Consider the following 55127-nt stretch of genomic DNA (forward strand, 5'->3'; position numbering starts at 1 on the left):
CCAAAGGGCGATACAGCGGTCTTCAAGCCATTGGTTCAGCTCTGCCAGATCGGCAAAGACCGGCATGACCTGCCACAGCCCCCGGTTAAATTGTGTGATCCAACCACTATTAGGCCGCTGTTCTTCCCCAAGAACTGGTAAATCTTTGAATGGAAAGTCTGGCCTGTTTCAGAGTGCACTACGTTCAAGGAGCTGGCAAGCTGCCGCAATGCAGTAAGTGCTTCATAAGAAGTTCCGCCCAGGTCGACGCCCACAAATATATTTACTTCCCCGCCCTGAGCGCGGAAGGTTTCTAAAGCACTTTTAATTCTGAGAACCCCACTATTTTTTGCAAATGCAACTGCAATATTCAAAGTGTGGTAATTTTTAGATTCGAGCAATTCTATCAGTCGGTTTCCAAGCTGCCCCGAAAAGGGCTGATTCATGAGCTCCATTAAATTCACCTTTGAAAAATTGACGATAGAGGCCAAAGAGGCCTTTATCCTAGCCTAAAAAGATAAACATACATTCTTTTGAAAAGCGGCTCAAGCAAGCTGGATGGGGTGCTATAACTTTGGACCCGCCGAAGACCTAAGGGGAGCGAACTGTAGCGTAAACAGATTCGACACCCCGCAGAGCCGCGTTCCCTTGTTTGGCTATGCGAACCCCAAACGCTCGTATCGTGAGCGGCTGTGTTTATTTGAGCGGAACGTAGTAAATTTTTGCATACAGCGTAGGCCTTGCAGGAATTTCCGAAGTTGCCTGACTTGGTCTGTCACGCCTCTTAGGTGTCCCAAGCAGAAGCTGGCTGAAACTTTTGCTTCAGGTCTAACTGCCGGAAAAGTTGGAGCTGCCATGGAGCTCGTGTTTTGAGGGGCGCACACGGGGGGGCAGGTGCGTAAAGCACGGCCCCTGCGAGCAGGCGGGGGTTTGGGGGAGGAGTGCGGAACGACGCTCCCCCAAGAGCAGGGGATGCAAGGGGAGTGCGGAACGATGACCTTGCCGCCCTCCGCGTAGGAGTGCCCGCTGCATAAGCGCCCCCGGCGGGCGGGGTTCTGGGGCAGTGCCCCGGGCGAACGGCAGGCCGAACAGAGGTGCCATAGGCGCCGGAGTGCGGGCTGTTTAGTGAGTAATCTCCCTGCACCTCCATTCACTCGCTTTTCAAACTGATTTCTCCGGTCGGCCAGAACATCGACCCATTTTCTGATCTCAACCTCTGGAGATCAAAAATGGCGAGCAAGAAACACCCGATCGTCCTGCGTTTCGAAGGCATGGACCCCAGTGATATCGGTGGCTACGAGGCGCACCGTTATCGCAAAGGTGGCGATCTGGGGCACATCGACCGAGATAAACCAAAGCCGCGTTTGCTGATCGGCACGCACAGCTGGGCCGAGGAAGCGCAGGCGGAAATCAAGCTGATGAAGTTTGAAACTTTCGCCGCAGAACTCGCCGACCTGGACCGCCGCAAACGGCGCAAGGAGATCGAGAAGCGCCGTATCGAGGGCCCACGCGACCCATGGCGGGCATCGCGTCACGGACCGATGCGCGAGCTCATCCTCACTGCGAACAAGGAGTGGTTCGAGCAAACCGAAAGCAGCGATGTTGAGTTCAGCACTTCGAAGGAAGAGCTATTCGAGGAGCGGGCAGTTGCTTGGTTGCAAGAGAACTTCGGCGACGATGTGATCCACGCCCGTGCCGATCTTGATGAGCAAGCCTATCACATCCACGCGGTGATCATGCCACGCGCAACGGTGAAAAAGTACGGGACCGAATGCCGTGTGCTGCAACCCTCGGTCCATCCGCTCATCAAGGATTATGAGGCGGCGCAAGACAGTGTTGGCGGATGGTTCAGCGAGATCGGGCTGACACGGGGCCAGCGGCACAAACAGGCCATCCGTGATGCGCTGAACGACGGAAGAAAGCCACCCGCCAGCCCGCGGCACGTGCGCCCGGCAGTCTGGCGAGCAGAGCAGGAACGCAAGCTTGCGGAAAAAGAGGCTGCACTGGAAACGCGTCAACGTGAGGTCTCCGAACGCGAGGAGCAGGCGGACGAGATCATTGCGTTTGGTGAGGCGGTTGCAGCCGGCGGGATCGACGAAAACGGACAGCCAGCAGCGTCGGCGCAGCAGTCAAAAAAGACCCCGGCGCTAACGCCTGTGCGCAAATCCTCTCTCGGCTTTGCTATCGCGCGCAAGGCCTACCGGATGGCGATGAAGCGCCTTCGCGGTAAGGCGGCAGCAGAGGCCGAGCACAATGCGCGCGCGCAGGTGGTAAAGGAGGTTGCCGAGATCAAAGCAGCGGATGATGTCATAGTCGAGATTGGTCAGCAGTTGCCCGAAGGGATGCGCGCGAGAATAGCCAAGGTGCGGCGCAAGCTTTCGGCACGGATCATGAAGCTGGACCCCACCACGAAGGGCCGTTTTGGAGGGCCAATATCCGGAAGCAATGACAGCCGCTGACGCACGCAGAAATGCGCGAAAACATTTCACCAGAAAGATAAAGCAGCGTACTTCAAAAATGAAACGTTCAATATCAAAGGCTTATGCCGAAATCTAAAATTTTCCATTCCGAACGGCAATTGGGCAAAAATTTGCATAACCAAATAATTTGTAAGCCGGTTGCGGCGGGCGGAAAGCCTAAAGCATTGGTGAAATCGCAAACCAAAATTTGGAGCATTACACATGAAGAAATCACTGTCCCGCAAACCCGCCCGTGCAACCCAAAACGCGAAGTTCGAGATGTCGCCGGCCATGCAGGCCCGCATGGAGAAAGCGATGATCTCAATCGGCAATATCGCCGGAAAACAGGCCCGCAAAGAGGATAAGGTCCAGCGCGAGGCCCGCCTTGCTATCGCTGAAACCTTCGACGCGTGGATCGACTGGCTGGAAGAAGAAGCGCCCGATCAGATCGAAGAGATGTTCTTTGAGCTGGGCTGTTTTGCTTCTGCCACGAACCGCCGCAGGATGTTCAAACACGCGAAAGCACCTGAAGGCGTGGCGGAGCGCGCGCAGGAGCAGGTAGATCAGTGGAAGGAAGAGGAAGAAGCGGCCAAGTCCGCAGCGGCGAAAGCGGCCACCCACAAAACTGATGACGGGCGAAACACCACAGCGGACTGATTATCATTTCACAGTCAAGAAAGTTCGCTGAAGTCCAACTCCCTCTCCCGCAACCAATATTCGCGAAGTATCGCTTTCAGAAAGACCCGCCCTCCCGGCGGGTCTTTCTGCATTTGGGGGGATGTCCCCTTGCTCTATCCCTGTTCAAATTCGTGTTCCGCCAGCTTTGCGAAGAAGACTATTTGCGTCGGTAGAAGGGAAGAGAGTTTAGCACAGGGGCGGGTCAGCGGTTCAGCGCCCGGTTCGAGCGTCTCCCATTGTAATGCGCCTCACCGTATCTGCCCCCGCAGCAGCCAAACGAAAAACACGCCGCCGATCAGTCCCGTAACGATGCCGATGGGCATATCGTCGGGGGCCATGATGGTTCTGGCCACGATGTCCGCCCATAAGAGGAACACGGCGCCGCATAGGGCTGAGATAGGGAGCAGGCGGCGGTAGTCGCCGCCGACCAAGAGGCGCACGATGTGGGGGATCATCAGGCCGACGAAGCCGATCACGCCTGAGAAAGCGACCATGACCCCCGTGATCAGGGCGCCAATGACGAAGATCGTGAGCCGGAAACGCGCCACGGGGATGCCGAGGGTGGTGGCGGTTTCATCGCCGACGGTCATGGCGTTCAGATGGCCTGACCTGAGCCAGAGATAGGCGCCGCAACCCAGTAGGATCACGGCGGGGTAGATGAGTTGGTTCCATCCCGCCAAGCCGAGGCCGCCGAGCATCCAGAACACCACCGTATGTGTGGCCCGTGGATCGCCAAGGAAGATCAGCACATTGGCGGCGGACATGACGATGAAGGACACGGCGACGCCGGCCAAGACCAGCCGGTCGGCGCTGGTGGCGGCTGCGAATTGCGTGACGGCGAGAACGATCAAGATCGCACCCAGCGAGCCGAGGAAGGCGAGCAGGGGGACGGTCAGCCCTCCGAGGAACAGCCCCGTGTGCAGCAGGGCCAGAATGGCGCCGAATGCGCCGCCTGCCGAGATGCCCAGCAGATGCGGGTCTGCTAGCGGATTGCGGGTGACGGCCTGAAGGCTTGCGCCGACGATCGCCAATCCCGCGCCGACGAGACAGGCGAGGATGGCCCTCGGCAGGCGGATGTTCCAGACGATGGCCTCCCGCCCGCCGGACCAGTCCACGGCCACGGCGCCGGGGGCGGCCTTGTTGGCCAAGATTCCCCAGACGGTTTTGACGGGGACCACGACGGCCCCCACGCTCACCGCAATCGACAGCGATGCCAGCAGGATTGCGATGCCGAACAGGCAAGTGATCCACACCCCCCGCGTGGGTTTCCGAGGCGCTATCGATCGCGGTTTAAACGTCATGAATGCTCACTGCCCCGAAACGCGGTGGCGAGGGTTTTGACCGCTTCGATGTTGCGCGGGCCGGGTGTGGCCTCGACATATTCCAGCACGACGAAACGGTCGTTGCGCACGGCATCGATGTCGGCGAAGGCGGGGTTCTCCATCATGAAAGCGCGCTTTTGATCGGCGGTGACTTCGCCATAATTGACGATCACGATGACTTCGGGATCGCGCGCGACCACGGCCTCCCAACCGACGGTGGCCCAGCTTTTCTCAAGGTCGTTCATGATGTTCGTGCCCCCCGCGGCCTCGATCAAGGCGTTTGGCATGGCATAGGCCCCGGCGGTGAAGGGCACATCTTCGCCGCTGTCATAGACAAAGACGCGGGGGGCGGTCTCAAGCGGGGGCAGCGCCGCTAGGAATGCGTCGAGTTCAGCTTGGTAGCCTTCGATCAAACTTTCCGCGCGATCCGAGACGTCGAAGATCGTGCCGAGATTGCGCATGTCGTTATACATATCCTCCATCGAGGATGGGGCTTTTTGACCGATATGGATGCAGCTTTCGGTGAGTTCATAGACTTGAATGCCGAAGGGGGCGAGCGTTTCTGGCGTCACTTCGCCGCCGACCTTCATGCCGTAGTTCCAACCGGCAAAGAAGAAGTCTGCATCCGCCCCGATCAGCACCTCCCGCGAGGGGTATTTCGACGACAGTTCCGGCAGCGCTGCGACACCTGCGGTCATCTCTTGGTCCAGTTTGTTCCAGCCCGAGATGCCGGTATAGCCCACCATGCGGTCTGCGAGGCCGAGCACCAGCATCATCTCAAGCAGGTTCACGTCATTGGCGACCGCGGCTTGGGGTGGGTGATCGAAGGTGACTTCGCGGTCGCAGCTTTGCACGGTGGTCTGGGCGAAGGCCGATCCGGCGATCATCAGGGCGGCGAGAGTGGTGAGAGTAAGTTTCATAAGAGTTTTCCGTTTCAATCTGGAAGGGCAAAAGAGAAATGCGCCGCGCCGCTGGGGGTGAGCCGCTCGCGCTGCGCGTCGACGCGAAATGTTCTTGAGACGAGATCATCGGTCAGAACCGTATTTGGCGGGCCGAAGCCCTGCGGATAGCCGTCTTTCAGCACCAGCACCTCGTCACAGATGCCATCGGCCATATTGAGATCATGAAGCGAGACGACGATGGTCATGTTCAATCCGCGGATCAGGGACACGATTTCAAGCTGGTGGCGTATATCGAGGTGGTTGGTCGGCTCATCCAGGACCAAGACCTGCGGCTCCTGCGCCAAGGCGCGGGCGACCATGACGCGCTGCCTTTCCCCGCCCGAAAGGGTGCCGACATCGCGGTGGGCGAGGGGGTGCAGGCTGAGCCGGTCCAAGACGCGGTCGATGATCTGCTCGTCCTTGCGGCTGGATGACGAAAACGCCGCGCGATGAGGCGTGCGGCCAAGGCGGACGATCTCCAAGACCGTCAGCCCAAAGGACGGCGTCTGTTCTTGCAAGACAGCGGCGATGCGCCGCGCGGCGGCACGGGCGGAGAGGGACCAAATATCCTGCCCGCCCACATGGATCGATCCCGTTTGGGGCGGTTGAAAACGGTAGAGCAGACGTAAAAGGGTGGATTTGCCCGCGCCATTCGGCCCCAACACGCCCAGAACGCCGCCCGCTGCGACGGTAAAGGACGTAGGGTGCAGAACCGGCTGGCCCGATTTTCCCGGCGCCCAGCTTACATCCTTTACTGCAAGGTCGGCGGCTCTCATGAGACGCGCAGGTGGCTGGGTTTCAGCTCGATCATCGCCGCGGGCACCCGCGCAAGGGTGGATTTGCGCAGTTTGCCGGGGCGGTCCAGCGAAGAGCACCAGCCGTCATTCAATGTGGCATAACGCTGGGCGAAGGCCACAAGGTCGTCGATGTCTTCGTCAGGGTCGATGTCGCCAAAGAGGTAGGTCGCCTTTTTGCTGGCGTGATAGGCCACCGTGCAGGGGCGGTCGCAGCCCGCCATACAGGCCACGCCCGCGATCTCGAAACCCTCAGGGATCGCCGCGCCGGCTGCCGCGATTGCGGCGCTCAGCCTCTGGATTAGGTCAAAGCCCGGCCGGCAATCCTTGCCCTTGTGTTTGCATGAGGTGCAAACCGTAATCCTGTGGTTTTGATGCGTATCCATGTCGCCCTCCGCGATCGCGCGGGGGATCGAGCAGCCATGTTCTACAGCAAGGGAGTTTCCCTGTCGCCATCATGTTCTCCTAACCAGACACCCCGTCTGGGTTGAGTTGCAATTACGGCCCTCTCGGTGCCGGTGATGGCAGGTCTCCTGACTCGCGGATCGACGCTCGCCCGAACCTTCCCAAGCCTAAAGCTCAGTGGTTTTGCCGGGGTCGCTCACCGCTCACAGTTGCGGGGGCAGTTACGGTTTCGGCGCGCGCTGCTTGCCTTACCGTATTCCCTTTTCATCCCAGACGCCGCTGCGGCGGCTGGAAACCATCGCCATGATCTGTGGCCGAAGAGCCATGCCGGGTCAAGCTGCTATCCCGCCTGTCGCTCCGGCCCATCGCGCCGGGCGCGTAGCATATCGAGGCTCCGGTTCAGTTCGGGGTTGGTCATATCGCGGGCGATGACGACAATGCGGGACTGCCGGTCGTCCTTTGGCCAGTCGCGCAGGGGGACGGGCGGATCGAAAAGATGCTGCACGCCGTGAAAGACAAAGGGGATGGGGACGTCTTCCAGATGCACGATGCCTTTGACCCGCAAAAGATCGGACCCGCGCAGCCTGACCAGCGTGTCGAGCCAAAGGTCGAAAGCCTCGGCCGGGATCGGTGCGTCTAGAACGATGGAGGCCGACCCGATCCGCGCATCATGTTGGTGGGTTTGCATCATGGGGGCGGATGCCGTGGGCGCGGCGAAGCCCGAGAGGTTGTCAAGCGGATCGGACTTTTCGACGGGCGTGAGCCATTCCATAACGTTGCTCGCATCAACCGCCCGCCGCATACCGCTGAGCCCCCAGAGCGATGCAACCGGGATAAGCCCGCGTTCGGCCTTGATGATGCGCGCCGTTTGATTGAGGTCGCGCAGCCTGCCTTCAAAGGCGGCAAGCGCTTGCTGGGTCACCAAGTCGGATTTGCTGAGCACCAGCAGATCGGCCATCGCCACCTGCGAGACGGCTTCGAACTGCTGATCCAGCGTGTCCGGCCCATTCGCGGCATCGACGACCGTCACAACCCCGTCCACGCGGAATTTGCGGGCCAGATAGGGATCGGCCAAAAAGGTCTGGAGAATGGGGCCGGGATCGGCCAGCCCCGTCGTCTCGATCACAACGCGGTCGAATTGCACGCGCCACGTCTGCCTGCGGCGCTTGAGGTCTTGCAGCGTCCGCGACAGATCCCCCCTGATCGAGCAGCACAGACAGCCCGATTGCATGAGAATGACCTCTTCGTCGGCGGTTTCGATCAGATCGTGGTCAAGCCCGGCCTCGCCGAATTCATTCACGACGACTGCGATTTTGGGAGCCTCTTCGCTTGCGACGATGTGATTGAGCAGCGTGGTTTTCCCCGCGCCGAGGAAGCCGGTCAGCAGGGTGACGGGAATGCGTTTGTCGGTGGCGGGCATGGTTTGCGGGCTCTGCTATGGATTATTTCAGAAACGTTATAACATCACAATATGAGGTGCAACCCGTAGGCCGGTGCCCCGAGCTTGCCAAATCCATGCGCTCAGCGCCTAAATTTTGGCAGGTCCACCTCAAACCGCCCAATCGAAGGGCGTTGTTGCTGCGCCGCAGAAAGCGACCTTGGGTTAGGGCTTGTTCCAACGCGCCCTGAAATTGAGGCTGCAGAGGCCTCGCTATGGGGCGGCGCCAAGGGAGTTGTCCGGCAAGGGGGCATCCGCGCGCGATAACAATAAACGCTGTGTGGAAGAGGCATCATCGCGTCTTTGCTTTTCCGCACACCAAACGGGGATACCGTCATGAAATTTTCCACCAAACGCACAGTCACGGCGACCGCTGCCCTTCTGCTCGCAGGTTCAGCCGCCGCTGCAGCCTGCGACGATCCGATCAAGGTTGGCGTGCTGCACTCCCTCTCGGGGACGATGGCCATTTCCGAGACGACATTGAAAGACACGATGGAGCTTTTGATCGCGCAGCAGAACGCCGCGGGCGGCTTGCTGGGATGTGAGATCGAAGCGGTCGTCGTTGACCCGGCTTCCGACTGGCCGCTGTTCGCAGAAAAGGCGCGTGAGCTTCTCACCGTCTCGGAGGTGGATGTCATCTTTGGCTCTTGGACCTCGGTCTCGCGCAAATCCGCGCTGCCCGTTCTGGAAGAGCTGAACGGCCTGATGTTCTACCCCGTCCAATATGAGGGCGAGGAAAGCTCGCGCAATGTGTTCTACACCGGTGCGGCCCCGAACCAGCAGGCGATTCCGGCCACCGATTATTTCCTTGAGGAACTGGGCGTCGAGAAATTCGCGCTGCTGGGCACTGACTATGTCTATCCCAGAACCACCAACAACATTCTTGAGCAATATCTGCTGGATAAGGGCATTCCCGAAGAGAACATCTTCGTCAACTATACGCCTTTCGGCCATTCCGACTGGTCCACGATCGTGTCGGATGTAGTCGAACTGGGCGCGGATGGCTCGCAGGTGGGCGTGATCTCAACCATCAATGGCGATGCGAATATCGGCTTCTACAAAGAACTGGCCGCGGCGGGCATCTCTGCCGATGACATTCCGGTCGTCGCCTTCTCGGTCGGGGAAGAAGAGCTTTCGGGCCTCGATACCGCTGACCTCGTGGGCCATCTCGCGGCTTGGAACTACTTCCAATCGGCTGAATCCGAGCAAAATGACGAATGGGTCGCCGCTTGGAAAGAGGCGATGGGCGAAGACCGGGTAACCAATGACCCGATGGAGGCGCATTACATCGGCTTCAACATGTGGGTAAACGCGGTCACCGAAGCGGGCACCACCGATGTGGATGCGGTGCGTGTGGCGATGTATGGGCAGGAATTCCCGAACCTCACCGGCGGGACAGCTGTCATGCTGCCCAATCACCACCTCGCCAAGCCTGTGTTGATCGGTGAAATCACCGAAGACGGCCAATTCGACATCATCAGCCAGACCGAAGAAGTGCCGGGCGATGCATGGACGGATTTCCTGCCTGAATCGGCGGTTCTGGTCTCCGACTGGAAAGACCTCGAATGCGGCATGTACAACAAAGAGACCGAGACCTGCGTTCAGTTGACTTCGAACTACTGAACCCAAGCGCCGGGCGCGTTTTCAGCCGTGCCCGGCATCCGTTTTGACCACTCCCTCTCCGAAAGCCCCATACCTCATGGTTCGAATGCTGCTCAGCCTGATGTGCTTGCTGGCCTCTGTCGGTTTTGCATCCGCTCAGGACCTCCAGTCCCTTTTGCAGACCCACGAAGCAGAGGTGATCAAACCCTCGCGTAAATCGGTCGGTGTCCTATTGGACGATCTGGTGGCCTCGGGCCTGCCGCAGGTGCCAGCCTTTCTGGAGCAATGGGCCGAGCGGAACGTCTGGCAAGACGATACCTCGGGCCTGTTCTACTTTGGGGCCGAGGCGGATGATACGCTCGCGCTGCGCGACATAGATACGGGCGAAGAGGCCACTGCGCCCTCGGATGGGTTCAGCCAATTGCGCCCCAATGGCGGCGTGCGGCGGGTCATCGGCACGGCCTTGGTGCAGTTTCAACTGTCCGATCCCGATCCTGCGCGCCGCCGCGCCGCGCTTGAAAGCATCGCGCGCCGCAGCGATGCCAGCCAGCTTGGCCCGCTCGTGGCCTCACTTGATGGAGAGGATGATCCCGCCCTGCGCGCCCGGAAGGCGCAATTGGCCAATTTCCTGACCGCGCGCTTTGGGCAGGCGGCTGATGAGCGCATTCGCGCGATTGAAAGCCTTTCCTCTGACACCTCCCTCGAAGCGCGGGCGGTGCTGAGCCAGATCCTCTCGGCCAAGACCGGCGTGGCCGAACAGCAGCCCGAGGGCAACATCGCCCGCATTCTTGATCCAATGGCAGCACCCTTAGCAAGCTATGAGACGCTGGTGGAGGCGGGCCTCGCCCCTGGGATCGTGCCACACGGCGAGATACGCGCGGCGCTGGAAGCCAAGATCGTCGATGGCCGCGTGGGCGGCGTCCCTCTGGCGCAATTGGATGACCCGGCGCGCCGGGTGGATGCCTATCGCGCGCTTGCCGAGGTAGGCAGCGTGCCGCCTCTGGTGACGCAGGATGATATCGATACCGCTCTGCAGAACGCGGTCTTCTATGAGCGCTACGCAGAGGAGGACGCCGCGATCACCGACGCGGCCCGCGCCACGCTCGACGCGGTCGAAACGCGGGTTGGCTGGGCGCAGACGTTGGATTTGACACTCGACGGTCTTTCGCTGGCCTCGATCTATTTCCTCGCCGCGATTGGGCTCGCGATCACCTTTGGGCAGATGGGGGTCATCAATATGGCCCATGGCGAGTTCATCATGATGGGCGCCTATACGGGCTATGTCGTGCAACTCGTCATCCCCGACTACACGATGTCGCTTCTGATCGCGCTGCCGCTGGCCTTTGCCGTGACCTTTGGCGCGGGCGTCGCGATGGAGCGGCTGGTGATCCGCCATCTCTACCATCGCCCGCTTGAAACCCTCTTGGCGACCTTCGGCATCTCGATCGCCCTGCAGCAGATCGCCAAGAACATCTTTGGCACGCAGGCCCGCCCGCTGACATCGCCCGAATGGCTGCGCGGGGCGCTGGTGATTTCGGATGTGGTTCAGATCAGTTTCATCCGCATCGCCATTTTCGTGCTGGCGCTGATCTTTCTGTTCTTGCTGCTGTATATTCTCAAGCGTACGCGCCTTGGCTTGGAGGTGCGCGCGGTGACGCAGAACCCCGGCATGGCGGCCTCAATGGGGATCAACCCGGACCGCATCAACATGATGACCTTCGGGCTGGGCTCCGGCATCGCCGGGGTCGCGGGCGTCGGCATCGGGCTTTATGCGCAGGTCACCTCCGAGATGGGCACGAATTACATCGTGCAAAGCTTCATGACCGTCGTGGTGGGCGGTGTCGGGTCGGTCTTCGGCACGCTGGCGGGCGCCGGTCTGATCGGTTTCCTGCAAAAGGGGATCGAGTGGTTGAACCCCTCCAATACGCTGGCGGCCCAGACCTACATGATCCTTTTCATCATCCTGTTCATTCAATTCCGGCCCAAGGGCATTGTCGCCCCCAAAGGCCGGGCAGCGGCGGATTGAGCCATGACCCAGACGCACAGCCAACGCAGTTCCTTCATCGGGCGCAATCCTTCGGTTCTCTACTTCCTCGCCGCGCTGGGCCTGTTCACGGCCCTTGTCACGGTGATGTCCGAAGCGGTGGGCACCGGGCTTGTCTCGACCTCTTTCGTCAAGACGCTGGGCAAAACCCTTTGCCTGTGCCTCGTGGCCATCGCGATGGATGTGGTCTGGGGCTATTGCGGTATCCTCAGCCTTGGGCATTTCGCCTTTTTCGGGATCGGGGGCTACGCCATCGGGATGTGGCTCATGTATGCGCGCACCGAAATCATCGTGGCCGACAGCCTCGCCGGTCAGACCATCCCGCCCACGCCGCAGGAGATATCGGACGCCATCGGAAACCAGATTTTCGGCGTTGTCGGCTCATCCGACTTTCCGCTGATCTGGGCCTTTGCGGACAGTCTGTGGATTCAATTGGCCTTCGTCGTGCTGATCCCCGGCGCGCTGGCGCTGATCTTTGGCTGGCTTGCGTTCCGCAGCCGCGTCAATGGGGTCTACCTGTCGATCCTAACCCAAGCGATGACACTGGCGCTGGCGCTTTACCTCTTCCAGAACGACAGCGGGCTGCGGGGCAACAACGGCCTGTCGGGCCTGCAAAACATCCCCGGCTTCGCCGACAGCGGGCAAGACATGGTGTCCATCGTCTTCTTCCTCGCCTCCGCCTTGGCGCTCGCATTGGGCTATCTGTTCTTCGCTTGGATCACCGACAGCAAGCTGGGCAATATCATCCAAGCCATCCGCGACGATGAATCGCGCGTCCGCTTCCTCGGCTATCATGTGGAAAGCTATAAGCTCTTCGTCTTTACCATCACCGCCATCGTCGCAGGCATCGCAGGCGCGCTCTATTACCCTCAGGCGGGCATCATCAACCCGGCTGAGATCGCGCCCATCGCCTCGATCTATCTCGCGGTCTGGGTCGCCATTGGCGGGCGAGGCCGGCTTTACGGGGCGGTCATCGGGGCGGCGGTGGTCTCGCTCCTGTCCAGTTGGTTCACGGGGGGCGGCGCGCCCAGCATCGATCTGGGGGTCTATACGATCCATTGGGTCGACTGGTGGCTGGTGCTGCTTGGCCTGAGCTTCGTACTTATCACGCTGTTTGCGCCCAAGGGCATCGGCGGCCTCTTTGACAAACTGGTGCGCAAGTCATGACTTCTCTTTTGGAAATGTCCGGAATCTCGAAATCCTTTGACGGATTTCAGGCGATCAAGAACCTCAGCCTCCAGATCGGGGAGCCGGAGTTGCGCGCCGTCATCGGCCCCAATGGGGCGGGCAAAACCACCTTCATGGATATCATCACCGGCAAGACGAAGCCGGATGAGGGCTATATTCGTTTCGGCGAAGACAGCCGCTCGCTCATCGGCCTGTCGGAAAACCAGATCGCCATGCTGGGGATCGGGCGGAAGTTTCAAAAGCCCACGGTTTTCGAGGCGCAAAGCGTGCGCGAAAACCTTGCCATGGCGCTCAAGAACCCGCGGGGCACCTTCTCGGTCTTGTTCTATCGCAAGAGTGCCGAGGGGGCGGCGCGGCTGGAACAGATCGCCGATGAGATCAACCTGACCGCCCATCTCTTCCGCCCTGCCGGAGAGTTGAGCCACGGGCAAAAACAATGGCTGGAGATCGGGATGCTGCTTGCGCAATCGCCGCGCCTGCTGCTGGTGGATGAGCCCGCCGCGGGCATGACCGCGCATGAGCGCGAGCACACCACCGACATCCTGAAGAGGGCGGCCGAGACCCGCGCGGTTATCGTGGTGGAGCATGATATGGAGTTCGTGCGGCGGCTGAACTGCAAGGTGACCGTATTGCACGAAGGATCGGTGCTCGCCGAAGGGTCACTGGATCATGTGACCAACAATCAGACTGTAATTGACGTTTATTTGGGGCGCACCGATGCTGGAGATTGAGAACCTGAGCCTGAAATACGGGCAATCCCAAATCCTGCACGAAATCACGTTGAACGCGCCCGTGGGGCAGGTGACCTGCGTGACCGGCACGAACGGGGTCGGTAAGACCAGCCTGCTGAAGGCCATCGCCGGGCGGCACCCTTTTTCGGGCGGGCGGATCAGGCTTAATGGGGAGGAGTTGCAGCCGGGACGTGCGGCACTCTCGGCCAAGGCGGGCGTCGGATATGTGCCGCAGGGGCGTGAGATTTTTCCACTGATGACTGTGCAAGAGAACCTTGAGACGGGCTTTGCCTGCCTGCCCAAGTCCGAGCGCAGGATCCCGGACGACATTTTCGATCTCTTCCCCGTCCTCGCTGAGATGAAGACCCGGCGCGGGGGCGACCTTTCGGGCGGGCAACAACAGCAGCTTTCCATTGCCCGCGCACTCATCGCGCGGCCCAGCGTGCTGCTGTTGGACGAACCCACCGAGGGGATTCAGCCCAATATCATCCAGATGATTGGCCGCACGATCCGGCTTCTGCGGGATCGGGGGGAGTTGGCCATCGTGCTGGTCGAGCAGAACTTCGATTTTGCCTATAACAACGCGGATCATTTCCACGTCATGCAGCGTGGCCGGATCACCCAATCGATCCCAAAGTCCGAAGCGAAACGAGAGCAGCTTTTGGATGCGCTTGCGCTCTAGCTGACCCCTCAAAACGGGATCGCGCAGGACTCCGGATGGGGGTTTAGGCGCGGAAACCTCCTATTATTGTGGGGGCGCGTGGCAGCAAAGTCTTGACTTCCCGACCGTCAAACGGTGTACCTGCGCGAAACCTGAAATAGCCCTAGGAAGGGACCATCATGCACGCCTATCGCAGCCATACCTGTGCCGATCTGAGCCTTGAGAACAAGGGTGACACCGTGCGCCTGTCCGGCTGGGTGCACCGGGTGCGGGACCACGGCGGTGTGCTGTTTTTGGACCTGCGCGACCATTACGGGATCACTCAGGTCATCTGCGACCCTGACAGCCCGGCCTTCGCCGAGATGGAAAAGGTCCGTGCGGAATGGTGCGTGCGCATTGATGGCACCGTAAAGGCGCGGGACGAGAGCCTTGTGAACCCCAAGTTGCCCACGGGCGAGATCGAAGTCTACGCGCGCGACATCGAAATCTTGGGTTCTGCCGCGGAACTGCCGCTTCAGGTCTTCGGCGATCAGGAATACCCCGAGGAGACGCGTCTGCGCTATCGCTACCTCGACCTGCGCCGGGAGAAGATGCAAAAGAACATGGCGCTGCGCTCTGACGTGGTGGCCTCGATCCGCAAGCGCATGTGGGATCAGAACTTCCGCGAGTTCCAGACGCCGATCATCACCGCCTCCTCCCCCGAGGGCGCGCGCGACTTCCTCGTGCCGTCGCGTCTGCATCCGGGCAAGTTCTACGCCCTGCCGCAGGCGCCGCAGCAGTTCAAACAGCTGCTCATGGTCTCGGGCTTTGACAAATACTTCCAGATCGCGCCCTGCTTCCGCGACGAAGACCCGCGCGCCGACCGCTCGCCCACCGATTTTTACCAGCTCGACATGGAGATGTCCTTTGTCACGCAGCAGGACGTCTTCGACACGATCCAGCCGGTGATCGCAGGCATCTTCGAAGAGTTCGGCGGCGGCAAGAAGGTCGACGAGACTTGGGAGCAGATTTCCTATAAGGATGCCGCGCTGTGGTATGGCTCCGACAAGCCCGACCTGCGCAATCCGATCAAGATGCAGGTGGTGAGCGAGCACTTCCGCGATTCCGGCTTCGCGATCTTTGCCAAGCTGCTTGAGCAAGAGGGCACCGAAATCCGCGCCATTCCCGCGCCCACAGGCGGCAGCCGAAAGTTCTGCGACCGCATGAACGCCTTCGCGCAGAAAGAAGGGTTGCCCGGCATGGGCTATATCTTCTGGCGCGATCAGGGCAACGGAATGGAGGCGGCAGGCCCGCTGGCCAAGAACATCGGGCCCGAGCGCACCGAAGCGATCCGCCAGCAGTTGGGTCTGGGCGTCGGCGATGCGGCCTTCTTCCTCGGCGGCAAGCCGAAGAGCTTCGAGGCCGTCGCAGGCCGCGCGCGTAACGTCATCGGCGAGGAGTTGAACCTCACCGACAAAGAGCGTTTCGCCTTTGCATGGATCGTGGATTTTCCGATTTACGAGCGCGACGAAGAGACCGGCAAGATCGACTTCGAACACAACCCCTTCTCCATGCCCCAAGGCGGGATGAAGGCGCTGGAGGGTGATCCGCTCAAGGTGCTGGGCTACCAGTATGACCTCGCCTGCAACGGCTACGAACTGGTTTCGGGCGCGATCCGGAACCACAAGCCCGAGATCATGTTCAAAGCCTTTGAAATCGCGGGCTACGGCGAAGACGAGGTGCGCAAACGTTTCGGCGGCATGGTCAACGCCTTCCAATACGGCGCCCCGCCCCACGGTGGCTGTGCTGCGGGCATCGACCGTATCGTCATGCTGCTGGCCGAAGAGCAGAACATCCGCGAAGTCATCCTCTTCCCGATGAACCAGCGTGCCGAAGACCTGATGATGAACGCCCCCTCCGAGCCCAGCAGCGATCAGCTGATGGAACTGGGGCTGCGGGTCATTCCGCAGGAGTGATCCTGTCTGAATGAAGTCTCGCCCCCGGCTCAGTCGGGGGTGATATTGCCCGGTAGGATGCCCAGCACCAGAACCGGGCAGCCGCCGCTGCGCCCGGCGGCGATGCGGCTGATCAGCTTGTGGGTGCCGGTGGTGCTGGCCCCGAATTTCGCGCTGACGGTCTTGTCGGTCTCATTGCCGAATTTGTCCAAGCAATTGCCGAGCGATTTGAAAAAGTCGTTCGACAGTTCGCGCGTCACGATGACGCCCACGTCGATCACCCCCGCTTCGAAGAAGCTGCGAAAGGCGTATAGGTCGCGGTCGTAGGTCTGGTCCTTGCTGTTCCACTCATAGTCGAACGCCACCCGGCCACGCCAGAAATCGACCATATGATTGTGGATGAAGTCTTCGCGGATGATGCGGTCGACTTCGGGCGCGCTGTCGCCCTTGCCCGCGGTGAGCTGCACCAGCAGGTCGGCCTTGATGCGCACCTCTTCGTGGAAATTCTCGGCTGCCGCATATTGCGCGAAACGGGTGGTGGCCGACATGCGGTTGCCCCCCGGCGCGCGGATTTCATCGCGGCTGATGGTGAATTGGCGCAGCACGCGGATGATCGCGGCCAGTTCCTCGGGCGCGCGCTGTTGCAGCACGGCGGCGGCGCTGCGGTAGCTGGTGACGGAATAGCGGTCGCGCAGATCGACGGGCAGCAGGTCTTCGACAAGCCTTTCGTCGTCGAAAACCGCGTCGTCAATGCGCCGCGCCAGATTACTCAGCCGCGACACTGGAATTGTAGCTGTAGGTCTTCCAATCGGGCTTGTAATCCGCCTCGGCCTGATTGCCCCAAACGGTCCAACCCTCTCGTACCCCACGCCCAAAGAGTTCGAGGTAGGGGCCCCAAGAGCAGCTTTCGATCAGGTCATATTGCTCATCCGGCTTGCGCGAATGCTCGCGCTTGCGGGTTTGCAGCATGTTCACCTGCCGCCGCCCGGCGTCGAGCGTGCGCACGTTCTTACCACGCACGCCGAAAAGCAAAATCTCGGTCACATTGCGGAAGTAAAACCCCACGCCGCGCCCATCACTGCCGCCATCCTTGCGGATTTTGTGCCAGATGATGTTGGATTTATACTCAAACCCCCAAGCCTTGAGCACCTGCAACCCTTCGGGCAGGAGGGCATTTGGCACCCACATGTAGCAATGCGCGCGGTCTTCGAGGTGATCGGCCACGGGCAGGGCGCAGATATCCTCAACCGTCATCGTGGGATAACGGGCCAAGCGCTTATGCTCGGGCGCGACCTTTCCGGTGCGGTTGGTAAAGCGCCACGGCGGGTCCGCCATGACGCATCCAAACCGGTCTTTGCCCAGAAAGTCGCGTAGGTCTTGTGATGGATTATCGCTCATATCCAATATATTGCGTTCCCTCGGGCTTTCTTGCAACCGCAACCTGCCCGGCGGGGCTGGATATCCACAAGAACGTTAAGGGAACACATCTAGCAGGGAAGAGCGGCTTGGGTCAATCCTCAAGGCTGTCTTCGCGCTTTTCCTCGATGAGTTTGGCTTCCTTTTCCTTACGCTTCAGGAACTTGTCGCCGAAGGCCTCGTTCTGTTCCTCGCCGATAACCTTTTTCGCGCGGGTGAAAAGCTCGTCTTCTTCCTCATCCATGTGATGCTCGTAATCGTGCTTGAGCTGCTTGAAACGAGTCAGCCAAGCCGACGAGGACATATCGGTTTCGCGCAATTCCTCCATGATGTCGTCGAGCTGTTGGTGCTCATGCACCGAATGACGGGCGTGATCTTGGCCCCATGTCTCGGACATTAGTGTGGAATAAAAGGTCTCTTCCTCGGCGGCGGCGTGGGATTTCACATCATGGTAAAAGCGGTCCCAAGCTTTGCGGCGCTCGGCGCTGTCGCCTGCGGTATCGGCAATGGTGTTCAGCAGGGCGCGGTGTTCATCATGATCTTCTTTGATCGCGTCATAGATGGAGGGCATGGGAAAATCCTTTGGTGTTACCTGTGGCTAACGCCGCAGCCACCGGCAGGTTCCCGCCTTAGAAGACCGTGCCCTGCGCCGCTTGGCTGGCAACCTCTTGGAACAGCCCGCCGGTTTGCGCGTGAAATGCTGCCAATGCGACGACCACCAGCCCAAGCGCATTCGCGCCCACAACGATCCAGTCGACCGGCTTTGCGGCTGTCGCGCTGTCCTTGGTGTGCTGGCTCATCTCACCCTCCCGGGCCTTTGCGGTTGCGACGATGCTGAAGGCTGATTGTGGCATCAATGTGTAGCTTGGAGGCTGAGACTGGGGTCTGATGCGATTATTTCAAGTTTATTCAGCTTGGCGGCTCGAAAACGCCGGTGCATAACTTTTCCATGAACAGTAAATCTGACCCGCGCCCCGTTGGGCCCCTTGTTGAGAATTGGTCCGAGCCGCCGCGCCCGGCGGGTGAGGTGCTCACCGGCCGTCATGTAGTGTTGGAACCGCTTTCGGCCGAGAAACACGCGGCGCTGCTCTATCCCGCCTATCTGGGGGAGGATCACGTTTGGGATTATCTCCCCTACGGGCCATTCTCGTCGGCGGCGCAGTACCACCGTTGGGTGCGCGACAATGCGGGAAAGGCCGATCCCTATTTTATGGCGGTGAAAGACCGCGCCCGGGATCAATGGCTGGGCGTGGCGAGCTTCCTGCGGATCAAGCCCGAGGCGGGCAGTATCGAAGTGGGCCATATCAACTTCAGCCCCGCGCTTCAGCGCACCCCGGCGGCGACCGAGGCGATATTCCTGATGATGCAATGGGCCTTTGGGGCGGGCTATCGCAGGTTCGAGTGGAAGTGCGACGCGCTCAACCGTCCGTCGCGCCGCGCGGCGCAGCGTCTGGGGCTGAGTTATGAGGGCGTCTTTCGGCAGGCGGCCATCGTCAAAGGACGCAACCGCGACACGGCTTGGTTCGCCGCGATCGACACGGAATGGCCCGCGCTGAAAGAGGCGTTCGAGGTCTGGCTTGCCCCCGGCAATTTCGACGGGCAGGGGCAGCAGAAAGAGCGGCTTGGCGATCTGACCCGCCTTGTCCGGGTGGCGGGGGATCCGACGCTTTAACCCGTCAGGCTAGATCGCCAGCTTTTCAGCAAGGCGGTGCTGGATCATCCCGGTGATGGCTGCGGTCTCTGGCCCCGCAGGTTGGCCCAGGGCACGTTTATGGGCCAAGGCGCGGGCAGCTTCTTCCAAACGTTGGTCATTGGCCGAACGGGCCACCCCGCACAGGAATTGCGCGACGTAATCCAGCGTGTGATTGTCGGGCGCGTCCCCCAGCACGTCAGCGATATGGGCAATGTCATCTTGGAAACCGATCCGGTCGGGGGTGACATCCTCATCCGGCAGGATACGCGGCCCCCGGGGGCGGCGGTCGTCGGACAGTGCGGCGAGGATGGCTTGCTGAAAGGAGGACAGCGAGGTGATCGGCTTGGACAGGAACCCATCCACCCCCGCCGCGCGGGCGTCAGGCTCCATATGGCTGTCGCCAGAGATGGCGATGATCGCCTCGACCCGCGGTGTGCTTTGCATGAGTTCGGCAATCAGGTCCAACCCGCTGCCGTCAGGCAGGCCAAGGTCGACCAGCGCCACGCTGGGGCGGTAGACCTGCAAATGCCGCCGGGCCGAGCGCAGGCAGTCCGCCCGTCTGATCCGCGCGCCCGAGCGCAGGCAGAGCAGGCGCATCGCCTCACAGGCGAAACGGCTGTCTTCGACCACCAGAACGGTAAGGCCTAGCAGAGGCCGCTCCGCCGTGGGGGTGAGGGTCGGTCTTTCAAAGGGGTCGGTATCGTCCATCATCGCCTCCAAGAACAACTGCAGCGCCATCGTTACGCCGCGTTGGCTAATGACGCGTTAACGTGACGCATTGTTGTTTACCGGGGCGGCGGGCATAAAGCTGGCAAATCACGAGGAGCATTCAGGATGATCGGACGTCTTAACCATGTGGCCATCGCGGTGCCGGATCTCGAAGCGGCGGCGGATCAGTATCGCCACGCGCTTGGTGCCAAGGTCGGCGCGCCGCAGGCCGAACCGGACCACGGGGTGACCGTGATCTTCATCGAACTGCCGAACACCAAGATCGAATTGCTGCACCCCTTGGGCGAAGACAGCCCGATCAACGGCTTTCTGGAAAAGAACCCCGCAGGCGGCATCCACCACATCTGCTATGAGGTCGAGGACATCCTCGCCGCGCGGGACCACCTGAAATCCACCGGCGCGCGTGTCTTGGGCTCGGGCGAGCCGAAGATCGGGGCCCATGGCAAGCCGGTATTGTTCCTGCACCCCAAGGATTTCAACGGCGCGCTCGTCGAGCTTGAGGAGGTCTGATCATGGGTATCGTTTCCGGGCTCGTCCTCTTTGCCGTCATCTGGTCGATGACATTCCTGATCGCCCTGCCGATCCGGGTGCAAACCCAAGGCGACGCGGGCGCGGTGGTGCCGGGCACCCATGCAGGCGCGCCCGAGCAGCATCATCTGGGCCGCAAGGCGCTGTGGACCACGCTGGTCGCCGCGATCATCTGGGCGATCAGCGCGACGATCATCCTGTCGGGCTGGATCAGCGTGGCGGATATCGAAGGCTGGCTGCATCCGAATGCGGCACCAACGCATGGTACAGGTGGGTAAAGGTCGCCGCGCCTAGGATCGGGATCAGCAGGTTCAGCAGCGGTACCGAAAGCGGCACCGCCATCAGCACCCCGGCCACCCAGATCGTGCCCGCATGGCGGCGACGCAGGCGCTTGGTCTCGTCCCGCCCGTGGCGGCGCAGCGCGGCGAGGGTGAAATACTCCCGCCCCAGCAGAAACCCGTTCAGCCCCCAGAAGATAAACAGCGCCGCTGGGGCGAAGAGCAGGTAAAGCACCAGCGCCAGCAGGTTCGCCCCCACCAGCACGCCCATGAAATTGACCGTATCGCGGATGGCGTCGCCCATGCTGACTTGGTTCGCGGGGGGCAGATGGGGGTAGTGCACCTCTTCCACCGCATCGGCCACTTCATCCAGAAACATCGAGGTGATCGCCGAGGCCACGGGCACCATCAGGAAGACCGAGAGGACCATCAGCAGGATCAGCGCGCTCCAACTCAGCAGATCGTCGAGCCAGTTGACCTCTCCCAGCACGGGCAGCCAAGCGTCTTCGGGGGTGACCCAGTCCACCAGATAGGCAAAGCCCGCCGTGGCCGCGATCAGCAGCGCCAGCGACAGGCCCACGCCCAAGAGCACCACCTTGCGAAAGCGCGCATCGCCCAATTGGCCAAGCGCCCGGGTGAATGACCTGAGGATCGCGTTTACAGCCATGTGGTGATCCCGTCGATGTCCGGGCGCGGACGCTCCGGCGGCGCGGTGGTTTCGGTGCCAATGTGAATGATGCCCGCGATGCGCTCATGCGAGGCGAGGGCCAAACCCTCTTCCATAAAGCCCCGGTCATGGGCGGGCCAACCGCTCAGCCAATTGGCGCCCCAGCCTGCGGCGAGGGCGGCATTCAGAAGCGCGAGGCAAACCGCCCCGGCGGAATAGGTCTGCTCCAGCGGCGGAATTTTGGGAGAGGGCTTTTGCACCTCGATCACCGCCACGGCAAGGTTGCCCTGATCGAACTGGCCACGCCCCTTGGCGATCTCTTCGGCCCCAAGGCCAAGCGCCGCGCCGCGTGTCTCGACCACCTCGGCCAAACGCGCCATCGCGGCATGGTCGATGACCACGAAACGCCAAGGCTCCAACTTGCCATGATCCGGCGTGCGCGCGGCGGCGGTCAGAAGCGGGCGTAGGGCCTCGGCATCGGGCACCGGCAGGCCCAGTGTCTTGGCCGGGCGCGAGCGGCGGTTTTGCAAAAAGGCGAGGGCGGAAGGGTCAGCTACGGGCATCGGGGTCTCTTACAGGTCCAGTTGCTGCGCCATATCGTCAATCGACTGGCGGAGGAAGGCATCAAAGGCGGGCGAGGGTTGGCGCGCGTTGAGCGACCGCGCCATCGGGGCCGGCGCGTCGATTGCGCTGCCGCTCAGCGCGGCGATCGTGGCATGACCGCAGAAGGGGACATAGGCCTCGGAATAGCCGCCCTCATGCACCAGCACCAGCTTGCCATCGCAAAGCCGCTCGGCGGTGCTGCGAATGCGTTTGGTCATCTCGGCAAAGGTTTCGGCGGTGGCCTGCATCCGTGCCAGTGGGTCGATGATCGCCGCGTCATAGCCGCAGGCGACGATGATCATGTCGGGGGCGAAAGCTTCGATCGCCGGGATCACCACGCGGTCCATCGCATGGAGATAGGCGGTATGGCCCGAGCCTGCGTGCATCGGCAGGTTGATGTTATAGCCTTCGCCCGCCCCGCGTCCGCGATCCTTCAGGCCGCCGGTGTCGATGGGGTAATTCCCCTCTTGGTGGAGCGAGATGGTCAGCACGTCATCGCGGTCATAATAGATCGCCTCGGTCCCGTTGCCGTGGTGCACGTCCCAATCCAGCACGATGACGCGCTTTGCCAGCCCCTTGGCCTGCGCGGCCTCAATGGCGATGGCGATATTGGCGAGAAGGCAGAAACCGTTGGGCAGATCCGGCAGGCAGTGGTGCCCCGGTGGGCGGCTGAGGGCATAGGCATTCTGTAGCTTGCCCCGCGCCACGGCATCGACGGCGGCGATGGACAGCCCGGCAGAGAGCGCGGCCAGTTCATAGCCGCCACGGGCGAAAGGCACCGCATGGCCCAGCTCACCACCCCCCGCATCCGAAAGGCGTTTGAAGTCGTCAAGATAGGTTTCGGGATGCACCCGCGCCAAGGCCTCCCGGTTGGCGGGGGCAGCGCTGCGGGTGTCGAGTTCGGCGAAGAGCCCGGTCACCTCCATCAGGTTCTTCATCCGGCGCTTGGTCTCGGGGTTTTCCGGCAGGCCTCCGGCGGCGAGGGGCTGCACCAGCCCGCCCACCGGCATGGTAAAGACGTAGTTGCCCCCTGCGTGCCAAAAGCAGCGTTCGTCCCAGAAAAAACCTGTGGTCATCTTGTGCTCCCCTTCATCCTTGCGGGGAAGGTGGCGTAGGGCGGCGGGATTGTCCATGGCGCGGGGGGCTCACGCGGGCGGTGGCGCGTGAGGTGGGTGCGGGATTTGGTATTTGAGAAAGGATGAAGGGGGGAAGGGGGCGCTTTGGGTGGAAAGCGTAGGGCTTGGGGTGGCCCTAGCGCCTTTGGGGGGCGCTAGGGGTTTTGGTGGTTAGCCGACCATGCCGACGATCTCATAGGTGCGTTTGAGGATCGGGGCGGTGATCTCGCGCGCTTGTTCCGCACCGCGGGCGAGGATGCGGTCGATCTCGGCCGGATCGGCCATCAGGCGCTGCATTTCGGCGGTGATCGGGCCCATTCTGGAGACGGCCAGTTCCGCCAGCGCAGGCTTGAAGGTGCCGAATTGCTGGCCGCCGACTTCCGCCAGCACCTGATCGACGGATTGGTCGCTGAGGGCGGCGTAGATGTTCACGAGGTTGCGCGCCTCGGGGCGGTCCTTCAGGCCCTCAGCCTCGGACGGGAGGGCGTCGGGGTCGGTCTTGGCCTTGCGGAACTTCTTGGCGATCGTGTCGGCATCGTCGGTCAGGTTAATGCGGCTCGCGGGCGAGGGGTCGGACTTTGACATCTTCTTGGACCCGTCGCGCAGGGACATGACGCGGGTGGCCGCGCCTTCGATCACCGGTTCGGTGAGCGGGAAGAAGTCGACGCCGTAGTCGTGGTTGAACTTCGCGGCGATGTCGCGGGTCAGCTCTAAGTGCTGTTTCTGGTCCTCGCCCACCGGCACATGGGTGGCGTGGTAGATCAGGATGTCGGCGGCCATCAGCGCGGGGTAGGCGAAAAGCCCCAGCGAGGCGGCTTCGGCGTTTTTGCCGGCCTTGTCCTTCCACTGGGTCATGCGGCCCATCCAGCCCATGCGCGCGACGCAGTTGAAGACCCAAGCCAGTTGCGCGTGCTCAGGCACTTGGCTTTGGTTAATCAGGATGGATTTTTCAGGGTCGATGCCCGAGGCGATGAAGCCGGCGCAGAGCTCGCGGGTGCTTTTCTTCAGGTCCGCCGGGTCTTGCCAGACTGTGATCGCGTGCAGGTCAACCATGCAGTAGATCGATTGCACGCCCTTTTCCTGCGCATCGGCGAAACGTTTCAGCGCGCCGAGGTAGTTGCCCAAATGCAGGTCGCCCGAGGGCTGAATGCCGGAAAACACGCGCGGGGTGAATTGGGTCTCGGACATCGGGAGGCACCTCTGGGCTGGAAAGTCTTGCGCGGCAGGCTTACTTCTGGCCGCGAACCCCGTCAAGGAGCGCCCATGCAAGACCCAGACCTCCAGCCCCCCGTGAACCCGCTGCCGCCCGCGGTTGTCATTCTGTTTCTGGCCATTGCCGGGGTCGAGGTGGTGCTCTCTCTGGCCGAGGCCGGGCTGGTGGGCGGCCCCGCTGCCGTGGGCTGGCGGCTGGCGCTGGTGCGCGACTTTGGTTTTTCGGGGCTGATCTTTGACGCGATGATTGGCGCAGGCCAGTACCCGATCGAACATATCTGGCGGGTGGTGACTTACCCCTTCATCCATCTGGGCTTTACCCATGCGATCTTTGCCGTGGTGCTGCTTTTGGCCTTGGGCAAGTTGGTGGCCGAGGCGATGGGGCAATTGGCGTTTGTGGTGATCTTCGTGCTGTCGGGCATTGGCGGGGCGCTTGTTTATGGGGCGCTATTGAACGATCCGGTCTGGCTCGCCGGGGCCTATCCCAATGTTTACGGGCTGATCGGTGGCTATAGTTTCGTGATGTGGCGGCGGCTGCTGGGTTCGGGCGGGCCGCAGTATCAGGCCTTTACGCTGATCGCGCTGCTGATGGGGCTCCAGCTGTTCTGGGGTATGTTTTTCGAGACTGGCTTTCTTTGGGTGGCGGAGCTCGCCGGGTTCATCTGTGGTTTCGGGCTGAGCTTTCTGGTCGCGCCCGGGGAATGGACGCGACTGCGGGCGCGGTTGCAGCAGCGTTAACCGCGCCGCATCGCCGATTTGAACTCCGACAGGCGGAATGCGCCGATCAGCTGGCCGACACCGAAGTAGCTGACCGCGGCGATCACAAGCAGCAGCACCAGCGCCAGTCCGCGCCACCACGGCATGCCGAGCATCGGTTGCAGCGCGGCATTGCCCAGCCAAAGCGCGACGCCCATGGCGGCCGAGGCGATGAGGATGCGCCAGATGCGTTTGTGGAAGCGCGCGTCGAACTTTACCGCATCGCCAAAGCGCCGTGCGCCGATCGCGAGGCAGGCGAACATCGTCCAGCCTGCCAGCGTCGTGGCGACCGCCGGGGCGATCCAGCCGATGAAGGGGGCAAGGCCGACGGCGAGCGCCGCGTTCACCACCATGGCGATCACGGCGAAATGGAAGGGGCGGCGGGTGTCTTCGCGCGCGAAATAGACTGGTTGCAGGATCTTTTGCAGCACGAAGGAGGGCAGGCCGAGGCCGTAAACCATTACCGCCGTGGCAATCGCGGCGGTGTCATCGACGCCCGAGGCGCCGCGCTCGAACAGCACGGTGACCAGCGCGAAGGGGATCACGATCAGCGCGACCGAGGAGGGGATTGTCAGGGCCAGCGAAATCTCGGCGGCGCGGCTCAGCGCGGTTTGCGCACCTGCGTCGTCTCCGGCCCGCAGGCGGCGCGACAGGTCGGGCAGCAGCACGATGCCCACGGCGATGCCCACCACGCCCAAGGGTAGTTGATAGAGGCGGTCGGCGGCGAAGAGCCATGAGACGGCCTTGTCATATTGGCTGGCCACCAATTGCCCGACCACGAGGTTGATCTGCATCACGCCCGAGGCCAGCGCAGCGGGCAGGGCGATGACGATCATCGCGCGCATGTCGGGGGTCCAGCGCGGGCGGGAGGGGCGCAGCGGGAAACCCGCTTGGGCCGCGGCGCGCCATGTCAGCGCCAGCTGTGCCACACCGGCGACGGGGATCGACCAGATCAGCCAAAGCGCCACTTCGCCCCCGGTAAGCGCGGCAAAGGTCATGGCGGCGATGACGAAGATGTTCAAGAGCACCGGTGCTGCGGCGGCCACGGCAAAGCGTCCGGTGGCGTTGAGGATGCCTGAGAACAGCGCCGACAGCGACATGCAGAGGATATAGGGAAAGGCGATGCGGCCAAAGGCGACCGTCATGTCAAAGCGCGGGTCTCCGACGAAACCTTCGGCGGTCAGCCAGACCAAGCCGGGCATGAAGATCATGCCCAAAGCGGTCAGCGCCAGCACCACCAGCGACAAGCCGTTGAAGGCATCGCGGGCGAATGTCCCGGCGCCTTCCTCCCCCTCCAGCTTTTTGGCGAACATCGGCACGAAGGCCGCGTTGAACGCGCCTTCGGCAAAGAAGCGGCGGAACATATTGGGCAGGCGGAAGGCGGCGACGAAAGCGTCCATGACCGGGCCGGGGCCGATGAGTGACAGCAGCAGCACTTCGCGCAGGAAGCCGAGCACGCGGCTCAGCAGGGTCCAGACCCCGACAGTGAAAAAGCCGGACATAAGACGGATAGGTTTCATCGGAGGAGCCTTAATTTGCGCTGCGGTGATCCCTAGCGCGGGCGGTCACCCGGTGCAATCGCGGTGAGCGGCAGGAAATGCCCCGCCGCCCGCTGGGGCAAGGCGGCGCTTATCCCCCCGTGGGGTAGATGAACCCATTGATCGGATAGGTGCTGCCAAAGGCGCCCGGCTGGCTTTCCAAGCGCACGGCGGACCAGTCGTTGTCGTCGGAGACGTCGATCACCGCCATTTTCAGCGAAACCTCGTTGCGCTTCCAATTGGCGTGATCCACCCGGATTTCGCGGGGTGAGACGATGTCGGAAACCACAGCGATATGGCCCATCGGCATGGAGCGGGTGGCGCTGAAGGCCATCACAGCACCGACGACAGGGGCATCGCCGCGCGGGTAAAGCCCCTTGGCCTTGCCCCACCATGTCTCCGCATTGCCGCGAATCTGGATGCCGCTGACATTGCGGGCGAAGGGCACGCACCAAACGCGCTGGCCCTTGGCGCGCATGTCTTTGGCGGTCTGGACGGCCATGAAATGCCGCTGGGGATCGATGCCGCCGAAATCATAGGTCTGCGGGAGGTCAGGCGCTTTGGCGCAGGCTGCCGTGAGAAGAAGTGTGGCGCAAAGGGCCATCAGGCCCCGGTTCGGCAGTGCGGCGCGTGTCACGCTCATATGTCCCTCATTCATGGAATCCCGTCTCAGCGGCGGGTTGCAGGGATTTTGAGGATCTGATGCGCAAAGCAAAGCGGCCAAAGAGCGGGTGGCGAAAACCCGCCGATGAGGCGGAGGCTGGGGGCTAGCCCTCCGCCCGCTCGACCCCTGCGGCAATCGCTTCGCGCAGGCGTTTCTCCAAGGTGCGCTGCTTGGCCTCGGTATAGTATTTCAGGCCGAACATATCCTTGACGTAGAAAGTATCGACCACCTGTTCGCCATAGGTCGCGATCACCGCATTGGCGATATAGACGTTGGAGGCCGCCAAGGTGCGCGTCAGATCATAGAGCAGACCGGGCCGGTCGCGGGTGTCGACCTCGATGATCGTGTAGATTTCCGAACCTTCGTTGTCGAAGGTGATATGTGTGGGCACTTTGAAAGCGCGCTCGCGCTTCTTGACCTTGTCGCGGGATTTCAGCGCGTCGCGGGCAACGATCTCACCGCGCAGGGTCTTGAGGATCATCTCGCGCAGCCGCGGCAGGCGGCTGGCCTCATAGGGCTGATCTTCGCTGTCCTGAATCCAGAAAGCGTCAGTTACGAAACCGTCCTTCGTCGTGTAGCTGCGCGCATCCACCACATTGGCGCCGACCAGCGCCAGCGCGCCTGCAAGCCGGGCAAAGATGCCGGGGTGATCGGCCATGACGAAACAGGCCCGCGTCGCACCGCGGTCTTCGTCGGGGTGCAGATCAATGCGGATATCGTCATTGCCGATGTCGCGCAGCAGTTCCGCAAAGGCGACATGCGCGGTGACATGCAGACCCTGCCAATAGGGCGGATAATGGCGGGCCGTCTCGCGTTGCAGGTGTTTGCGCGGCCAATCGGAGAGCGCGGCGCGCAGGGCTTTCTTGGCCTCCGCGCCCCGGTTTTCGCGGTTGAGGTCTTCGAGCCCGGTTTCCAGCGCCCGCTCGGTCTGGCGATAGAGCGCGCGGATCAGCACCGCTTTCCAATTGTTCCATGTGTTCGGCCCGACGCCACGAATGTCGCAGACCGTCAACACGCAAAGCAGGTCGAGCCGTTTGACCGTCTGCACCGCCTTGGCAAAGTCGCGCACCGTGCGCGGATCGGCAATGTCGCGTTTCTGCGCCATGTCGGACATCAGCAGGTGATAGCGCACCAGCCATTCCACCGTATCGACCTCATCGCGTTTCAGCCCCAGCCGCGGGCCAATGCGCCGTGCCAGTTTCGCGCCGATGATGGAATGGTCCTCGGGCCGCCCCTTGCCGATGTCATGCAGCAGCAGGGCCACATAGAGCACCTTGCGGTTCACCCCACGTTTCAGGATCGAGGAGGCGACGGGCAGTTCCTCTTCCAGCTCGCCCTTTTCGATCCGGGCGAGGTTGGCGATACATTGGATGGTATGTTCGTCGACGGTGTAGGAATGATACATGTTGAACTGCATCATCGCGACGATCGGCTCGAACTCAGGAATGAAGGCGCCTAAGACGCCCAATTCGTTCATCCGCCGCAGGGAGCGTTCGGGATTGCCGTGTTTCAATAGCAGGTCGAGGAAGATGCGCCGGGCTTCGGGCGTGCGGCGCATATCATCGTCAATCAGCGCGAGGTTGGCCTTGATCAAGCGCATCGCATCGGGGTGGATCAACATGCCCGTGCGCAGTGCCTCTTCGAAGATGCGCAACAGGTTCAGCTTGTCTTGCAGAAACTCTTCGTCGTCCTTCACCGCGATGCGGTTGTGGACCACCTGAAACCCGTCGCGGATTTTCGGGCGGCGGCGGAAGATGCGTTCCAGCAGCGGTTCGGCCTTCATATGGGAGGCTTCGAGCCCGCTGACGAAGATGCGCGTCAGATCCCCCACCGCGGTGGCATGGCGGAAATAGGCCTGCATGAAAATCTCGACGCCCCGCCGGCCCCCGATGTCCTGATAGCCCATCGCTTGGGCGACCTGCACCTGCATGTCGAAGGTCAGCTGTTCCGTCGCGCGCCCGGCAATTAGGTGAAGATGCCCCCGCACGGCCCAGAGAAAAGCCTCGGCCTCGCGGAAGGTGTCGTATTCATCGGCGCGGAAAACGCCGAGATCGACCAGATCCGCGACCCGGTCGACGTCATGGATGAACTTGGCGATCCAGAACAGCGAATGCAGATCTCGCAGCCCGCCCTTACCTTCCTTGACGTTGGGCTCGACCATATAGCGCTCACCCTGTTTCAGGTGGCGGTTGTCGCGCTCTTCCAGTTTCGCTTCGATGAAATCCTTTCCCGCGCCTGAGAAAAGTTCGTTCTTGAGCCGTTCGGAAAGCTCTTGCGCAAGGGTCACATCGCCGTCGATGAAGCGGTTCTCCAGCAGGGCGGTCTGAATGGTGAAATCATCCGCCCCCAGCCGCAGGCAATCTTCGATGGTGCGCGTGGCGTGGCCGACCTTCAGCTTCAAATCCCACAGGATATAGAGCATCGATTCGATCACGCTCTCCGACCATGCGGTGGCCTTGTAGGGAATGAGGAACAGCAGATCGACATCGGAAAAGGGCGCCATCTCTCCCCGGCCATAGCCGCCGACGCCAATCATGGCGAGCCGTTCACCCTCGGTCGGGTTCGGGTTGGGGTGCAGCACTAGCGTGGCGATCTGCAAGACGCAGCGCAGCAGTTGGTCGGTGAGATAGGTGTAGGAAGAGGTCATCGCCCGCGCGTCGAATGGCGATTCAGCAAAGCCCGCCGCAATGGCCTTGCGGCCCGCCTGCTGGGCTTCTTGGATCAGGGGAACGATCTCGGCCCTGAGGGCTGCGCCCTCCAGCGTGCTGTCGCGCTGGGCGAGGGCCTGCCAGATGGCCGTGTCGTCAAAGATTTGTTCGGGCGCGCAAATCAGGCGCGGGTGTCGACGCGCGCCTGATGTTGTTGTCGGTTTCGCGAGGTCCAATTCAGAAACCAGCCCCGCCAAAGCCGCGCGGTGCCGGGTCGAGCACGACGACGCGGTTGTCGCGGATCGTGGCCACGGCCAGCGCACGTTCGTTGGTGCCATCGCGGCGCAGGCGGAAGATGCCGCTGGCGCCTTGGAAACCCGCCCCTTGGGTCAGCGCGGCCCCGGAAAGCGCGTTGGATTTGCCGCCCTTCACCAAGGAGCCGATTGCCGCGATCCCGTCAAATGCCAGCCCGGCCAGAGGGTGCGGATCACTGCCATAGGCCGCGGTGTAACGGTTCGAGAAGGCACCGCTCGCCGCCCTGTCGGGCAGGGCGAACCAGCCGCCCTGAACGCCGGGCAGTTCCAGCGTTTGGGCGGGGATGTCCCAACGGGTCAGGCCGACATATTGTGTGGTCGCCGATTGGATACCAGCCTCGGGCAGAAGCTGCGCGAAAAGCGGCAGAGCACTGGCCGAGGAGGTGGTGAGGAAGAGCGCATTGGCGCCGCTGCCTTCGATGGTCGCTTTGACGCGCGGCACGGCGGCCACGACCGACTCTTGGCTCAGCGCGTAATCGACGGTGCCTGCCAGCGTCGCGCCATTGGCGCTGATCGCTTGAACGATCGCGTCACGGCCCAGTTGTCCGGCAAGGTCCTGACCATGCAGCACGACCATTTTGTCTTTGCCGTTGCGCTTTGCAAAGCTCACCAACCGGTTGGCGGTATTGGCAAAAGTCGGCCCAAGCACGAAAACATTGCCGCCCGCGATGGTCGGGTTGTTCGAGAAGGAGATCACGTTAACCCCGGAGGAGGCCACGGCCACCCCAGCCGCATTGGCCGCTTCGCCGTAAACCGGGCCAAGGATGATCTTGGCCCCTTCATTCACCGCCTGCGCAGCGACGGATGCGGCTGTGCTGGCATTGCCTGCGGTGCCATAAACGCGCAGGTCGATCTGGACGCCATCCAGATCGCGCATCGCAAGACGCGCGGCGTTTTCGAGGTTCTTGGCCAGCAACTCATCACCGGCCGTGCCGCCCCGCGGAACCAAGAGCGCCACGGGGACGGGGGCCGCAGGGTCAATGCGCGGGCCGCCGGAATTGGCGCCGCCCGTGGCGACAGGCTGACAGGCCGCCAGCAGGACCGCGAAGAGCGGCAGCAAGAGCAGGTGCATCTTCTTGCGGATGGCGCGGAAACAGGCAATCATTTGTATTCACTCCCCGGTGGTGGCAAGACGACGATGGTCGCCGGAACATGGCCGCGATCATAGTGACTGCGAAAGGCGGGTCCAGCGTTGAAATTTGACAAGACAGAGCTAGCCCCGGGACTTTATTTCGTGGGCGTCCCCATCGGCACCGCGCGCGATATCACGCTGCGCGCGCTCGACACGCTGGCCTCGGCGGATCTGCTGGCGGCAGAGGACACGCGCAGCCTGCGGCGGCTGATGGAAATTCATGGGGTGCCGCTTGATGGACGCAAGGTGCTGGCGCTGCACGATCACAGCGGCACATCGGTGCAAGAGCGGCTGATCGCGGCCATCCGCGAGGGCAAATCGGTCGCCTATGCGTCGGAGGCGGGCATGCCGCTGATCGCCGATCCGGGGTTTGAATTAAGCCGGGCCGCAGCCGAAGCGGGCGTGATGCAGACCTGCGCGCCGGGGCCATCGGCCGTGCTGACCGCGCTGGCCTTGGGCGCCCTGCCGACGGATGCATTTTTCTTTGCGGGTTTCCTGCCCAACAGCAAATCGGCCCGGATCGCGGCGCTGGAAAAGCTGCGCGACGTGCCGGGGACGCTGGTGTTCTACGAATCGCCCAAACGGCTCGGCGCCATGCTGCGCGATGCGGCAACCGCACTGGGTGTGGGGCGCAAAGCGGCAATGTGCCGGGAGTTGACCAAGAAATTCGAAGAGATTCAGCGCGATACCCTCGAAAATCTCGCCGAGCTTTATCAAGCGAAGGCGCCAAAAGGCGAAGTGGTGGTGCTGATTGATCGCAGCCGTTCAGACTCTGTTAATCACCTTGACCTAGAAACAGATTTGCAACGGGCGCTTACAGATATGTCGATGCGTGACGCTGTCGATTTGGTGGCGCAGGCCCATGGCCTGCCGCGGCGGCAGGTCTATCAAGCGGCATTGGCGCTCGGCAAAGGTTAGAACGCGGATCGGAGCGATGAAAATGGCACAGGGCAATACGGGGATACGAACTGCGGCCAAACGCCAACGGGGGCGCATGGCCTATCACGCCGGGATCGCTGCCGAGAACCGCATCGCGCAAGACTATGAAAGGCGCGGTTTTGCCATCGCGCGCCGCCGTTGGCGGGGCCGCGCTGGTGAAATTGATTTGATCCTGCGCGATGGGGCTGCCTTGATCTTTGTCGAGGTGAAACAAAGTCGTAGTTTCGCAAGGGCTGCCGAAAGCCTTTCTGCCAGACAGATGCAACGCATCTACCGCTCCGCCGAGGAATTTCTTGCCGGCGAACCTGCAGGAAGCCTGACCGAGGTGCGCTTTGACGTGGCGCTTGTCGATGGGCAGGGGGCTACCGAAATCATCGAAAACGCCTTTGGCCACGGCTGACCCATTGCGCATAGGCCCCTGCTGCGCCATCTAAGAAGCGATCCCAGAAGCCTGCACCGTCGGTCCGGGTCGGATCACGACAAAGGTAAGCAGCGGGGGACGCCGATGAAAATCGCCTTTCAAATGGACCCGATCGGGGACGTGAACATCAATGCCGACAGCAGCTTTCGGCTGGCCGAAGAGGCGCAGGCTCGGGGGCATGAGCTGTTCTTCTACACGCCCGACCATCTGGCGTACCAAGAGGGGCGGATCACCGCGCGGGGCTATGACTTTACGGTACAGCGCGTGCAGGGCGATCACGCCCGGTTCGGAGAAGAGCGCGAGGTCGATTTGGCGGATTTCGACGTGGTCTGGCTGCGCCAAGACCCGCCTTTCGACATGCATTACATCACCTCGACCCACCTGCTGGACCGGCTGAAAGAAACCACCTTGGTGGTCAACGATCCCTTTTGGGTCCGCAATTACCCCGAGAAACTTCTGGTTCTCGACTTCCCCGATCTGACGCCGCCCACCACGATTGCGCGCGACCTTTCGACCATCAAAGCCTTCAAGGCGAAGCATGGCGATGTAATTCTGAAACCGCTTTACGGCAATGGCGGGGCCGGTGTGTTCCGGCTGGACGCCAATGACCGCAACCTCACCTCCCTGCATGAATTGTTCACCGGCTTCTCGCGTGAGCCGCTCATTGTTCAAAAATTCCTGCCTGCCGTATCCAAAGGTGACAAGCGCGTCATCCTCGTGGACGGGGAGCCGGTGGGCGCGATCAACCGCGTCCCGGCGGCAGGCGAGACACGGTCGAACATGCATGTCGGCGGGCGGCCTGAGAAGGTCGGGCTGACCGAGCGTGATCGGGAGATCTGTGCGGCCATCGGGCCATTGCTTAAAGAAAAGGGCCAAATCTTTGTCGGGATCGATGTGATCGGTAACTATCTGACCGAGATTAACGTGACCTCTCCCACCGGCATTCAAGAACTGGAACGGTTCGATGGCGAGAATATCGCCGGAAAAATCTGGGAGGCGATTGAGGCCAAGTGCGGGTGAGCCTGCGCCAGCATCTTCTGAACCGCTACCTGCGTCTGACAGAGAAACCTTTGCTGGCGCATGCAAACCCGCAGTTCCTGCGGGCCACGATGGAGATGCAGGCGCGGCTCTTTTTCAAAGGGCCGCGCGAGGTGCATGCAGAATGGCGTGATCTGCCGGGGGCGGGATCGGCGCTTTGGCTTACGCCGCCGCAGGCCTGTCAAGGGCGTGTGATCCTCTACGTTCATGGCGGCGGGTTTGTGTTTGGCAGCCCGGAGACGCACCGGGCGATGGTCGCGCGCCTTTCCCTGCTGACTGGCGCGCGGGCGGTGCTGCCGCGCTATGCGCGCGTGCCCGAAGCGGCCTTTCCCAAACCTGCGCAAGACATCCGCGCGGCGTGGGATGCGCTGCGCCAGATGGGCTTCGCCGCGGGGGACATCGTGATTGGCGGCGACAGCGCGGGCGGCGCGCTGGTTTTCGATCTTTTGGCGCAGCTTTGCCGCGAGGGGGCGGCGCTGCCTGCTGGCGCCTTTGGGCTTTCCCCCTTGTTGGACCTGACGTTTTCAGGCCCAAGCTTCACTCAGAATGCCGAAAGCGACGTGTTGTTGCCCGCCGCCCGCGCGACGGAAATGGCGCGGCTCTATCTTCAGGGGCAGGATGCGGAGAGCCCCCGGGCGAGTCCCATTCTTGCGGATTTCAACGGCGCACCGCCCGTCTGGCTCACCGTAAGTGACAGCGAAATCCTGCGCGATGACAGCCGCCGATTGGCGGCCCGTCTGCGCGAAGCGGGCGTGTCGGCCAGTTTGCAGGAGCTCCATGACCTGCCGCATGTCTGGCCGCTGTTTCAGAACCACCTGCCCGAGGCGCGGCAGAGCCTTGCTGCCCTCGCCGATTGGATCAATGCCGTGCTGCCGGATCGGGCAGGCGAAAGCTGATCGCCTCGGCCATATGGGGGCGGCGGACCTCGGGTTCCCCCGCAAGATCGGCGATGGTGCGCGCGACACGCATGACCCGGTGATACCCGCGCGCTGACAGGGAGAACCGTTCCGCTGCGCGCAGAAGCAGCGCGCGCGCTTCGGCATCCGGGCTGACGACGGTTTCAAGCAAGTCACCCGCCGCATCAGCATTGGCCGAAATCCCGTCATGCGGCGCGTAGCGCGTGGATTGAAGCGCCCGCGCGGAGGCGACCCTTGCCGCGACCTCGGTCGAGGTTTCTCCGTTGGCGGGCAGGTTGAGGTCGCTGTAGCTGACGGGCGGCACGTCGACGCGTAGGTCGAACCGGTCCATCAGCGGGCCGGAGATACGCCCGAGATAGTCTTCGCCGCAGGCCGGGACACGGGCGCAGGCGCGGGCCGGGTCGGGCAGGTAGCCGCATTTGCAGGGGTTCGCCGCCGCGACGAGCATGAAGCGGCAAGGGTATTTCACATGGGCATTGGCGCGCGCGATCATGACCTCGCCAGTCTCGATCGGTTGACGCAGGGTTTCGAGGACCGTGCGGTTGAACTCGGGGAATTCGTCCATGAACAGCACGCCGTTATGGGCCAGAGATGCCTCCCCCGGACGCGCCTGCCGACCGCCGCCGATGATCGCGGCCATAGAGGCCGTGTGATGCGGCTCGCGAAAGGGGCGGCTGCGGGAAATGCCGCCCTCATCCAGGAGCCCGGCGAGGGAGTAGATCATTGAGGTCTCAAGCGCCTCCGATGCCGTCAGCGGCGGCAGGATGCCGGGCAGCCGCGCGGCCAGCATGGATTTGCCCGACCCCGGCGTGCCGACCAGCATCAGGTGATGCCGCCCGGCGGCGGCGATCTCCAACGCGCGTTTGGCGCGTTCTTGGCCCTTAACCTCGCGCAGGTCGCGGCCCGCCAATGCGAGGGGCACCTCGCCCGGCTCGGCGGGGGCGATCGGTACTTGCCCGGTGTAGTGGCGCACCACGTCGCCCAGATTGGCGGCGGCGATGACCTGTGTCTTGCCCACCCATGCGGCCTCCGCCCCCGACCCCGCGGGGCAGAGCAGGCTGCGGTCCTCGGCGGCGGCGGCCATGGCGGCGGGCAGGGCGCCGACCACGGGCATCAGCGTCCCGTCGAGCGAAAGCTCCCCCAAGGCCACTACATTCTGGGTAATGTCATCCGGCAGGATATCCAGCGCCGAGAGCAGCGCCAGCGCGATGGGCAGGTCGAAATGGCTGCCTTCCTTGGGCAGGTCGGCGGGGGAGAGATTGACGGTGATGCGTTTGGACGGCAGCGCGATGGCCAAGGCGCTGAGCGCCGTGCGCACCCGGTCGCGGGCTTCCGAGACGGCCTTGTCCGCCAGTCCGACGATCGAAAAGCCTGGCAGCCCGGCGGTGACCGCGCATTGCACCTCGACGATGCGGGCGTCGACCCCTTGAAATGCGACCGTATAGGCCCGCGACACCATTACCCCTGCTCCGTCTTGCTATGGTTAATCGGTAGGCAAAACGGGTTTAGGAATGGTTAACGGCGCTGTGGCTCAGGGCGTATGATTGATCCCTTCAACCCGCCATTGGCCGTTGTCGTGGGACAGATGCGTCACCGAAAGGTTGTCGATCTTATGGGCCATCGCCTCCAGCGGGCCGCCGCCTTGGGCCTGCTGCACCTGCGTGAGGATCACGCCGAAATGGGCCACGGCGATCACATGGGCATTGGGGCGGGCCGCGTTGATCCGTGCCACAACTCGGTCGACGCGCGCCTTGGTCTGGTTCCAGCTTTCGCCCTCGGGGGCCATGACATCGCCGGGGGTCTCCCAATAGGCGCGGCTGAGGTCCGGGTCACGCGCGGCGACTTCGGAGAAATGCAGCCCGTCCCAAGCGCCGAAATGCAGCTCTCGCAGCCCATGCTCATGGGGCAGGCGGCGGCGGGCGGGCTGGGCCAGCGCATCCGCCGTATGCACAGCGCGGATCAGGTCCGAGGAGACGAGCAGCGCCTCATCCGGCAGGTGCAGGTTCAACCGTGCCAGTCGGGGCGCATCGGAAAGGTCCGCCGGGACATCGCGCCAGCCGACGAAGTTCTTCTCATGGGTCGGGCCGTGGCGCACCCAGTGCCAAATGGTCATGGCATCTCCCCTTTCAACAGTTGCGGCAGGCCGACGACGACCTGCACCACCGTCTCGGCCTCGGCGGCCAAGGCGATGTTGAGCCGCCCCTGCGCCTCGCGGAATTGGCGGGCCATGGCGTTTTCGGGCACGATGCCTTGGCCGACCTCATTCGAGACCACGACCCAATGCGCGGCGCAGCCCCGCAGGGCCTGCAAAAGCTGCGCCTGCGCGGCCTCCAGATCGCTGCCTTCCATCAGGTGATTGCTCAGCCACATGGTCGCGCAGTCGATCAGCACGATTTCGCCGGCGGGCAGTTTCGCCAGCGGTTCGGTCAGATCTAGCGGGCATTCGACGGTGCGCCACCCCGCATCGCGCCTTGCTTGATGCTTGTTCACGCGTTCTTGAACTTCGTCATCCCAGATGCGACCAGTGGCGAGGTAAGTCTTTGACATGCCGATGGAATTTACGAGGGCCTCTGCCCATTCCGACTTGCCCGAGGCCGCCCCGCCTAGGGCAAAGGTAGTTCTAGGCAACATCTTCTCACCAAATATTTGAACCAAATGGCATGTCTCTGCGTATCTCCACCAAAGGCCCATCACAAGGTGCGCCGCGCATTTCTCAAGGGGGATACCAAATGTCATTGCAAACCGCTCGCGAATTTTCACTCACCCGCACCGCAATGAAGGCCGAATTGCTCGATGCCGAGACGGAGTTGGAATTGGCCTATGCGTGGCGCGATCACCGGGATGAGGCCGCGTTGCACCGTTTGATCACCGCCTACATGCGTCTGGCGATCTCGATGGCGGGCAAGTTCAAGCGCTACGGCGCGCCGATGAACGATCTGATCCAAGAGGCCGGTCTGGGCCTGATGAAAGCCGCCGACAAATTCGACCCCGACCGCGGCGTGCGTTTCTCGACCTATGCGGTTTGGTGGATCAAGGCGAGCATTCAAGACCATGTGATGCGCAATTGGTCGATGGTGCGGACAGGGTCGACCTCCTCTCAGAAATCGTTGTTTTTCAACATGCGACGCGTGCAGGCCCGTTTGGAGCGTGAGGCCACGGCCATGGGCGAGACGTTGGATAAGCACCAGCTGCGCCAGATGATTTCGACCGAAATCGGCGTGCCGCTGCATGATGTCGAGATGATGGAAGGCCGTCTGTCAGGGTCGGACTATTCGCTGAACGCCACGCAGAGCGCTGAGGATGAGGGCCGCGAGTGGATCGAAGCACTGGCTGACGAAAGCGCGCAGGCGGCGGAGCGTGTCGAGGAAGAGCATGACACGGCGCAGCTGCGGAACTGGTTGCTGGCGGCAATGCAGGGTCTGTCCGAGCGTGAGCAATTCATCGTGCGCGAACGCAAACTGCGGGATCCTGCGCGTACTCTGGAAAGCCTCGGCGATGAGCTTAGCCTCAGCAAAGAGCGGGTCCGCCAGCTTGAAGCCGCGGCCTTTGGCAAGATGCGCAAGTCCCTCGAGATGCAATCGCGTGAGGTCTTTGCCTTTCTGGCCTGACCCCATATCGCGATGCCCGCCAGGGCTGGCAGATTTCGCCGCCCCGGATTAAGGTCTCCCTAATGCAAACGGGGGGCCTTTATGCTGTCGGGCAAACATATTCTGCTGATCATCGGCGGCGGCATTGCCGCCTATAAATCCCTCGATCTGATCCGGCGTCTGCGCGAACGCGGCGCCAAGGTCACACCGGTCCTGACCCGCGCGGGCGAAGAGTTTGTCACCCCGCTTTCCGTATCTGCCTTGACCGGGGTGAAGGTCTTTCGCGATCTTTTCGACCTCGGTGATGAGGCCGAGATGGGGCATATCCAGCTCAGCCGCGCGGCGGACCTTTTGGTGGTTGCCCCCGCCACGGCAGACCTGATGGCCAAGATGGCGCAGGGGGCGGCGAATGATTTGGCCTCAACCTTGCTTTTGGCCACCGATACGCCGGTGCTGCTGGCACCTGCGATGAACGTGCGGATGTGGCAGCACCCCGCGACGCAGCGCAACATCGCTACTCTGCGCGGCGATGGCATCACAATGGTCGGGCCGAATGACGGTGACATGGCCTGCGGCGAATACGGGCCGGGACGGATGGCCGAACCGCTTGAGATTGTCGCGGCAGTCGAGGCGCGGCTTGGGCAGGGGCCGCTTGCGGGCAAGCGCATCCTCGTCACCTCCGGCCCCACGCATGAGCCGATCGACCCGGTGCGCTATATCGCCAACCGCTCCTCGGGCGCGCAGGGCACGGCGATCGCGCGGGCGCTGGCGGATCTGGGGGCTGAGGTCGTTTTTGTAACCGGCCCCGCCGAAGTCGTCCCGCCCGAAGGCGTCGAGGTGGTGCCGGTGCAAACGGCGCAAGAGATGATGCAGGCGGTAGAGGCCGCACTGCCCGCGGATGCCGCTGTCTTTGCCGCCGCGGTGGCCGATTGGCACGTGCAGGGGGCAGGGGACCGTAAGCTGAAGAAATCGAAAGACGGGCTGCCCAGCCTGACTTTCGCGGAAAACCCCGACATCCTGAAAACCGTCAGCCAGCGCGGCGAAGGTCGCCCACCGCTCGTCGTAGGCTTCGCCGCCGAGACCGACGACGTGCTGGCCCATGCCACCGCGAAACGGGAGCGCAAGGGCTGTGACTGGATCGTCGCCAATGACGTCTCCCCCGCCACCGGCATCATGGGCGGGCGCGAGAATGCCGTGACACTGATCACCGAGACCGGGGCCGAGGATTGGCCGCGCATGGGCAAAGATGCCGTGGCCGCCCGTCTGGCCGAACGTATCGCCGCGGCACTTGCCTGAGGGGGCGCTATGACCACGATCAAACTCTGCTGGGCCGATGGCGCGGACCGCAGCCTGCCACTGCCCGCCTATGAAAGCGCCGGGGCGGCGGGGGCGGACCTGCGGGCCAATCTGCCCGGCGGCACGGTCACCTTGGCCCCCGGCGCCCGGGCGCTGATCTCCACCGGGTTGCAGATGGCGATCCCGCAGGGGTTCGAGGTGCAGATCCGCCCGCGCTCGGGTCTCGCGCTGAAGCATGGGATCACCCTGATCAACAGCCCCGGCACCATCGACAGCGATTATCGCGGCGTCGTGGGGGTGATCATGGGCAATATGGGGGCGGAGGCCTTCACCGTCGAACATGGCATGCGCATCGCCCAGATGGTCGTGGCCCCGGTGGGGCAGGCGGGCTTCGATCTGGCCGAGCGCCTTGATGAGACCCCGCGCGGCGCGGGCGGGTTCGGCTCGACGGGGGCGCGGTGATGCTGGCTGTTTTGATTATCGCGGCGGCGCTTTGGTTCGGCGGCGGCTTCCTCGGCCTGCCGCGCGGGCTGCGCGCGGGGCTGATCGGGCTGATGTATCTGGCGTTGGTCGCGCTGCATCTGCTGTTTCCGGCCACCCACCCGCTGCGGCTCGCCACCGGCGGCAGTGCCGCGCCTTGGCTGCTCTTGGGCGGTTTCATCGTGCTGGTGCTGCTCTACCGGCAGGGGCTGGCGACCCTGCGCGCGCGCGCCACGCCGGACGCGCCGACTGAAGACCCCACCTCGGGCCGTTTTTCGGAGAGTGAGTTGAACCGCTACGCCCGGCACATCGTGCTGCGTGAGGTCGGCGGCCCCGGGCAGAAGGCGCTGAAAAACGCAAAGGTGCTGGTGATCGGCGCGGGCGGTCTCGGCGCGCCCGTATTGCAATATCTCGCCGCGGCGGGCGTCGGCACCATCGGGGTGATCGACGATGACGCGGTCGAGAACGCGAACCTGCAACGGCAGGTGATCCACAAGGACGCCGCCATCGGCACGCCCAAGGTCTTTTCCGCGCAGGCCGAAATGCTGGCGCAGAACCCCCATGTCACCGTGCGCCCCTACCACCGCCGGCTGACCGACGAGATCGCCGAGGAACTGGTGGCCGACTATGACCTCGTGCTCGACGGGACCGACAATTTCGACACCCGCTACCGGGTGAACGCGGCCTGCGTTGCGACGGGCACGCCGCTGATCTCGGGCGCGCTCAGCCAGTGGGAGGGGCAGCTCAGCGTCTTTGATCCCGCCCGCGGCGCGCCTTGTTATCGCTGTATCTTCCCCGAAGCGCCGGCGGCGGGGCTTGCGCCCTCCTGCGCCGAGGCCGGGGTGATCGGCCCGCTGCCCGGAGTGATCGGCACGATGATGGCGCTGGAGGCCGTGAAGCTCATCACCGGGGCGGGCAGCCTGCTGCGCGGCGAGATGATGATCTATGACGGGCTTTACGGCGAGACGCGCAAGATCGGCCTCAAACGCCGCGCGGGCTGCGAAACCTGCGGCGGGTGATTGCAAGTCACCCCGGCGCGCCCCATCTTGGGCGCAAAGGAGACCTGCATGACTAACCCGCTTCTGACCGATTGGGAGACTCCCTTCGGCATCGCCCCCTTTGACCGCATTTCCGACGATGATTTCGCCCCCGCTTTGGAGGAGGCGCTCACCGCCCACCGGGCCGAGATCGACGCCATTGCCGAGAACCCCGAAGCCCCCAGCTTTGCCAATACCATCGAGGCGCTGGAAGCCTCCGGCGATGCGCTCGACAAGGTCCTGAGCGTGTTCTTCACCGTCGCAGGCGCCGACAGCAACCCGGCGCGCGAGGCGTTGCAGCGCGACTTCTCACCCAAGCTCGCCGCGCATCAATCGGCGATCTCGGGCAATGCGAAGCTATTTGCCCGTATCGCCGCCGTCTGGGAGGCGCGCGATACGCTCGACCTGACCAAGGAACAGGCCCGCGTGCTGATGCTGACCCACCGCGGCTTCGTCCGGTCCGGGGCCGCCCTGACGGGTGATGCCGCCGAGCGGATGAAGGAGATCAAGGCGCGGCTTGCGGTGCTGGGCACGCAGTTCACCCAGAACCTGCTGGCGGATGAGCGTGACTGGTTCATGGAGCTTTCCGAGGACGACCTGACCGGCCTGCCGGACTTCGTGATCGACGCCACCCGCGCGGCGGGACGGGAGAAGGGCGCGGATGGCCCGGTGGTCACGCTGTCGCGCTCGCTGATCACGCCCTTCTTGCAATTCTCCGACCGCCGCGACCTGCGCGAAAAGGCGTTCCGCGCTTGGGAGGCCCGCGGGGCGAATGGCGGCGAGACCGACAACCGCGAGATCGCGGCCGAGACGCTGGCCCTGCGCAAGGAACGCGCCGAACTGCTAGGCTACGAAAACTTCGCCGCCTACAAGCTGGAAACCGAGATGGCCAAAACGCCGGAGGCGGTGCGCGAGTTGCTGATGTCGGTCTGGAAACCGGCAAAGGCGCAGGCCGATGCCGATGCCGAAGTGCTGACCGCGATGATGCGCGAGGACGGGGTGAACGGTGCGCTGGAGCCGTGGGACTGGCGCTACTACGCCGAGAAGCGGCGCGCCGCAGAACATGATCTCGATGAGGCGGCGCTGAAACCTTACTTCCAACTCGACCGGATGATCGACGCGGCCTTTGACTGCGCCAACCGGTTGTTCGGACTGGAATTCGCGCCGCTGGATGTGCCGCTCTACCACCCCGATTGCCGGGCGTGGGAAGTGACGCGGAACGGGCGTCATGTGTCGGTCTTCATCGGCGATTATTTTGCGCGCGGCTCGAAACGCTCGGGCGCGTGGTGCTCGGCCATGCGGGCGCAAGCGAAGTTCCCGCGTGAACAAACGCCCGTGGTGGTCAACGTCTGCAATTTCGCCAAGGGCGATCCGGCGCTCTTGTCCTACGACGACGCGCGCACGCTGTTTCACGAATTCGGCCATGCGCTGCACCAGATGCTGTCGGACGTGACCTATGAAAGCGTCAGCGGCACTTCGGTCGCGCGGGACTTCGTGGAATTGCCCAGCCAGCTTTACGAGCATTGGCTGGACCAGCCGGAGGTTTTGCAGAAATTCGCGACCCATGCGCGGACGGGCGAGGCGATGCCGCGCGAGATGCTCGACAAGGTGCTGGCCGCGGCGACCTTCGACATGGGCTTTCAGACGGTGGAATATATCGCCTCCGCCCTTGTCGATCTGGAGTTCCACGACGGCGAACCGCCTGCCGATCCGATGGCGAAACAGGCCGAGGTGCTGGCCGAGATCGCCATGCCGCAGGCGATCCGCATGCGCCACGCCACCCCGCAGTTCGCACATGTCTTCTCAGGCGACGGCTATTCCAGCGCCTACTACAGCTACATGTGGTCCGAGGTGATGGACGCGGACGCCTTCGCCGCCTTCGAAGAAGCGGGCGGGGCCTTCGATGCCGAACGCGCCGAGGCGCTGGAGGAACACATCCTCTCGACCGGCGGCAGCCGCGATCCGGCAGAGCTTTACACCGCCTTCCGGGGGCGTCTGCCGGGGGTTGAGGCGCTGCTCAAGGGGCGCGGGCTGGCCGCCTGAGCTTTGCCGCGTCCGGGCTCAATACCCCCGGTCGCGGTCCACCAGATGCAGCAGAGGCTCGCCGGCCTCGCTGCGGCGGATGTTTTCCGCGATGACTTCCGAGGCCGTGTCGTTGCGCGTGGCCGCCGCGATATGCGGGGTCACGGTGACGCGCGGATGCGCCCAATAGGGGTGATCCTCGGGCAGCGGCTCCACCCGGAAGACATCCAGCGTGGCATGGGCGATCTGCCCGCTGTCGAGCGCTGCCAAGAGCGCATCGTCGTCGATCAGCGGCCCGCGACCGGGGTTGATGATAAAGGCACCCTCGGGCATCTGCGCCAGCGTCTTGGCATTCAGAACGTTCTGCGTGGCGGGCGTGTCGGGCATCAGGAGAACGGCGATCTCGGCGCGTTTGAGCGCTTCCGTCAGACCTTTTTCGCCATGCAGGCAACGCACGCCCTCGATCTGCTTTTCACTGCGTGACCAGCCGGTCACGTCAAAGCCCAGACCCACCAGCGCCTCGGCCACCGCTTGGCCGAGCGCGCCGATGCCCAGCACCGCCACGCTGCGCTCGCGGGCCAGCGGCGGCGTGCGCGGCGCCCATTTGGCATCCCTGCGCAGGATATCGGTATCCATCCCCAGATGATGGCGCAGCACATGGCCCGTACACCATTCGACCATGCCGTGGGTCAGGCCGAAATCGACCATCCGCGCCAGCGGGATTTTCAAGGTCTCGTTGCCGGTGATCGCCTCCACCCCAGCCCAGAGGTTCAGCACCGCCTTGGCGCGGGTGTAGGGGGTGAAGTCCTGCAAATCGCTGTTGGGGGCGTAGACGATATAGTCGACCTCTTCGGGCGGCAGGTCGGTGGCCAGCGTGAAATCCTGCCCCGGCAGTGCCTTGCGCAGCGCTTCGTTCAAAGGCTGTTCGTAGCCGTCCCAGCGTTCGGCTTTGGCGGCGAAGAGAATGTTGATCGTCATGGATTACCTCGGTCTATGAACATGCGCCGATTGCACCAAGCCGAAGGCCAGCAGCAGCACCAGCATGGCCGAGCCGCCATAGCTCACCATCGGCAGCGGCACGCCGACCACGGGGGCCAGCCCCATGACCATCGACATGTTAACGGCGAAAAAGAGAAAGAAGTTCAGCGCGATGCCAAGGGTCAGCAGGCTTGAGAACCGGTCCTTGTTCTTCACCGCCGAGGCCACGCAGAACAGGATGATCAGCGCGTAAAGCCCCAGAAGGGAGACGCCGCCGACGAAGCCGAACTCTTCGGCCAATGTGGTGAAGATGAAATCGGTGTGTTTCTCAGGCAGGAAGTTCAGCCGCGATTGGGTGCCCTGCATATAGCCGCGCCCCGACCAGCCGCCCGAGCCAAGCGCGATCTTGGACTGGGTGATGTGATAGCCTGCGCCAAGCGGGTCTTGGCTGGGGTCGAGAAAGGTGTCGATGCGGCGGTATTGGTAGTCTTTCAGCAATTGCCACGGTGTCCCGCGCGATTGGAATACGGCGGTGACCAGCCCGATGGCGGCGGTGATGACGGCGGCAAAATAGGCCCAGTGTACGCCCGCGAGGAACATCAGCCCGCCCCCGGCAGTCAGCAGCAGGATCGAGGTGCCAAGGTCGGGCTGTTTCAGCACCAGCGCGGTGGGGATCACGATGATCAGGATCGGCACCAGCACCCAAAAGGGGCGCGAGACCTTCTTGACCGGCAGCCAGTCGTAATAGGCGGCCAGAAACAGGACCAGCGTGATCTTCATCAGCTCCGACGGTTGCAGCCGCATGAAGCCGATGTCGATCCAACGCTGCGCGCCCATGCCGACCGAGCCGAAGAGTTCGACCGCGACCAGCAGCACCAAGGTCGCCCCATAGGCCACGCCCGACAGGTTGCGCCAAAGCCAGATCGGCACCATCGCCACGGTGAACATGATCGCCATGCCCATGGCGAAACGTTTCATCTGCGGTTCGGCCCAAGGGGAGAATGACCCGCCCGCGACCGAATAGAGCATCAGAAAACCGACGCCCGCGACACTGGTCAGCAGGATCGCCAGCGGCCAGTTCATAAAGAGGATCTTGCGCAGCCCTGTGGGGACGGATTTGACCGTATGCTCAAGATAGCTCATGCCTGATCCTCCCCCTCTAGATTGGCGGTGGTCTCGGGCGTGGTGTTGCGCAGTTCCTCTTGCTGGGTGGCGATGCGGCCCCGGTCGGACTTGGGGTAGGCTTCGAGTGGCGGCTCGCCGCCCGCCATGGCCTGCAACATCACGTCGCGCGCAATCGGGGCTGCGGCTGTCGAGCCGCCGCCGCCGTGCTCCACCAATACGCAGGCTGCGTATTTCGGTTTGTCATAGGGCGCAAAGCAGACAAAGAGCGCGTGGTCGCGGCGTTCCCACGGCAGGTCGGCGTTGCTGGTCACGCCGCGGGCGCGTTCGGCGGCGGTGATGTTGCGCACCTGACTGGTGCCGGTCTTGCCTGCCATGCGCATCGTGTCATCGATGATGCGGCTGCGGTAACCGGTGCCGCGGCGGTCGTTCACCACATCGTACATCGCCTTGCGCAATTGGCGCAGATTGTTTTCGTTCAGCCCCATCGGTTCGCCCGCGCCGCTGGGTTGCTCCACCCCGTCGATGGATTTGATCAGCCGCGGCGTCACCGCGCGGCCCGTGGCGATCCGCGCGCTCATCACCGCCAATTGCAGCGGGGAGGAGAGGGTGAAACCCTGCCCGATAGAGGCGTTGACCGTGTCGCCGACGACCCAATCCTCACCCCGGGCCGAGCGTTTCCACTGCTTCGTGGGCGCCAGCCCGCCCGCGACCGACGACAGCGCCAGATCATGTTTGATCCCAAGGCCAAAGCGGTTCGCCATGGCGGTGATCTTTTCGATCCCGACCTTTACCGCCAGATCGTAGTAATAGACGTCGCAGGATTGTTTCAGCGAATGTTGCAGATCGACCCAGCCGTGGCCCGCGCGTTTCCAGCAGTGGAACCGCCGGCCCGCGACTTCCAGATGGCCGGGGCAATAGACCGTCTCATCGGGGGTGACGATGCCCTCTTCTATGGCGGCAAGCGCCACGATCATTTTGAAGGTCGAGCCGGGCGGGTAGGTGCCCTGTATGGGTTTGTTTACCAGCGGGCGGTATTTCGAGTTCAGCAGCGGGTTGTAATCCGCCGAAGAGATGCCGCCGATAAAGAGGTTCGGGTCATAGCTGGGCGAGGAGGCAAGCGCGGCCAGATCGCCATTCTCGCAATCGATGATGACCACGGCGGCGCTTTCCTCGCCCAGACGGGCCTGCACATAGCGTTGCAGATTGGCGTCCACGGTCAGTTGCAGATCGGCCCCGGCCTGCCCTTCGCGCCGCTCCAACTCGCGCATCACGCGGCCCGTGGCGTTGACCTCCACATGTTTGGTGCCCGCCGCACCGCGCAGCAGGTTCTCGGCGCGGGCTTCGACGTTGATCTTGCCGATTTGAAAGCGCGGGATGCGCAGCACCTGATCGGGGTTCTCCAGCGCGTCGAGGTCGGCTTGGCTCACCCGGCCTACACGGCCCACCACATGGGCGAAATCCGCGCCGCGCGGGTAGACGCGGGTCAGGCCCACTTCGGGCGTGACGCCGGGCAGGGCGGGGGCGTTGACGCTGACCTTGCTCACGACTTCCCAACTCACGTCATCAACGATGGTGACGGGCAGGAAGGGGGCAGAGCGCGACATTTCGGTCATGGCGCGTTCGCGGGTCTCCTCGTCGATCTCGATGACTTGGGCGAGCCGCTCCATTACGGCTTCCACGTCGCCCGCATCCTCGCGGACCATGACGATCCGGTAGGAGGGCACGTTATCGGCAAGCTGTATGCCGTTGCGGTCGAAAATCTCACCCCGGGCGGGGGGGATCAGGCGGATGTTGATGCGGTTCTCTTCGGCCAGCAGGCGGAACTGGTCGGCCTGATCGACCTGTAGATAGCGCATGCGCGCGGCCAGCCCGCCCATGAACAGCAGCTGCGCCCCGCCCAAAAGGGCGGCGCGACGCGTCAGGCGCGTGTGGGTTGCATCATTGTCGGCGCGGCTTCGTCTCATCTCATCGCTCCCCGATCACACCCGTTTGCCAAGCGCATCCAGATCGCCCGGCGCGGTCTTGCGCACGCCCATGATACCATGGGTCACCGCCACGATCAGCGGATAAGCGAGCGTTGTCAGTGCCAATTCCGTGAGGTTCAGCGTCAGCGAAGGCGTCGGCACCAGCGCAAGGCTCAGCAAAATCCGGTTGGCAAAGATCACCATGGTCAAGATCACCGCCACGGTCAGCCATTCGGCGGCAAAGCTCGCATCCCGCAGGTGCCGCCCCCGCGATTTGAGGTTCTCGACCCCGATCAGGGCCAGCACCGCCCAAAGGCCGGGCGGGCGTTGCAGCAACAGGTCCGCCAGCAGAAAGACCAGCGCCAGAAAAAGCGAGGGCACGTATTCGGGCCGTCTAAGCCCCCAAGCGCAGGCAAAGCCCAGCAGCAGGTCCGGCCCGGCCCAAGCGCGCGGGGTCGTCTCAAGCGGAAGGAGGTGGAAGAACAGGATCACCAGCGCCAGCGCGACAAAGCTAAGGCGCATGACCCAAAGGCGGCTGCGCGACAGGTCGGTCATGGCTGCACCCCGACCGGCGCTGCCGGATCGGCCAAGGGGCCGTCGGAGGTGATGACATGGGCGGTGTCCGGCACGGTTTCATTGCCGTGATGGCGCAGCACGCGCAGGAATTCCAACCGCTCGTAATCCGCCGCCAGCCGCACGCGCAGCCGCCCGCCCGGATCGGCGGCGACCTGACCGATCAGGATGCCCGCCGGGAACACGCCGCCATCGCCCGAGCTGACCACCCGGTCACCGGGGCGGACCAGCTCGCGGTTCTCGATGAAGTCCAAGGGCGGCGCGGCGCTGTTGTCGCCCGCCACGATGGCCCGCTGGCCCGAAGGCTGGATCGTCGCCGGGATGCGGCTTGAGGCATCGGTCAGCAGGATCACCCGCGCGGTGTTCTTGCCCACGCCCGCGATGCGGCCCACAAGGCCGATGCCGTCCATCGTGGCCCAGCCTTCGACCAGCCCGTCGCGCGCGCCGACGTTGAGCAGCACCGACTGGCGATAGGGCGAGCCGCTGTCGGCCAGCACCGTGCCGGTGATGAAGGTCAGCCGCGGGTCGAGCCGCACGTTGTTGAGGTCCAGCAGCCGGGCGTTCTCTTGCTCAAGCTGAAGCGCCGCCTCTTTCCAGGCCTGCATCTGCCGCAGTTCCGAGCGCAGCTCGCGGTTCTGCTCGCTCAGGCGCTGGTAGCTTTGGAAATCGCGCAAGAGGTTAATGGTGCCGGTGACCGGGGCCATGGCCCAGTCGAGATTGGGCACGAAACGATCCGTCACCTGCGCGCGAAAGCGTTCAACGCGGGGGCTGTCGATGCGCCAAAGCAGGAATATGCCGGTCAGCGCCAATACCAACACGACCAGCAGCAGCCGCCGCAGCGGGCCGGTGAAATCGCTGGAACTGGAACGGTCCTTGGCCATCTGTGCCGAAACTCCCACCCGGTCAGGCGGGGCGTCTTCGCCGCGTGCCGGGTCTGGCTAACTTGCCAGGGTTAACTGTCGTAGTCGATCGCGTGGCGCAGCTGTTTCTCGTATTCCAGCGCTTTGCCGGTGCCGAGGGCCACACAGTTCAGCGGCTCATCCGCGACCGAGATCGCGAGGCCCGTCTGCTCGCGCAGCGCCAGATCGAGGTCGCCCAAAAGCGCGCCGCCGCCCGTGAGCATCACGCCGCGGTCAACGATGTCGGCGGCCAGGTCGGGCGGGGTGGTCTCCAGCGCGGTCATCACCGCCTCGCAGATCTGCTGCACTGGCTCGGCCAGCGCCTCGGCGATCTGGGCTTGGGTCACTTCGATCTCTTTCGGCACGCCGTTCAACAGGTCGCGGCCGCGGATCTGCATCGAGGTGCCGCGCCCGTCGTCGGGCATCCGCGCCGTGCCGATGGAGGTCTTAACCCGTTCGGCCGTGGTCTCCCCGATCAACAAGTTCTGCTGGCGGCGCAGGTAGCTAATGATGCCCTCGTCCATCCGGTCACCGCCGACGCGGACCGAGCGGGCATAAACGATGTCGCCCAGCGACAGCACAGCCACTTCGGTGGTACCGCCGCCGATGTCGACGACCATGTTGCCGGTTGGGTCGGTGATCGGCATGCCCGCGCCGATGGCCGCGGCGATGGGCTCGGCGATTAGCCCGGCGCGGCGCGCGCCTGCCGAGAGCACCGACTGGCGGATCGCGCGTTTCTCAACCGGGGTGGCGCCATGGGGGACGCAGACGATGATCTTGGGCTTCGAGAAGGTCGAGCGCTTGTGCACCTTGCGAATGAAGTGCTTGATCATCTCTTCGGCGGTGTCGAAATCCGCGATGACCCCTTCGCGCATCGGGCGGATCGCCTCGATGCTGCCCGGGGTGCGGCCCAGCATGAGTTTCGCATCCTCACCCACGGCGAGCACTTTCTTGACGCCGTCCTTGACGTGATAGGCCACAACCGAAGGTTCGCTCAGCACGATGCCCTTGCCCTTGACGTAAACCAGCGTGTTCGCGGTGCCGAGGTCGATCGCCATATCAGAGGAGAACAGGCCGCGGAATTGATCGAGGATGGACATAGAGTAGCGGAGCCTTGCAACTATTCGGACAGGCCCGCCTGCATGGGTCCACGCGCGGGCTATTGGCTCTTATAGGGCGCACGGGGTCAGGGTGAAAGGGGCAAGACCGCAAAGGTGGCGCGATATTGCCGCCGCGCTATCATAGAGCGGAATATTTAGGGCGCAGCACAGGCAGAGGACGGCGATACCATGCAGAAGATACAGACACTTGGGGTGCATCACATCACCCTCACCGGGGCGGACCGGCAAAGCTCGATCGACTTTTGGGAGGGGGTGTTGGGGATGCCTTTCATCTTTGACCAGCCCAATCTGGATGATCCGGACGAGGGGCATTTGTATTTCGATCCCGGCGATGGTCGGCTGATCACGATCTTCACCAATGAGAACCGCAAGCGGGTGCACAACCGCACGCCGATGGACCCGGGCTGCGTGCATCATCTGGCCTTCGAGGTGGACCGCGCGATGTTCGATCAGGTGCCCGCGCGGTTGGATGCGCGGGGCATCGGGCATTCCGGCGTGAAGGACCGCGGCTTCATGCATTCGATCTATTTCAAGGATCCGCTGGGGCTGTTGATCGAACTGGCTTGCTACACGTTCATCCCACCGCGCGGGTCGAGCCATGCCGAGGTGATGCTGGAGGCCCACAAGCTGCGCGTGGCGGCGGGGGATGATCATATCCAGCGCCAGCATCTTGCGGATGCGGTGGTGAAGATCGTAGAGCGGGGGCAGGCGTCGCTGAGTGACGATCGCGGGGCGAAGAATCCGTATTGAAGTTGCCACCGGGCCCGGGATCAAGCCGCAGGCGCCGGGCCATCGCCTGACCGCCCGGACGGGGGGCGATTTAGTGAGGCTGGGTATGCCATTTTGAGGGTGCGCCATGGCAGATCAAGAAAGTGGTATGAACTAAGGTTCGGTTCGCCACCCCGCGGGTAGGCGATGCCCTACTTCCATACTGTATACGTAAAAAGGCGGGGTCACCCCCGCCCTATAATTCAACTCACATCTTTATAATTAATCTCGCGCTTGTCCGTGCCGCCCTTCTCGCGCCGCACCAACAGGCGGTTGAGCGCGTGGATATAGGCCCGCACGCTTGCCACCACGGTATCGGTATCCGCCGACTGGCCGGTCACGATCCGGCCCTCTTCCTCCATCCGCACGGAAACCGTCGCCTGCGCGTCGGTGCCCTCGGTCACCGCATGCACCTGGTAAAGCTGCAAACGCGCGGAATGCGGCACCAGCGCCTTAATGCAGTTGAACGCCGCATCGACGGGGCCGTCGCCGGTTTGGTTCGTGGTCTGCTCCGCACCGTCGATCTCAAGCACCATGTCGGCGGTCTGCGGGCCATCGGTGCCGCAAACGACCTTGAGCGATTTCAGGCGAATGCGGTCTTCCTCGGGGTCCGTCGCGGTCCGCATCAGCGCGATGAGGTCGTCTTCGTAGATTTCCTTCTTGCGGTCGGCCAATTCCTTGAACCGCACAAAGACATCCTTGAGCTGGTTGTCGCCCAGTTCAAACCCGAGGTCTTCCAGCTTGGACCGCAACGCGGCGCGACCCGAATGCTTGCCCATGACGATGTTGGTTTCAGTGAGGCCCACGTCCTCGGGGCGCATGATCTCGAAAGTCTCGGCGTTCTTCAGCATGCCGTCCTGATGGATGCCGCTTTCATGCGCAAAGGCGTTCTTGCCGACGATGGCCTTGTTGAACTGCACGGCAAAGCCCGAGACGGCGGCGACCCGGCGCGAGATGTTCATGATCTTGCGGCTGTCGATGCGGGTCTCATAAGGCATGATGTCGTTGCGCACTTTCAGCGCCATGACGACCTCTTCCAGCGCGGTATTGCCCGCGCGTTCGCCCAGACCATTGATGGTGCATTCGATCTGCCGCGCGCCAGCCTCGACGGCAGCGAGGCTGTTGGCCGTCGCCATGCCCAGATCATTGTGGCAATGGGTGGCAAAGACGATCTCGTCCGCACCTGGCACGTTTTCCAGAAGCTTCGCGATCAGATCGGCGCTCTCGCGCGGGGCGGTGTAGCCCACGGTGTCGGGAATGTTGATCGTCGTGGCGCCCGCCTTGATGGCGATCTCCACAACCCGGTAGAGATAATCAAGCTCGGTCCGCGTGGCATCCATCGGCGACCATTGCACGTTGTCGCAGAGGTTGCGCGCATGGCTCACCGTCTCATTGATGCGGTCGGCCATCTCGTCCTTGGTGAGGTTCGGAATGGCGCGGTGCAGGGGCGAGGTGCCGATGAAGGTGTGAATGCGCGGCTGGGCTGCGTGTTTCACCGCTTCCCAGCAACGGTCGATATCGCCTAACTGCGCCCGGGCAAGGCCGCAGATCACGGAATTCTGGCTCTGCCGCGCGATCTCGGAAACCGCTTTGAAGTCGCCCTCTGAGGCGATGGGAAAGCCGGCCTCGATGATGTCGACGCCCATCTCGTCCAAGAGCGAGGCGATCTCAAGCTTCTCGGCATGGGTCATCGTCGCCCCGGGGGATTGTTCGCCATCCCGCAAGGTGGTGTCAAAGATCAGCACACGGTCCTGTTTCGTCATATCTGTCATCCTGGGTTCTTTCTTTGCTGGTATCCTTGGCGCGCAACACATCCCTCTGAGCGGGCGCGCCGAAGGGCACGCTCAGAGGCGGATTAGGTGCAGCAAGTTGGCGCGCAGCAGGCCCGCGCAGTTGCGCGGCAGGGTCGGGATATGGACGGCCTGTGTCATGGCAGTAGTTATACGCCCGTCTTTTCAAATGAAAAGGGGGTGTTGCGGCTTTTGTTTGCCCCTGCGTCAGCGCCGCCTATCTGCCTATAAGCAAGGGAGATCAGGATGCAGCGACAAGCGATACCATGGGCGGCGGCATGAGCGCACGGGTGCTGGTAATTGGGGCCAGCGGCGGGATCGGCGCGGCGCTAAGTGCGGCGTTGCGTGCGCGCGGCGATACGGTGACGGCCCTGTCCCGCACGGGCGATGGGCTGGACCTGACGGATGAGGCATCGGTCAATGCCGCGCTGGAGGGGCTGAGTGGCCCTTTCGACGCGGTGATCGTCGCCACCGGCGCTTTGGAGATCGACGGGGCCACGCCAGAGAAATCGCTGCGTGCCGTCACGCAAAAGGCGATGCTGGATCAGTTCGCGCTGAACGCGGTCGGCCCGGCGCTGGTGCTGCGCCACGCGGCAAGGCTTTTGCCCCGCGACAGGCGGGCGGTTTTCGCCGTGCTTTCGGCGCGGGTCGGCTCCATCGGGGACAACCGTCTGGGCGGGTGGATCAGCTATCGCAGCGCCAAGGCGGCGGTGAACCAGATCGTGCATACCGCCGCGATCGAGCTGACGCGCTCCCATCCGCAGAGCATCTGCGTCGCGCTGCACCCCGGCACGGTCGAGACGCCCTTTACCGAAAAATACCTTGGCCGCCATCCCGCAGTCCCACCAAATGAGGCGGCGGGCAATCTGTTGCGGGTAATCGACGGGCTGACCCCGGAGGAGAGCGGCGGGTTCTTTGACTGGGCCGGAAAGGCGGTGCCGTGGTGAGCCGTTTGATCTTGGTCTTGGGCGATCAACTCTCGCTGAACCTGTCGTCCCTGCGCGCGGCGGATAAGGCGCGCGATGTGGTGGTCATGGCCGAAGTGGCGCAGGAGGCGGAATATGTCCGCCACCACCCTAAGAAGATCGCGCTGGTCTTTGCCGCGATGCGCAAGTTCGCGGGTGCGTTGGAGAAAGACGGCTGGACGCTGCGCTACACCCCCTTGGACGATCCCGAGAATGCGGGTTCCATCGTGGGCGAATTGCTCCGCCGTGCGGAAGAGACGGGCGCGGGTGAGGTGATCGTGACCGAGCCGGGGGAGTGGCGGCTGATCAACGCGCTGACCCACGTGCCGATCCCCACACGGCTTGTGCCGGATGACCGCTTCATCGCCAGCCGCAAACGGTTTGAGGATTGGGCCGAGGGGCGCAAGGCGCTCAGGATGGAGTATTTCTATCGCGAGATGCGCCGCGAGACGGGGTTGTTGATGGAGGGCGACGACCCCGCAGGCGGAAAGTGGAATTTCGACCACGACAACCGCAAACCTCCGAAGGAAGGGCTGGATATCCCCGACCCGCTGACCTTCGCCCCCGATGTCGAGGTGGAGGCGGTGTTGGACCTTGTGGGCGCGCGCTATGGCGACAACTTCGGCGATCTGCACCCCTTTGACTTTGCCACGACGCGCGCGGAAGCCTTGCAGGTGCTGGCGCATTTCATCGCCCACGCCCTGCCGCGTTTCGGCGACTATCAGGACGCGATGCTGGAGGGGCAGCCCTATCTCTTTCATGCGCTGATCTCACCCTATCTCAACCTCGGGCTGCTGGACCCGTTGGAGGTCTGCCGCGCCGCCGAGGAAGCGTGGCAGGCGAGAGACGTGCCGATCAACGCCGCCGAAGGGTTCATCCGCCAGATCCTCGGTTGGCGCGAATATGTGCGCGGCATCTATTTCCTCGAAGGGCCGGACTATGTGGAGCGCAACGTGCTGCGCCACGAGCGGGATTTGCCCGGCTTCTATTGGGGTGCGGATACGCAGATGAATTGCCTGCGTCAGGCGATTGGCCAGACCCAGAAACACGCCTATGCCCACCATATCCAACGGCTGATGGTGACGGGCAATTTCGCCCTGCTGGCCGGGATCGACCCGCATCAGGTGCATGAGTGGTATCTGGAGGTCTACGCCGACGCCTATGAATGGGTCGAAGCGCCCAACACGGTGGGCATGAGCCAATTCGCCGATGGCGGTGTGGTCGCCTCGAAACCCTATGTCTCCTCCGGGGCCTATATCAACCGCATGTCGGATTACTGCAAAGGGTGCAGCTATAGCGTCAGCACCAAGGCGGGGCCGAAGGCCTGCCCCTTCAACCTGCTCTACTGGCATTTCCTTGACCGCCACCGCGAGCGGTTTCAGGGCAACATGCGGATGAAGAACATCTATGCCACTTGGGACCGTATGGACACAGACCGGCGCGCGGCGGTTCTGCGCGATGCGGATAGATGGTTGCAGCGGTTGGACGCGGGCGAGACGGTCTAGGCCGTCTCTGCTTTCAAACGCGGGCCGGGAACGGTTGGCCCCTTGCGCGCCTTCGCCGCCGCCATGCGCCCTGCAATCCTCTGCGCGCTTTGCGGCGCATGGCCCGCTGCCACACAGTCATCGGCGTTGCCGCCGTTCTCCAGCAGGATGCGCAGGATAGCGTCCTCTGCGCGGGCCTCTTCTGTGTCGGAGGCCGGGCTGGGCGCCGGTCCCTGCATCCATGCCCGCGCCGT

General features: G+C 63.0%; 54 protein-coding genes and 1 riboswitch (1 of these 55 running past the window's edge). Of the genes, 24 read left to right on the plus strand and 30 right to left on the minus strand.

The features are described 5' to 3' along the window. Positions 1-35: 35 nt before the first annotated feature. A complete protein-coding gene (locus ACGYK2_RS13275; RefSeq protein ID WP_394374312.1) occupies positions 36-434 on the minus strand; it encodes a hypothetical protein in 399 nt (132 codons plus the stop codon). Positions 435-1208: 774 nt separating this feature from the next. On the opposite strand from ACGYK2_RS13275, the gene ACGYK2_RS13280 reads away from it, so the two are divergent. Next, entirely contained in the window at positions 1209-2438 is a 1230-nt protein-coding gene (locus ACGYK2_RS13280; protein ID WP_394374313.1) for a plasmid recombination protein, read from the plus strand. A 222-nt stretch (positions 2439-2660) separates the two neighbouring features. After that, positions 2661-3095: a hypothetical protein gene (locus ACGYK2_RS13285; RefSeq protein WP_394374314.1), complete on the plus strand. Its 435-nt coding sequence runs from the start codon at positions 2661-2663 to the stop codon at positions 3093-3095. Between the two features lie 269 nt (positions 3096-3364). Here ACGYK2_RS13285 and ACGYK2_RS13290 read toward each other — a convergent pair whose 3' ends face one another. From ACGYK2_RS13290 to ACGYK2_RS13310, 5 genes are all read right to left on the minus strand, one after another. Continuing rightward, positions 3365-4369, minus strand: a complete 1005-nt coding sequence (locus tag ACGYK2_RS13290; RefSeq protein WP_394374315.1) for a FecCD family ABC transporter permease — start codon at positions 4367-4369, stop codon at positions 3365-3367. A gap of 44 nt (positions 4370-4413) precedes the next feature. Beyond that, positions 4414-5358 (minus strand): ABC transporter substrate-binding protein, encoded by a 945-nt coding sequence (locus ACGYK2_RS13295; protein WP_271688911.1) that lies wholly within the window; start codon positions 5356-5358, stop codon positions 4414-4416. 14 nt (positions 5359-5372) lie between these two features. Continuing rightward, positions 5373-6155 carry an ABC transporter ATP-binding protein gene (locus ACGYK2_RS13300; protein WP_271688912.1) on the minus strand — a complete coding sequence of 261 codons (783 nt, stop codon included), beginning with the start codon at positions 6153-6155 and terminating at the stop codon, positions 5373-5375. Next, entirely contained in the window at positions 6152-6559 is a 408-nt protein-coding gene (locus ACGYK2_RS13305) for a DUF1636 domain-containing protein (RefSeq protein WP_271688913.1), read from the minus strand. The genes ACGYK2_RS13300 and ACGYK2_RS13305 overlap by 4 nt, the downstream gene beginning before the upstream one ends. 119 nt (positions 6560-6678) lie before the next feature. Further along, positions 6679-6893: riboswitch (cobalamin riboswitch) on the minus strand. Between the two features lie 25 nt (positions 6894-6918). Then, the gene (locus ACGYK2_RS13310; protein ID WP_271688914.1) at positions 6919-7998 is read right to left on the minus strand and encodes a GTP-binding protein; all 1080 of its coding nucleotides are present in this window, start codon (positions 7996-7998) and stop codon (positions 6919-6921) included. 354 nt (positions 7999-8352) lie between these two features. Between ACGYK2_RS13310 and urtA the strand changes: the two genes are divergently transcribed. The 6 genes from urtA (at position 8353) to aspS (ending at position 16197) form a co-directional block, all read left to right on the plus strand. Further along, positions 8353-9639 (plus strand): urea ABC transporter substrate-binding protein, encoded by a 1287-nt coding sequence (gene urtA, locus ACGYK2_RS13315; protein ID WP_271688915.1) that lies wholly within the window; start codon positions 8353-8355, stop codon positions 9637-9639. 76 nt (positions 9640-9715) lie between these two features. Beyond that, positions 9716-11644 carry an urea ABC transporter permease subunit UrtB gene (urtB, locus tag ACGYK2_RS13320; RefSeq protein WP_271688916.1) on the plus strand — a complete coding sequence of 643 codons (1929 nt, stop codon included), beginning with the start codon at positions 9716-9718 and terminating at the stop codon, positions 11642-11644. Positions 11645-11647: 3 nt separating this feature from the next. Further along, positions 11648-12829, plus strand: a complete 1182-nt coding sequence (gene urtC, locus ACGYK2_RS13325; protein WP_271688917.1) for an urea ABC transporter permease subunit UrtC — start codon at positions 11648-11650, stop codon at positions 12827-12829. Beyond that, positions 12826-13581: an urea ABC transporter ATP-binding protein UrtD gene (gene urtD, locus ACGYK2_RS13330; RefSeq protein WP_271688918.1), complete on the plus strand. Its 756-nt coding sequence runs from the start codon at positions 12826-12828 to the stop codon at positions 13579-13581. Before urtC ends, urtD begins: the two co-directional genes overlap by 4 nt. Beyond that, a complete protein-coding gene (gene urtE / locus ACGYK2_RS13335) occupies positions 13568-14263 on the plus strand; it encodes an urea ABC transporter ATP-binding subunit UrtE (protein WP_271688919.1) in 696 nt (231 codons plus the stop codon). The genes urtD and urtE overlap by 14 nt, the downstream gene beginning before the upstream one ends. Positions 14264-14421: 158 nt before the next feature. After that, entirely contained in the window at positions 14422-16197 is a 1776-nt protein-coding gene (gene aspS / locus ACGYK2_RS13340) for an aspartate--tRNA ligase (RefSeq protein ID WP_271688920.1), read from the plus strand. A 29-nt stretch (positions 16198-16226) separates the two neighbouring features. On the opposite strand, the gene ACGYK2_RS13345 is transcribed toward aspS, so the two are convergent. From ACGYK2_RS13345 to ACGYK2_RS13360, 4 genes are all read right to left on the minus strand, one after another. Beyond that, on the minus strand, positions 16227-16958 hold the full coding sequence (locus ACGYK2_RS13345) for a BglII/BstYI family type II restriction endonuclease (RefSeq protein ID WP_271688922.1): 732 nt from the start codon (positions 16956-16958) through the stop codon (positions 16227-16229). Then, positions 16942-17574, minus strand: coding sequence for an MT-A70 family methyltransferase (locus ACGYK2_RS13350; RefSeq protein ID WP_067261508.1), 633 nt, complete (start codon positions 17572-17574; stop codon positions 16942-16944). Before ACGYK2_RS13350 ends, ACGYK2_RS13345 begins: the two co-directional genes overlap by 17 nt. Before the next feature lie 112 nt (positions 17575-17686). After that, positions 17687-18163 (minus strand): hemerythrin domain-containing protein, encoded by a 477-nt coding sequence (locus tag ACGYK2_RS13355; RefSeq protein ID WP_271688923.1) that lies wholly within the window; start codon positions 18161-18163, stop codon positions 17687-17689. 58 nt (positions 18164-18221) lie between these two features. After that, entirely contained in the window at positions 18222-18392 is a 171-nt protein-coding gene (locus tag ACGYK2_RS13360; protein WP_271688925.1) for a hypothetical protein, read from the minus strand. A gap of 149 nt (positions 18393-18541) precedes the next feature. Between ACGYK2_RS13360 and ACGYK2_RS13365 the strand changes: the two genes are divergently transcribed. Then, the gene (locus ACGYK2_RS13365) at positions 18542-19264 is read left to right on the plus strand and encodes a GNAT family N-acetyltransferase (RefSeq protein ID WP_271688926.1); all 723 of its coding nucleotides are present in this window, start codon (positions 18542-18544) and stop codon (positions 19262-19264) included. Between the two features lie 9 nt (positions 19265-19273). Here ACGYK2_RS13365 and ACGYK2_RS13370 read toward each other — a convergent pair whose 3' ends face one another. Then, positions 19274-19993: a response regulator gene (locus ACGYK2_RS13370; protein WP_271689918.1), complete on the minus strand. Its 720-nt coding sequence runs from the start codon at positions 19991-19993 to the stop codon at positions 19274-19276. Between the two features lie 126 nt (positions 19994-20119). Between ACGYK2_RS13370 and mce the strand changes: the two genes are divergently transcribed. Both mce and ACGYK2_RS13380 read left to right on the plus strand, forming a co-directional pair. Beyond that, positions 20120-20524 (plus strand): methylmalonyl-CoA epimerase, encoded by a 405-nt coding sequence (mce, locus tag ACGYK2_RS13375; RefSeq protein ID WP_067261515.1) that lies wholly within the window; start codon positions 20120-20122, stop codon positions 20522-20524. Positions 20525-20526: 2 nt separating this feature from the next. Next, positions 20527-20820, plus strand: a complete 294-nt coding sequence (locus tag ACGYK2_RS13380) for a DUF1467 family protein (protein WP_271688928.1) — start codon at positions 20527-20529, stop codon at positions 20818-20820. Here ACGYK2_RS13380 and ACGYK2_RS13385 read toward each other — a convergent pair. The 4 genes from ACGYK2_RS13385 to trpS all read right to left on the minus strand — a co-directional run bounded on the left by ACGYK2_RS13385 (position 20753) and on the right by trpS (position 24393). After that, complete coding sequence (locus ACGYK2_RS13385; protein ID WP_271688929.1) at positions 20753-21487, minus strand: EI24 domain-containing protein; 735 nt, start codon at positions 21485-21487, stop codon at positions 20753-20755. The two genes, ACGYK2_RS13380 and ACGYK2_RS13385, sit on opposite strands and share 68 nt — an antisense overlap. Further along, positions 21478-22050, minus strand: coding sequence for a nitroreductase family protein (locus ACGYK2_RS13390; protein ID WP_271688930.1), 573 nt, complete (start codon positions 22048-22050; stop codon positions 21478-21480). Before ACGYK2_RS13390 ends, ACGYK2_RS13385 begins: the two co-directional genes overlap by 10 nt. 9 nt (positions 22051-22059) lie before the next feature. After that, positions 22060-23166: a class II histone deacetylase gene (locus ACGYK2_RS13395; RefSeq protein ID WP_271688932.1), complete on the minus strand. Its 1107-nt coding sequence runs from the start codon at positions 23164-23166 to the stop codon at positions 22060-22062. A gap of 210 nt (positions 23167-23376) precedes the next feature. Continuing rightward, positions 23377-24393: a tryptophan--tRNA ligase gene (gene trpS / locus ACGYK2_RS13400; protein WP_209217007.1), complete on the minus strand. Its 1017-nt coding sequence runs from the start codon at positions 24391-24393 to the stop codon at positions 23377-23379. 75 nt (positions 24394-24468) lie between these two features. On the opposite strand from trpS, the gene ACGYK2_RS13405 reads away from it, so the two are divergent. After that, a complete protein-coding gene (locus ACGYK2_RS13405; RefSeq protein WP_271688935.1) occupies positions 24469-25155 on the plus strand; it encodes a rhomboid family intramembrane serine protease in 687 nt (228 codons plus the stop codon). Here ACGYK2_RS13405 and murJ read toward each other — a convergent pair. From murJ to ACGYK2_RS13425, 4 genes are all read right to left on the minus strand, one after another. Further along, the gene (gene murJ, locus ACGYK2_RS13410) at positions 25152-26693 is read right to left on the minus strand and encodes a murein biosynthesis integral membrane protein MurJ (protein ID WP_271688936.1); all 1542 of its coding nucleotides are present in this window, start codon (positions 26691-26693) and stop codon (positions 25152-25154) included. The two genes, ACGYK2_RS13405 and murJ, sit on opposite strands and share 4 nt — an antisense overlap. A gap of 109 nt (positions 26694-26802) precedes the next feature. Continuing rightward, the gene (locus tag ACGYK2_RS13415) at positions 26803-27354 is read right to left on the minus strand and encodes a CHAP domain-containing protein (RefSeq protein ID WP_271688937.1); all 552 of its coding nucleotides are present in this window, start codon (positions 27352-27354) and stop codon (positions 26803-26805) included. 124 nt (positions 27355-27478) lie between these two features. Further along, positions 27479-30259, minus strand: a complete 2781-nt coding sequence (locus ACGYK2_RS13420) for a [protein-PII] uridylyltransferase (RefSeq protein ID WP_271688938.1) — start codon at positions 30257-30259, stop codon at positions 27479-27481. A gap of 1 nt (position 30260) precedes the next feature. Next, on the minus strand, positions 30261-31442 hold the full coding sequence (locus ACGYK2_RS13425; RefSeq protein ID WP_271688939.1) for a penicillin-binding protein activator: 1182 nt from the start codon (positions 31440-31442) through the stop codon (positions 30261-30263). 87 nt (positions 31443-31529) lie between these two features. On the opposite strand from ACGYK2_RS13425, the gene rsmI reads away from it, so the two are divergent. The 4 genes from rsmI to ACGYK2_RS13445 all read left to right on the plus strand — a co-directional run bounded on the left by rsmI (position 31530) and on the right by ACGYK2_RS13445 (position 34763). Next, positions 31530-32387 (plus strand): 16S rRNA (cytidine(1402)-2'-O)-methyltransferase, encoded by an 858-nt coding sequence (gene rsmI, locus ACGYK2_RS13430; protein ID WP_271688940.1) that lies wholly within the window; start codon positions 31530-31532, stop codon positions 32385-32387. Positions 32388-32409: 22 nt separating this feature from the next. Beyond that, the gene (locus ACGYK2_RS13435) at positions 32410-32808 is read left to right on the plus strand and encodes a YraN family protein (protein ID WP_271689919.1); all 399 of its coding nucleotides are present in this window, start codon (positions 32410-32412) and stop codon (positions 32806-32808) included. A gap of 105 nt (positions 32809-32913) precedes the next feature. After that, positions 32914-33849, plus strand: a complete 936-nt coding sequence (gene gshB, locus ACGYK2_RS13440) for a glutathione synthase (RefSeq protein WP_271688941.1) — start codon at positions 32914-32916, stop codon at positions 33847-33849. Then, positions 33846-34763 (plus strand): alpha/beta hydrolase, encoded by a 918-nt coding sequence (locus ACGYK2_RS13445; protein WP_271688942.1) that lies wholly within the window; start codon positions 33846-33848, stop codon positions 34761-34763. Before gshB ends, ACGYK2_RS13445 begins: the two co-directional genes overlap by 4 nt. Here the strand turns inward: ACGYK2_RS13445 and ACGYK2_RS13450 are convergent. The 3 genes from ACGYK2_RS13450 to cobU form a co-directional block, all read right to left on the minus strand. Next, the gene (locus ACGYK2_RS13450; protein ID WP_394374316.1) at positions 34726-36243 is read right to left on the minus strand and encodes a YifB family Mg chelatase-like AAA ATPase; all 1518 of its coding nucleotides are present in this window, start codon (positions 36241-36243) and stop codon (positions 34726-34728) included. The genes ACGYK2_RS13445 and ACGYK2_RS13450 overlap by 38 nt on opposite strands. Before the next feature lie 72 nt (positions 36244-36315). Further along, positions 36316-36897, minus strand: a complete 582-nt coding sequence (locus ACGYK2_RS13455; RefSeq protein WP_271688944.1) for a histidine phosphatase family protein — start codon at positions 36895-36897, stop codon at positions 36316-36318. Next, positions 36894-37415 (minus strand): bifunctional adenosylcobinamide kinase/adenosylcobinamide-phosphate guanylyltransferase, encoded by a 522-nt coding sequence (gene cobU, locus ACGYK2_RS13460; protein WP_271688945.1) that lies wholly within the window; start codon positions 37413-37415, stop codon positions 36894-36896. The genes ACGYK2_RS13455 and cobU overlap by 4 nt, the downstream gene beginning before the upstream one ends. Positions 37416-37513: 98 nt before the next feature. Here cobU and ACGYK2_RS13465 point away from each other — a divergent pair, with 98 nt between their 5' ends. The 5 genes from ACGYK2_RS13465 (at position 37514) to ACGYK2_RS13485 (ending at position 43227) form a co-directional block, all read left to right on the plus strand. Continuing rightward, positions 37514-38392 (plus strand): RNA polymerase factor sigma-32, encoded by an 879-nt coding sequence (locus ACGYK2_RS13465; protein ID WP_067265311.1) that lies wholly within the window; start codon positions 37514-37516, stop codon positions 38390-38392. 81 nt (positions 38393-38473) lie between these two features. Then, positions 38474-39667, plus strand: coding sequence for a bifunctional phosphopantothenoylcysteine decarboxylase/phosphopantothenate--cysteine ligase CoaBC (gene coaBC / locus ACGYK2_RS13470; RefSeq protein ID WP_271688946.1), 1194 nt, complete (start codon positions 38474-38476; stop codon positions 39665-39667). A 9-nt stretch (positions 39668-39676) separates the two neighbouring features. Then, on the plus strand, positions 39677-40129 hold the full coding sequence (gene dut, locus ACGYK2_RS13475) for a dUTP diphosphatase (RefSeq protein ID WP_271688947.1): 453 nt from the start codon (positions 39677-39679) through the stop codon (positions 40127-40129). Then, positions 40129-41166, plus strand: coding sequence for a molybdopterin-synthase adenylyltransferase MoeB (locus ACGYK2_RS13480; protein WP_271688948.1), 1038 nt, complete (start codon positions 40129-40131; stop codon positions 41164-41166). The genes dut and ACGYK2_RS13480 overlap by 1 nt, the downstream gene beginning before the upstream one ends. A gap of 48 nt (positions 41167-41214) precedes the next feature. Continuing rightward, positions 41215-43227, plus strand: a complete 2013-nt coding sequence (locus tag ACGYK2_RS13485; protein ID WP_271688949.1) for a M3 family metallopeptidase — start codon at positions 41215-41217, stop codon at positions 43225-43227. Between the two features lie 18 nt (positions 43228-43245). Here the strand turns inward: ACGYK2_RS13485 and ACGYK2_RS13490 are convergent, their stop codons facing one another. The 6 genes from ACGYK2_RS13490 to ACGYK2_RS13515 form a co-directional block, all read right to left on the minus strand. Then, entirely contained in the window at positions 43246-44184 is a 939-nt protein-coding gene (locus ACGYK2_RS13490) for a glyoxylate/hydroxypyruvate reductase A (RefSeq protein ID WP_271688950.1), read from the minus strand. 3 nt (positions 44185-44187) lie between these two features. Next, the gene (rodA, locus tag ACGYK2_RS13495) at positions 44188-45327 is read right to left on the minus strand and encodes a rod shape-determining protein RodA (protein WP_067265296.1); all 1140 of its coding nucleotides are present in this window, start codon (positions 45325-45327) and stop codon (positions 44188-44190) included. Then, positions 45324-47273 carry a penicillin-binding protein 2 gene (mrdA, locus tag ACGYK2_RS13500; RefSeq protein WP_067265293.1) on the minus strand — a complete coding sequence of 650 codons (1950 nt, stop codon included), beginning with the start codon at positions 47271-47273 and terminating at the stop codon, positions 45324-45326. Before mrdA ends, rodA begins: the two co-directional genes overlap by 4 nt. Before the next feature lie 15 nt (positions 47274-47288). Beyond that, positions 47289-47828, minus strand: a complete 540-nt coding sequence (locus ACGYK2_RS13505) for a rod shape-determining protein MreD (RefSeq protein WP_067265291.1) — start codon at positions 47826-47828, stop codon at positions 47289-47291. Beyond that, positions 47825-48727, minus strand: a complete 903-nt coding sequence (mreC, locus tag ACGYK2_RS13510) for a rod shape-determining protein MreC (protein ID WP_271688952.1) — start codon at positions 48725-48727, stop codon at positions 47825-47827. Before mreC ends, ACGYK2_RS13505 begins: the two co-directional genes overlap by 4 nt. A 71-nt stretch (positions 48728-48798) precedes the next feature. Beyond that, a complete protein-coding gene (locus tag ACGYK2_RS13515) occupies positions 48799-49845 on the minus strand; it encodes a rod shape-determining protein (protein WP_040700660.1) in 1047 nt (348 codons plus the stop codon). A 189-nt stretch (positions 49846-50034) separates the two neighbouring features. Between ACGYK2_RS13515 and ACGYK2_RS13520 the strand changes: the two genes are divergently transcribed. Continuing rightward, positions 50035-50616, plus strand: a complete 582-nt coding sequence (locus tag ACGYK2_RS13520; protein WP_271688953.1) for a VOC family protein — start codon at positions 50035-50037, stop codon at positions 50614-50616. Between the two features lie 221 nt (positions 50617-50837). On the opposite strand, the gene ACGYK2_RS13525 is transcribed toward ACGYK2_RS13520, so the two are convergent. Next, positions 50838-52406 (minus strand): 2-isopropylmalate synthase, encoded by a 1569-nt coding sequence (locus ACGYK2_RS13525; RefSeq protein WP_271688954.1) that lies wholly within the window; start codon positions 52404-52406, stop codon positions 50838-50840. Positions 52407-52702: 296 nt separating this feature from the next. On the opposite strand from ACGYK2_RS13525, the gene ACGYK2_RS13530 reads away from it, so the two are divergent. Further along, entirely contained in the window at positions 52703-53371 is a 669-nt protein-coding gene (locus ACGYK2_RS13530; RefSeq protein WP_271688955.1) for an SDR family NAD(P)-dependent oxidoreductase, read from the plus strand. Beyond that, positions 53365-54894 carry a cryptochrome/photolyase family protein gene (locus ACGYK2_RS13535; RefSeq protein ID WP_271688956.1) on the plus strand — a complete coding sequence of 510 codons (1530 nt, stop codon included), beginning with the start codon at positions 53365-53367 and terminating at the stop codon, positions 54892-54894. Before ACGYK2_RS13530 ends, ACGYK2_RS13535 begins: the two co-directional genes overlap by 7 nt. Here ACGYK2_RS13535 and ACGYK2_RS13540 read toward each other — a convergent pair. Continuing rightward, positions 54891-55127 carry the final stretch of a nitrilase-related carbon-nitrogen hydrolase gene (locus ACGYK2_RS13540; protein WP_271688957.1) on the minus strand. The gene runs 1194 nt beyond the window's last position, so 237 of the gene's 1431 nt are visible here — the last part of the coding sequence; the start codon falls outside the window, past its right edge; the stop codon is at positions 54891-54893. The two genes, ACGYK2_RS13535 and ACGYK2_RS13540, sit on opposite strands and share 4 nt — an antisense overlap.

This window comes from Sulfitobacter sp. 1A10359 (genome assembly GCF_043558145.1).
Taxonomy (GTDB): Bacteria; Pseudomonadota; Alphaproteobacteria; order Rhodobacterales; family Rhodobacteraceae; genus Sulfitobacter; species Sulfitobacter faviae.

What these genes read in the sequence shown, in the direction of transcription:
- ACGYK2_RS13275 (WP_394374312.1), bottom strand. Translation starts at nt 434, where the DNA reads ATGGAGCTCATGAATCAGCCCTTTTCGGGGCAGCTTGGAAACCGACTG.
- ACGYK2_RS13280 (WP_394374313.1), top strand. Translation starts at nt 1,209, where the DNA reads ATGGCGAGCAAGAAACACCCGATCGTCCTGCGTTTCGAAGGCATGGAC.
- ACGYK2_RS13285 (WP_394374314.1), top strand. Translation starts at nt 2,661, where the DNA reads ATGAAGAAATCACTGTCCCGCAAACCCGCCCGTGCAACCCAAAACGCG.
- ACGYK2_RS13295 (WP_271688911.1), bottom strand. Translation starts at nt 5,358, where the DNA reads ATGAAACTTACTCTCACCACTCTCGCCGCCCTGATGATCGCCGGATCG.
- ACGYK2_RS13300 (WP_271688912.1), bottom strand. Translation starts at nt 6,155, where the DNA reads ATGAGAGCCGCCGACCTTGCAGTAAAGGATGTAAGCTGGGCGCCGGGA.
- ACGYK2_RS13305 (WP_271688913.1), bottom strand. Translation starts at nt 6,559, where the DNA reads ATGGATACGCATCAAAACCACAGGATTACGGTTTGCACCTCATGCAAA.
- ACGYK2_RS13310 (WP_271688914.1), bottom strand. Translation starts at nt 7,998, where the DNA reads ATGCCCGCCACCGACAAACGCATTCCCGTCACCCTGCTGACCGGCTTC.
- urtA (WP_271688915.1), top strand. Translation starts at nt 8,353, where the DNA reads ATGAAATTTTCCACCAAACGCACAGTCACGGCGACCGCTGCCCTTCTG.
- urtB (WP_271688916.1), top strand. Translation starts at nt 9,716, where the DNA reads ATGGTTCGAATGCTGCTCAGCCTGATGTGCTTGCTGGCCTCTGTCGGT.
- urtC (WP_271688917.1), top strand. Translation starts at nt 11,648, where the DNA reads ATGACCCAGACGCACAGCCAACGCAGTTCCTTCATCGGGCGCAATCCT.
- urtD (WP_271688918.1), top strand. Translation starts at nt 12,826, where the DNA reads ATGACTTCTCTTTTGGAAATGTCCGGAATCTCGAAATCCTTTGACGGA.
- urtE (WP_271688919.1), top strand. Translation starts at nt 13,568, where the DNA reads ATGCTGGAGATTGAGAACCTGAGCCTGAAATACGGGCAATCCCAAATC.
- aspS (WP_271688920.1), top strand. Translation starts at nt 14,422, where the DNA reads ATGCACGCCTATCGCAGCCATACCTGTGCCGATCTGAGCCTTGAGAAC.
- ACGYK2_RS13350 (WP_067261508.1), bottom strand. Translation starts at nt 17,574, where the DNA reads ATGAGCGATAATCCATCACAAGACCTACGCGACTTTCTGGGCAAAGAC.
- ACGYK2_RS13355 (WP_271688923.1), bottom strand. Translation starts at nt 18,163, where the DNA reads ATGCCCTCCATCTATGACGCGATCAAAGAAGATCATGATGAACACCGC.
- ACGYK2_RS13360 (WP_271688925.1), bottom strand. Translation starts at nt 18,392, where the DNA reads ATGAGCCAGCACACCAAGGACAGCGCGACAGCCGCAAAGCCGGTCGAC.
- ACGYK2_RS13365 (WP_271688926.1), top strand. Translation starts at nt 18,542, where the DNA reads ATGAACAGTAAATCTGACCCGCGCCCCGTTGGGCCCCTTGTTGAGAAT.
- ACGYK2_RS13370 (WP_271689918.1), bottom strand. Translation starts at nt 19,993, where the DNA reads ATGGACGATACCGACCCCTTTGAAAGACCGACCCTCACCCCCACGGCG.
- mce (WP_067261515.1), top strand. Translation starts at nt 20,120, where the DNA reads ATGATCGGACGTCTTAACCATGTGGCCATCGCGGTGCCGGATCTCGAA.
- ACGYK2_RS13380 (WP_271688928.1), top strand. Translation starts at nt 20,527, where the DNA reads ATGGGTATCGTTTCCGGGCTCGTCCTCTTTGCCGTCATCTGGTCGATG.
- ACGYK2_RS13385 (WP_271688929.1), bottom strand. Translation starts at nt 21,487, where the DNA reads ATGGCTGTAAACGCGATCCTCAGGTCATTCACCCGGGCGCTTGGCCAA.
- ACGYK2_RS13390 (WP_271688930.1), bottom strand. Translation starts at nt 22,050, where the DNA reads ATGCCCGTAGCTGACCCTTCCGCCCTCGCCTTTTTGCAAAACCGCCGC.
- ACGYK2_RS13395 (WP_271688932.1), bottom strand. Translation starts at nt 23,166, where the DNA reads ATGACCACAGGTTTTTTCTGGGACGAACGCTGCTTTTGGCACGCAGGG.
- trpS (WP_209217007.1), bottom strand. Translation starts at nt 24,393, where the DNA reads ATGTCCGAGACCCAATTCACCCCGCGCGTGTTTTCCGGCATTCAGCCC.
- ACGYK2_RS13405 (WP_271688935.1), top strand. Translation starts at nt 24,469, where the DNA reads ATGCAAGACCCAGACCTCCAGCCCCCCGTGAACCCGCTGCCGCCCGCG.
- murJ (WP_271688936.1), bottom strand. Translation starts at nt 26,693, where the DNA reads ATGAAACCTATCCGTCTTATGTCCGGCTTTTTCACTGTCGGGGTCTGG.
- ACGYK2_RS13415 (WP_271688937.1), bottom strand. Translation starts at nt 27,354, where the DNA reads ATGAGCGTGACACGCGCCGCACTGCCGAACCGGGGCCTGATGGCCCTT.
- ACGYK2_RS13425 (WP_271688939.1), bottom strand. Translation starts at nt 31,442, where the DNA reads ATGATTGCCTGTTTCCGCGCCATCCGCAAGAAGATGCACCTGCTCTTG.
- ACGYK2_RS13435 (WP_271689919.1), top strand. Translation starts at nt 32,410, where the DNA reads ATGGCACAGGGCAATACGGGGATACGAACTGCGGCCAAACGCCAACGG.
- gshB (WP_271688941.1), top strand. Translation starts at nt 32,914, where the DNA reads ATGAAAATCGCCTTTCAAATGGACCCGATCGGGGACGTGAACATCAAT.
- ACGYK2_RS13450 (WP_394374316.1), bottom strand. Translation starts at nt 36,243, where the DNA reads ATGGTGTCGCGGGCCTATACGGTCGCATTTCAAGGGGTCGACGCCCGC.
- ACGYK2_RS13455 (WP_271688944.1), bottom strand. Translation starts at nt 36,897, where the DNA reads ATGACCATTTGGCACTGGGTGCGCCACGGCCCGACCCATGAGAAGAAC.
- cobU (WP_271688945.1), bottom strand. Translation starts at nt 37,415, where the DNA reads ATGTTGCCTAGAACTACCTTTGCCCTAGGCGGGGCGGCCTCGGGCAAG.
- ACGYK2_RS13465 (WP_067265311.1), top strand. Translation starts at nt 37,514, where the DNA reads ATGTCATTGCAAACCGCTCGCGAATTTTCACTCACCCGCACCGCAATG.
- coaBC (WP_271688946.1), top strand. Translation starts at nt 38,474, where the DNA reads ATGCTGTCGGGCAAACATATTCTGCTGATCATCGGCGGCGGCATTGCC.
- dut (WP_271688947.1), top strand. Translation starts at nt 39,677, where the DNA reads ATGACCACGATCAAACTCTGCTGGGCCGATGGCGCGGACCGCAGCCTG.
- ACGYK2_RS13480 (WP_271688948.1), top strand. Translation starts at nt 40,129, where the DNA reads ATGCTGGCTGTTTTGATTATCGCGGCGGCGCTTTGGTTCGGCGGCGGC.
- ACGYK2_RS13485 (WP_271688949.1), top strand. Translation starts at nt 41,215, where the DNA reads ATGACTAACCCGCTTCTGACCGATTGGGAGACTCCCTTCGGCATCGCC.
- ACGYK2_RS13490 (WP_271688950.1), bottom strand. Translation starts at nt 44,184, where the DNA reads ATGACGATCAACATTCTCTTCGCCGCCAAAGCCGAACGCTGGGACGGC.
- rodA (WP_067265296.1), bottom strand. Translation starts at nt 45,327, where the DNA reads ATGAGCTATCTTGAGCATACGGTCAAATCCGTCCCCACAGGGCTGCGC.
- mrdA (WP_067265293.1), bottom strand. Translation starts at nt 47,273, where the DNA reads ATGAGACGAAGCCGCGCCGACAATGATGCAACCCACACGCGCCTGACG.
- ACGYK2_RS13505 (WP_067265291.1), bottom strand. Translation starts at nt 47,828, where the DNA reads ATGACCGACCTGTCGCGCAGCCGCCTTTGGGTCATGCGCCTTAGCTTT.
- mreC (WP_271688952.1), bottom strand. Translation starts at nt 48,727, where the DNA reads ATGGCCAAGGACCGTTCCAGTTCCAGCGATTTCACCGGCCCGCTGCGG.
- ACGYK2_RS13515 (WP_040700660.1), bottom strand. Translation starts at nt 49,845, where the DNA reads ATGTCCATCCTCGATCAATTCCGCGGCCTGTTCTCCTCTGATATGGCG.
- ACGYK2_RS13520 (WP_271688953.1), top strand. Translation starts at nt 50,035, where the DNA reads ATGCAGAAGATACAGACACTTGGGGTGCATCACATCACCCTCACCGGG.
- ACGYK2_RS13525 (WP_271688954.1), bottom strand. Translation starts at nt 52,406, where the DNA reads ATGACAGATATGACGAAACAGGACCGTGTGCTGATCTTTGACACCACC.
- ACGYK2_RS13530 (WP_271688955.1), top strand. Translation starts at nt 52,703, where the DNA reads ATGAGCGCACGGGTGCTGGTAATTGGGGCCAGCGGCGGGATCGGCGCG.